Raw genomic sequence first — 57,671 nt, 5'->3', positions numbered from 1 at the left:
GCGGAAGGGATCGTCAGTATTCTGGAGCGCTACGGGATTAAATGCCGGGTTATCACCCGCTCATTTCAGCAATTTTTTAGCTCTCCGCCTGCAGACATCGACCTCTGGCTCACAAATTTTGTGCTTGATGATGCCAACGAATGTTCACTGAACAACTGGCTCCAGTCAGATCCTATTCTGGAACGCTGCGGGAACGGGTGGGTCAGTGAGAAAAAACGGGTCGCTGACGGTATACGTCGCGGCGAGCTAGCATGCGAAAAAACGCTGGAGCAACTGGTCCGTACTTTTACCTTTTCACGCTGGTTTATCCCTCTGGTTTATCATCGTGTCGACCATGCGCAGATTCGCCACAACTCAGCCTTCAGTAATGAATTAGGATGGGTCAACTTTAGTGATGCGTGGTTTGATATCCGATGAAAAAACATACGCATGGAAACCACATCAGTCTGAGAAATGTAATAGGTCAGCCCTTAGACGCTTTTGATAAACCCTCTAACTGGTGATAGCATTTCAAATCGACATTGCTGCGATGGTCAAAGTCCGCCAATTGAATCGCCACGGATAATCTAAATAGCTGCGCGGAATAGTAGATCACTTAAAGGGAACTCAGCCCGGATTGTGCGATCTGATCAATCGCCAAACCAACCATAATCACCAACCGGACTGAGCGATGACGATCATAGCACCCATTCCACGCGACGAACGACGCCTGATGCAGAAAGCTATCCATAAAACGTGCGATAAAAATTATGCCCGCAGACTCACCGCTATGCTGATGCTGCACCGGGGAGACAGTGTCAGCAATATCGCCAGAACGCTCTGCTGCGCCCGTTCATCCGTAGGACGCTGGATTAACTGGTTTACATTATCTGGGGCCGAAGGTCTTAAATCCTTACCGGCCGGGCGCTCCCGCCGGTGGCCTTATGAACATGTCTGCACATTGTTACGTGAACTTGTAAAACACTCTCCCGCTGATTTCGGCTATCAACGTTCACGCTGGAGCACGGAGCTACTGGCGATAAAAATCAATGAGATAACCGGATGTAAGATTCATGCTGGAACCGTTCGTCGCTGGTTGCCGTCAGCGGGCCTTGTGTGGCGCAGAGCGGCCCCGACCCTGTGCATCCGTGACCCACATAAAGAGGAGAAGATGGCAGCAATCTGCAAAGCACTGGGCGAATGCAGCGCAGTGCATCCGGTTTTTTATGAAGATGAGGTGGACATCCATCTCAACCCCAAAATCGGTGCTGACTGGCAACTACGCGGGCAACAAAAGCGTGTTGTCACGCCAGGCAAGAATGAAAAATATTATCTGGCCGGAGCACTTCACAGTGGTACGGGCAAAGTCAGTTACGTTGGCGGCAACAGCAAGAGTTCGGCGCTGTTCATCGGCCTGCTGAAACAGCTGAAATCCACTTATCGACGGGCAAAAACCATCACACTTATCGTGGACAACTACATTATCCACAAGAGCCGTGAAACACAGCGGTGGCTGAAAGATAACCCGAAGTTCAGCGTGCTTTATCAGCCGGTCTACTCGCCATGGGTGAACCATGTAGAGCGTCTATGGCAGGCACTTCATGACACGATAACCCGCAACCATCAGTGCCGTTCGATGTGGCAGTTGCTGAGAAAGGTTCACCATTTTATGAAAACCGTCAGTCCATTCCCGGGAGGGAAACATGGTCTGGCGAAAGTGTAGCGGTATTCGGCGCAGCTATTTAGACACTTCCGAGCCGTTGATAATACTGGTTTTCATATTCTGTCGGTGACATCTGATCGCTCGAACCATGCCGACGCTTACTGTTATAAAACATTTCGATGTAATCAAAAATATCGCTGCGGGCTTCTTCCCGCATTCCGTAGATCTTTTTCTTTATCCGCTTGCGTTGTAAGCGTCCAGCGAGAACCGTCTGGTCATAATCTGATGTATTCGACAAAGTGGTGTCCACCAAATTGATAGTGGGAACCAAAATGTCAGATATGCACAAAAGTAGTAAGCGTAAACCCAGCGCCGTATGTAGCCATTAAGCCAGTACTGGTAACTTAGACGTCCACCTTTACAGACGGACATCTAAGTATGGAATCCAAATCCTGGCGAAAAGACCCCCCGTAAAAATTATTCGAATGAATTCAAGCTACGTATAAACGCCACGATAAACCCCAGTCCGAGGCCGAGGGCAAACGAAATTAACGTAATGGGAATAGTAAAAACCAGCCCGGCATACAGCATCGGACAGAATGAACTTATCGATAGTGATATAAATTCAGGCACATCTCACCTTTTTCCGGCGCCTGATTAATAAGCCCGGACATAATCGCAAAGCGCTCTAATTGAATAAAATGTTATCATGCACCCAGGCCCTGACGTATCTATCAAAAACGGTATTGAATAGCCGGCTTCGTTATTTGTTTTCAGCCAACAGCTATGCATCAGCAGAGTAAATCGCGCACGTCACCCTGATATTTTCGGCTATATTTTTTTTAACCATCCTTTGCTGAAAAACGCATTTTCGTCGGCACAAAAGGGCATTAATTGCTGAAAATTACGCCAAAAACTCTATTTTTCAGATATCAATACACCCAGGCGGCTAACAACCTTTCCCTCCGGATGGCTAAATAGCATCTTATATTCCATTTCGCTCTTACAGGCGGTTAAATATTCTTTAATTTGCCAAATTCACAGACCTATCATTCGCCATCTCGATACGAATGGGTAAATAGTCATGTCACTCTTTCATTCTGTTAGCGATCTTATCGGCCACACGCCCCTGCTCCAGCTGCACAAGCTCGAAACCGGCCCCTGTAGCCTGTTCCTCAAGCTGGAAAACCAAAACCCCGGCGGTTCTATTAAGGATCGCGTCGCGCTGTCGATGATTAACGAGGCCGAGCGTCTCGGTAAGCTGCAGCCCGGCGGTACGATTATTGAAGCCACCGCCGGTAATACCGGGCTCGGCCTGGCGCTCATCGCGGCGCAAAAGAACTACCGCCTGATCCTCGTCGTCCCCGACAAAATGAGCCGCGAGAAGATATTCCATTTGCGGGCGCTGGGAGCAACGGTGCTGCTCACCCGCTCCGACGTCAATAAAGGCCACCCGGCCTACTATCAGGATTACGCCCGTCGCCTGGCGGAGGAGACGCCGGGGGCGTTCTATATCGATCAGTTTAATAACGAGGCCAATCCGCTGGCGCATATCAGCACCACCGCGCCGGAAATCTTCGCCCAGCTCAACGGCAATATCGACGCTATCGTCGTTGGCGTCGGTTCTGGCGGTACCCTCGGCGGGCTGCAGGCGTGGTTTGCCGAACACTCGCCGAAAACGGAGTTTATTCTTGCCGATCCGGCGGGATCGATCCTCGCCGATCGGGTAGAAACCGGCCGCTCCGGCGAGGCGGGATCGTGGCTGGTTGAGGGGATTGGCGAAGATTTTGTCCCGCCGCTGGCCCATCTCGACGGCGTTCATACCGCCTATCGCGTCACCGACCGGGAGGCGTTTGCCACCGCGCGGGCGCTGCTACAGACCGAGGGCATTCTTGCCGGCTCTTCAACGGGCACGCTGCTGCACGCCGCCCTGCGCTACTGTCAGGCGCAGACGACCGCCAAACGCGTGGTGACCTTCGCCTGCGACAGCGGCAACAAGTATCTGTCGAAGATGTTCAACGACGACTGGATGCGCCAGCAGGGGCTGCTGACCCGCCCCTCACGCGGCGATTTAACCGATTTTATCGCCCTGCGTCATGACGAAGACGCCACCGTCACCGCCGCGCCGGACGACACGCTGGCCACCATCCTTGCGCGCATGCGCCTGTACGACATCTCCCAACTGCCGGTGCTGGAAAACGGCCGCGTCGTTGGCATCGTCGATGAGTGGGATTTGATTAGCCACGTCGAGGGTAACAGCCAGCGCTTTGCGCTGCCGGTCAGAGAGGCCATGACCCGCAACGTCGAAACTCTCGATAAACGCGCGCCGGAAAGCGCGCTAAAAGCCATTTTCGACCGCGGCCTGGTGGCCGTCATCGCCGATAACGATCGTTTTCTCGGCCTGATCACCCGCAGCGACGTGCTGACCACCTGGCGTAACCGACTTGAACACTAAGGATCGTCCATGAAAAATTTAAACACATTAAGCGTACACGGTGGCACCTTTAACGATGCGCACGGCGCCGTGATGCCACCCATTTATGCCACCTCCACCTTCGCACAGCCGGCCCCCGGGCAGCATACCGGCTATGAATATTCGCGCAGCGGCAACCCTACCCGCCACGCGCTGGAAACGACGATTGCCGAACTGGAGAGCGGCTCCCGCGGCTACGCCTTTGCTTCCGGGCTGGCGGCGATTTCCACGGTGCTTGAGCTGCTGGATAAAGACAGCCACCTGGTGGCCGTCGACGACGTGTACGGCGGCACCTGGCGGCTGATCGAAAACGTCCGCCGCCGCAGCGCCGGCCTGCGGGTCAGCTGGGTCAAGCCCGACGACCTGGCGGCGATTGAGGCGGCCATCAGGCCGGATACGCGGATGATTTGGGTTGAAACGCCGACTAATCCACTGCTCAAGCTGGCGGACCTTAACGCCATCGCGGCGATCGCCCGGCGGCACAATCTCATCAGCGTCACCGATAACACCTTCGCCTCGCCGGCCATTCATCGTCCCCTTGAGCTGGGTTTTGATATCGTCGTGCACTCGGCGACAAAATATCTCAACGGCCATTCCGACGTGGTAGCGGGCCTCGCGGTAGTCGGTGACAACCGCGATCTGGCGGAGAGGCTGGGGTATCTGCAAAACGCGGTGGGCGGCGTGCTCGACCCCTTCAGCAGCTTTTTGACGCTGCGCGGCATTCGCACCCTCGCGCTGCGCATGGAACGCCACAGCAGCAACGCGCTGGCGCTCGCCGAATGGCTGGAGCAGCAGCCGCAGGTGGAAAAAGTGTGGTTCCCGTGGCTGGCGTCGCACCCGCATCATCAGCTGGCGCGAAAGCAGATGGCCCTGCCCGGCGGGATGATTTCGCTGGTGGTGAAAGGCGACGATGGCTACGCAGAGCAGGTTATCGGCAGGCTGCGCCTGTTTACGCTGGCGGAGAGCCTCGGCGGCGTGGAGAGCCTGGTCAGCCAGCCGTTTAGCATGACCCACGCGTCCATTCCGCTCGAGCAGCGACTGGCAAACGGTATTACGCCCCAGCTCATTCGCCTCTCCGTTGGCATTGAGGACGCGCAGGATCTGATTGCCGACTGGCAGCAGGCGCTGCGGGCATAAACAATAAACCCGCCTGTCGGCGGGTTTAACTTTTGGCACATCTGCCGCGCACTATGGGCTCAGCTAAACAGCTTGCCTTTAAGCAGGTCCATGCCTTCAGACAGCAGATCCTGCTGTGCAGGCGCTTCGCCTTGCGGAGATAAGCCATCGACAATTTTCGGCAGATACTCGGAGATAAGCGACGAGGCGGTCTGCGGGTCGATCCCGAGCCTGGCCCCGAGATCCTGCAGCGCGGACGATCCGAACACCGAGGTGACCTGGTCACTGGAAACCGGAATATTGCCCTGCTGGCCGATCCAGGATTCAACGATCTCGCCCAGGCCGCCGCTGCGGAATTTTTCGAGGATCCCCTGAACGCCCCCCTGCTGCTGGATCCAGGCCATGATTGCCTGCAGCTGCTCCGCTTTACCGGCCTGGCCGCCGAGCATACCGCCAATTTGATCAAGTAGTCCCATTACCGACTCCGTAACAATAGAGCGTGTATAACGCTGATTTTCCCGCCTTACTTATTCGGGATAATCAGCACCTGTCCCGGATAGATCTTGTCGGGATGCTTTAACATCGGCTTGTTGGCTTCAAAGATTCGCTGATAGTCATTCGCCGAGCCGTACACGGTTTTAGAAATAGCGCTCAGCGTGTCGCCGGATTTCACGGTGTAGTAGCGGCTCTCGGTGCCGCTCTGCGTGACGCTCACGTTGTCGCTGACCTGGGCAATGCCGGTGACGTTACCCACCGCTACCATAATTTTTTCTTTATCCTCCTGCGAGCCGACGTCGCCAGTGACCGTCGCGGTGCCGTCTTCGGCCACGGTGATGCTGACCTTATCCGCGCCGGGGAGATTAAGCCCATCGATATGCTTTTTCAGCTTATCGGCCTGGCTCTCTTTATCCCCGCCTGAAACGGCATCCCAGATTTTCTCGCCCGCTTCTTTCACAAAACTCAATAAACTCATACCAATCTCCTTTTAGCAGAAGTGATCGATGAAGAACGTTCATCAGACCAGATAATAATAGTTCATAAATGGCGCCCGCCCTCGTTCAGCGCGTGCTCGACAAACCGGGTCAGCTTCGGCAACGGGCGAAGATCCTGACGCCAGAGCAGATGTACCGGGCGCGGTTCGGGGGTATAGGCCTCAAGTATGCGGACGAGTTTTCCGCTGGCAAGATCCTCCGCCAGCAGCACTTCCGGCTGCAGCAGCAGGCCGGCTCCGGCGATGGCCGCCATCCTCAGGCCATAGCCGTCGTTGCAGCGGAGGAGCGCATCGCGCCGCCAGCGCACCTCTTGCGTGACGCCCGGTAGCTTCCACTCGTTGCGCGCGGTCCATACCGTATGGGAGAGGCAGAGATGGCCGGCAAGGTCGGCCGGCGTGAGCGGCGTGCCGTGGCGGCTGAGATAGGCAGGGGCGGCTGAGATAGGCAGGGGCGGCGCAAATCACCATCCGGTAGGCGCAGAGATATTTCGCCACCAGGTCGGTTTGGTGAATATCGCCAATGCGGACGGCCAGATCGAACCCTTCATCCACCAGATCGACCAGCCGGTTGGTCAGATCGAGCTCCACGCGCACGTCCGGCCACTGCTGGAGGAAAGTGGCGGTCAGCGGCGCCATGACGCAGGCGCCAAATGAGGTCGGCGCGCTGATGCGCAGCGTCCCCGCGGGCGCCAGCCGCAGTCGTTCAACCGAACTTTCGGCGATCGAGACCTGCTCCAGAACGCGTTTCGCCTCTTCATAGTAGACCCGCCCGGCGTCGGTCAGGCTCTGACGACGGGTATTACGCTCAAGCAGGCGGGTCGCCAGCTGACGTTCGATGAGGGCGATATATTTGCCCACCATCACCGCCGACATCTCCAGGTGCGATGCCGCTTCGGTAAAACTGCCGTACTCCACCACGGCGATAAACGTTTCCATTCCGCGCAGCTTATCCATATTGCGAACCTCTGGTTAGTAATCATCTAACTTTTTGCCAGTTTATCCGATATCCATTTCATTAAAGAATAGAGGCTCACAACTTATCAGGAGTCAGCCATGAAAATCGTCGTTATCGGCGCCAGCGGTACCGTGGGCCGTGCGGTCACCGCAGAACTTAGTCGTCAGCATGAAGTCATTCGCGTCGGTCGTACTCAGGGCGACCATCAGGTTGATATCACCTCCCAGCACAGCGTGCAGGCGCTGTTTGAGAAAACTGGTCAGGTTGATGCGATTGTCTCGGCGAGCGGAAGCCTGTTCTTTGGCCCGCTGGCCACCATGACCGACGAAGATTTCAACCAGGGCCTTCAGGACAAGCTGCTGGGGCAAATCCGCCTGGCGCTCACCGGCCAGCACTATTTGAACGACGGCGGCTCCATCACCCTTATCAGCGGCATCGTGGCGCATGAGCCGATCGCCCAGGGCGTTAATGCCACGACGGTTAACGCCGGACTGGAGGGCTTCGTCCGCGCCGCTGCCTGCGAGCTGCCGCGCGGGATCCGCATCAACCTGATCAGCCCCACGGTGCTGACCGAATCAGCCGCCGCCTATGACGGGTTCTTCCCGGGCTTTATCAGCGTCCCGGCCGCTATGGTGGCCCAGGCGTACCGCCGCAGCGTGGAGGGAGTCCAGAGCGGTCGGATATACACCGTCGGCTACTGATAATTCACCCGTCGCTAATAACCCGCCACGCTGGCGGGTTATTATTTATCTCTGCAGAGGCTATTTCTTCGCCGTTAATCCGCTCAGCGCCAGCGCCACGTGTTTTAAATATTGATCCATCGCACACTATGAATAAATGACTTTTATTGTGAACAACCTCGCATATTTAATTTCCGCGCCGCAGACGACCGCTGCCAGTAGTGACAGGCAATCCTATGATTTATCTCAGATTATATTAAATATTTTTCGGACTTATCGTCATCATCTGGCGAATTAAAGCGGCTTCTATATTCCCTACAATAAATATGTCTTTGCTTTTATTGCAGACCCTCAATCATTCCACGCCGCATCCGCCTGCTCGCAGAATTATCTGACTTAAATTAGCCGCCCAGATTGTTAAATATAAAACAAGCAGGGGCGCAGCATAAACGTCTAAAAATAAGCGGGAGATGGCCGGCCATTAGCCACAATCAGGCCCCGAGCCCTGGGTAAAGCACTTTTTTTTATATCGACGTTCGACATTTTTAATAATTTCCAAAATGATACGAGATTGTGAGAATGGTAAACGAAATGTTATGATGAGTAGATTAGCTGTACTCCTCATTGGAATATCAATCTAACGCTGATTTATACCCATGATGCTTCAGGCGACTTCGTTGTTGGCTGCGTTCGCTCAGCTAGCGGCCTGCTGTTGCCTGAATCATTCACGGTATAGACCCACAGTGATGAGAGAGCACCATGACTAAACATCAACCTGTCAACGTTGAAAATCTCGAAAGCAATACCATCAGACCTATCCCTCTTAATATGCGACACGGCAAACCGGGCGATCTGTTTACCATCTGGTTTGGCTCTAACATCATGCTATTAACCGTTATCACCGGAGCGATGTCGGTCACTATTTTCCATCTTTCTTTTTTCTGGTCTGTCGTTGCGCTGTTTATCGGTAGTCTGGTCGGCGGGCTGTTTATGGCCCTGCATTCCGCACAGGGTCCAAAGCTGGGCGTACCGCAAATGGTACAAACCAAGGGCCAATTCGGTTCCTACGGTTCGGTGCTGGTGGTGTCCATTGTCGTATTAATGTATATCGGCTTTACCGCCTCCAGCCTGGTATTAGGCGGGCAGTCCATGCACGCCATCTATAAGCCGATGAACTCCGACGTGGGGATTATTATCGTCGGCGCCCTGAGTCTGTTTGCCACTATTTTTGGCTATAAGATCATCCACTCCTACGCCAGAATTATGTCGTGGATATCCGGTATTGTGCTGGCCGCGACCTTTGTGTGGATCGTCTTTATCCACGGACTGCCGGTCGATTTTCTCGATCGCGGAGGTTTCAACAAGGTCGGGTTCCTCGGCGCGGTCTCGATTGCCGCACTGTGGCAGCTGGCCTACGCCCCCTATGTCTCTGACTATTCACGCTATATGCCTTACAGCACCAACGACAAAAGCGTCTTTTACGCCAGCTATTTTGGCTGCATATTAGGCTCTTATCTGCCGATGGTTCTCGGAGTGTTGGTGGCAACCAGTATTGGCAATGATGATATTATTCAAGGGATTATTGACCTCACCGGCGGCTTCGGCGCGGTGGTTATCGTGGTGCTGGCGCTGGGGATTGCCGCCACAAACTCGATGATGCTGTACTGCGGCGTGCTCTGTACGCTGACCCTGGGCCAGACCTTTATTGACGGCTGGTCGCCGATGGCCCGCGCAAGGATAATTACCGCTATCCTCACCATGCTCCTTGAAATAGCGCTGGCGATCTATGGTCAGGAAAACTTCCTGTTAATCTATACCAACTTTATTACCGTCCTGCTGTATGTCCTGGTGCCGTGGACGGCAATTAACCTGGTGGATTATTACCTGGTTGCGCACGGCGAATATGATGTCGAATCCTTCTTTAAGCGCGATGGCGGAATATATGGCTACTTTAATGCTACCGCCATCTTCTGCTATCTGTTGGGGATATTAGTTGAGGTGCCGTTTATGTCGACGGCGATTTATACCGGCCCGATTGCAACCGCATTTGGCGGGGCTGATTTATCATGGATTATTGGTCTGCTGGTGGTCTCACCGGTCTATTACTCCCTCTCTAAAGCGAAGGCGGTGAAGAGTATCGCCCTGGTGAAAGAGAAAGTTTAGCGCTTCGCTTTCTTTCCCCTAATAAGTCGAGCTTCAGGAAGGCGGCAGGTGAAGGCTCCGGCCAACGACCATGCGGCTTGAGGGATAACGGGAATATCAGTACGCATTGCTGACTCCGGATAAACCATCCGGAGTTTTTTTATCTCTGGACGGCGACGAAGCAGGCCGCGGGCAGCGCTGAAACAAGAGGACGGTGGGAAAGGAGCAGGTCGGGGGAGATAAAAAAACGCGCCTTAATACCGGCGCGTAAACGTTACGCCAGCGCCATCCAGCGGCGCAGATTACCCAGCATCGTCAGGCACTTCTCCAGCTGAGCGAGGGCAATAAACTCATCCGCCTTATGCCCTTGATCCATGCTTCCGGGCCCGCAGATCAGCGTGGCTACGCCCGCCTCATCGAACAGACCGCCCTCGGTACCGAAGGCCACGGTGGAAAACGCCTCGCTTTGCGCCCACTGCGCCAGCCAGCCGGCAAACTCCGACTGCGGGTCGCTGAGCAGGCCCGGATAGCGGCTGAGCGGGCTAAAGGTAATATCCGCCTGCGGCGCCACCGCCCGCATCGACGTCAGCAGCTCGCCTGCGGCGTAGCCGTGCAGCTCGGCGAGGGTCGGCTCGAGCGAGACGTCCGGCAGATGGCGAATTTCAAAATCAAACTGGCAGCTTTCCGGCACGATATTGAGCGCCGCCCCGCCGTGAATCACCCCAACCTGCAGCGTGCTGTAAGGTGGATCAAAGCGGCTATCCCGGGTTTGCGCCAGCGTTTCGCCGAGCGTTCCTAAACGGGTAATCAGCTTTGCCGCATACTCGATAGCGTTGACGCCGTGGGGCGCGTAGGCCGAATGGCAGGCCTTGCCCTGCACCGTACAGCGCATGGCCAGCTTGCCCTTATGGCCGTAGACCGGACGCATCTCGGTGGGCTCGCCGATGATGCACAGCGCCGGCTTGTCCTTTGAGGCTTTAAGATGGTCCACCAGGCTGCGTACGCCAAGGCAGCCGACCTCCTCATCGTAGGAAAAGGCCAGATGCAGCGGCATGCGTAAAGGTTGGGAGAGAAAGTCAGGAACGGCGGCCAGCACGCAGGCGATAAAGCCTTTCATATCGGTGCTGCCGCGGCCGTAGCAGAGGTCGTCGCGCAGGGTGAGTTCAAACGGAGGCACCGTCCAGCGCTGCCCGTCAACCGGGACCACGTCGGTGTGGCCCGAGAGCATCACGCCCCCCGGCCCCTGCGGGCCAAAGCGGGCGTAGAGGTTGGCTTTTTTGCCTCCCTCATCAAAGAAAAGCCGCGTGGTAATGCCATAACCGCGGAGATACTCATCGATATAGTTAATCAGCTGCAGATTAGATTCGCGGCTGGTGGTGTCGAATGCCAGCAGCGTCGCGAGGATCCGTTTCAGGTCGCTATTCATCACCCGGTACTCCGTAACTGGGGGCCTCCCGCGGGTCGAGCGCGCGCGTAATATAGGCCTGCATCTGCGGCTCATACGCCAGCCACAGCGCGGTAAGCTCGCCAATCGGATCCTGTTCGTGCCAGTCAACCCTCAGGTCAACCAGCGGCCAGGAGTAATCATCCACCACTTTTACCGCCGCAGAGTGCACCGGCCCGGCCTCGCCGCCAAGGGCCAGCCCCGCCTGGAGAGCGGCCAGCAGGCGCGTCGCCATCTCCCCTTCAGCCTGCTGGAATTCGGCAACCATCGCCTCAACCACCGCGGTGCTGGCGAGCATATTGCCGCCAGCAATACAGTTTACCCCTTCGGCAACGTGATAGATGCCGAGAGTTTTATCGCCGCTAAACGAGGCCGTTTCCCCGCTGGCGTTGATAGCGATAATCTGCCGATAGCGGCTGAAATCATCCTCCGCCAGCGCCTTACGCAGCGCCTTTTCCGGCGCCAGCCCCTGCTCCAGCTGGGCAAGCGTCAACTGACCGAGGGCCGGCAGGGTAATGTTCTGGCTGGATACCGCACCGACTCCCGCCAGCAGCCACGGGCAGCGGGCGCCGACGGCAATACTGGAGGAGCTTATGGCGATGCCAAACTGCCCGGTTTCCGGGCAGAATGCCGCGATAGAAAACGTCATGGCGGCTCCTTATTTCACATAGCCATCGGGGATCACGGCAATCACGTCAATTTCCATCAGCCACTGCGGCTGCGCCAGGCCTGAGATAACCAGCCCGGTGGAGATGGGAAACACGCCCTTCAGCCACTTGCCGACTTCCTGATAGACCGGCTCGCGATAGCGCGGGTCGATAATATAGGTGGTGGTTTTCACAATATGCGAAAGGTCGCTTCCGGCCTCTTCCAGCAGTTGCTTGACGTTTTTCATCGCCTGCTCAGCCTGAGCCTGCGGGTCGCCCAGCCCCACCAGATTGCCTTCGAAATCCGTGCCCACCTGGCCGCGCACGTAGACGGTGTTACCGGCGCGTACGGCCTGGCACAAATCGTTGTCCAGGGTCTGATTGGGATAGGTCTCTTTGGTGTTAAACATGCGAATACGGGTATGTGTCGGCATCATTTTTATCCTGATTAAGAGCTACAGTTCAGCGCTGACCGGCATCCCGGTACTGGCTGTATTTCCGCTGGGTGGCGATATGGTCGGCGATGTGCTTCGCGTCGTGCCACACGCCCCAGATAAAGGTCGAACCCCGCCGCGACAGCCACGGCAAGCCGAGGAAATAGACCCCCGGTTCGCTGGAGACGCCGCGCTGGTGCTGAGGGCGATTCTGCGCGTTAAAGGCGTTAACGTTGAGCCAGCCGTAGTCCACGACGTAGCCGGTCGCCCAGATGATGCTCGTCACGCCGGCCTGCGGCAGGTCCAGAGAGAGGATCGGCGACGTCATGCACTGCGGATCGGCTAAGAATTCGCGCGCCGCGGGCTCCAGCGGCAAATCGAGGCCGTTGGCGGCAACGTAGGCGTCAGCGGCGTCCAGCAGCGAGAGGTAGTTTTCATCACCGCGGCGGATGTTGTCGCACAGATCCGCCTGGAAGGTGGCGACGCCGGATGCAAACGCCTTCGTCAGCCCGACCAGGGTGATGCCGCGCTGCGCCAGCTCGCGAAAATCCACCGTCCGCCCGCCGTGGGCGCCGCTCACCGCGATGGTGACATGCTCTTTCCCCGGCTCGCTGGCGGGGGCATCCCACAGGCCCAGCACCCCCAGCCACCAGCAGAAATCCCGGTTGCGGTAGGCGCGCGGCGGCCGGTCGTGGGCGCCGACGGAGAGATAGACCTGGCGGCCCGCGCGCTGGAGCTCATCGGCAATCTGCACGCCGGAGGAGCCGGCGCCAACCACCAGCACCGCGCCGGCGGGCAGCTGCTCAGGGTTGTAGTATTTGGCGGAATGGATCTGATGAATGTCGCCCTCTTTCGGCGCAATCGGCGGAATGACCGGCTTCTGGAACGGCCCGGTCGCGGCAACGATGCGCTGCGCTTCGATCACCCCATCCGTGGTTTCAACGGTAAATCCGGGACGTCCGCTGTTGCGAACCGCGCTTTTTACCTCCACGCCGGTACGCACCGGCAGGGAGAATTTCCTGACGTAATCTTCAAAGTACTGCGCCACATCATCCTTAGGAATAAAGCTATCCGGCTGGCCACCTTTAAACTCCATTCCCGGGAAGCGGTCGTGCCACGCCGGGCCGTTCGCCACCAGCGAATCCCAGCGCCCGGTACGCCAGGCCTCAGCGATACGGTTTTTCTCGATAACCAGATGCGAGATCCCCAGCTGGGTCAGATGCTCACTCATGGCAATACCGGCCTGACCCCCGCCAACAATCAGCGTATCAATTTGTGTTTTTTCTACGGTCATAAATGTGTCCTTCGAATGGAGTTCAATCGCCAGGAATAAACCACTGCGCAGGACCGAGGTTAATAAACAGTAACAAACAGGTAAATTATTATAAATTTAGAACCTGAGAATAAAATAGTGATGCAGAGCGCAGCACCTTGAATATACAAGGTAAAGCGGGTTTTAGCGTGAAATATTCGCCGGATAATTTTGTGCTTAGCGCTTATTTAGCGATGCGGCGGGAGGCAACCCGAGAGGATATAAAAAATATATGCAGAGTATCGTTTTTTTATATTCAGAAAATAAGCCGCCAAATATAAAAAGACCCGCACGGGCGCGGGCCGCTGCGCTGAATAAAACTCCGATCAGGCCACCCGTGCCGCCTGCTCTGGCGGGCTGAGCACCGCGTTTCGGCAATATTCCATAAACAGTTTGGCGGGGTTAGTGGGCTCGCTGCTGCGCAGATGGGCCATCACCAGCGTCGAGTTGGCCATCTCATCCTGAATCTCGACGCAGCGCACCTGCTGCCCGTCGTAGGTGATATCAGAAACCGGGCGGGTCACCAGAACCGAAAAGCCCAGCCCCTGGCCGACCATGCAGCGCACCATCTCAATCGACGGCGAACTGTAGGCCACCTGAGGGTTGTAGCCTTTGTCTTTGAAAATACTGATGAAATAGTTACGGCTAGGGACAACGTCCAGCAGCACCATCGGCAGGTGACTCAGCTCCGACAGCTTGACCGACGCCCGCTGCGCCAGCGGGTGATTTGCCGGCAGCAGCGCGTAGGGCTTTTGCGGTGCGTTCAGGCTCTCGGTCTGAATCGAGATATCCAGCTCGAGATCGTACATAAACGCCAGGTCAAAGCGACCGCGGTGCAGGCCGTGGGCAATTTCATGCTGCTCGCCATCGTAAATTTTAATGGTGATATCCGGATAAATGATCTTAAACCCGGCGATAAGCGACGGCAGGTAGAGCGGCGCCGCGGTCTCGAAGCAGCCGATAGAAACAATCCCCGACACCAGCTCATTATCCGCCCTCGAGTTTTGCTCGAACTGGTACGAGAGCCGGAGCAGTTCCTTCGCTTTCTCATAGAAGCGCTGTCCGCTGGAGGTCATGGAAACCCCCTGCGCATGGTGGCGAATAAAAAACTGCTGCTCAAACATATCTTCCAGGGTTTTCACCGCGATGGAGATAGAGGGCTGCGCGATATGGAGCTGCCGGGAGGCTTCGGCAATGCTCTCCGCTTCGACAACGGCCACAAAATATTTGAGCTGTTTCAGGGTGAAATGGGGCATGCGATACCTTATTTTTTGTTGGCAAAGAGATGAGCTGAATAGGATTAAACGATGCTCCCCCTCGGGCGCAACCCCGCCGACAAATAAAGATCAACAATCCGACACCGGTCAGGTTTTTACAGAAAATTAACATGAAGGCGTAAAGAAAACGGCGACGCCGTCACGGGGATGCGGCTTTATGGCGGTGGCTAAAAAGGCCGGATATATTTTTTTAGTTCCTTACAGGCCATTCTAAGAACATTAAATATGGTCATGAATAGCATAACCATCGACCGTCAAAAACCGACGATAAAAATAAAAACCATTTAATTACATGACATTAAAATCACCAATAGCAGATTCCTTTAAGCCATATCACACAAAGCGTCATCGGCAGAATCCGCGCGCCGGCGGCTCCCTGCCAGGCTAACAAAGTTTTTTATGGAGGTTACCTAGATTTTTAGTCCTTTCTCACTTCTCCCCCCTCCGGCATCATGAATCAACGGCAACAAATAAATAACAATTACGCAACACGATAACGGAGAGGCTTATGACCGACAGAAACTTTTGGCACAGCAGGCTGCAGGCGCAGCGCTTTATCGGCCATGCCATTGTCGATGGCCAGCCCTACGTCGCCCAAAGCCGCCGCGTTTTCCCGGTTATCAATCCCGCCTCCAACGCGCTGCTCGCCGAGGTCACGGCGCTTCAGGCAGAAGATATTGCTGTCGCGGTCCAGTCTTCCCGTAAGGCCTTTGACTCAGGCATCTGGTCAGGGCTCTCCGCACAGGCGCGCAAGGCCGTTCTGCTGCGGCTGTCGGGGCTGATCCTCGAGCATCGCGAAGAGCTGGCGCTGCTGGAGAGCGTCAGCATGGGCAAACCGGTCAACGATGCGCTAAACGTCGACGTTCCTGGCGCGGCGCACGTTTTCACGTGGTACGCCGAAAGCGTGGATAAGATTTACGACGAGGTGGCCCCCGCCAGGAAAGGCTCTCTCGCCACCATCACCCGCGAAGCGATTGGCGTCGTGGCGGCCATAGTGCCGTGGAACTTCCCGCTCGACCTCGCCTCGTGGAAGCTCGGCCCGGCGCTGGCGGCCGGTAATAGCGTGATCCTCAAGCCTTCGGAGAACTCGCCGTTTTCGGCGCTGCGTCTGGCGGAGCTGGCGCTTGAGGCGGGCCTCCCGGCGGGCGTACTGAACGTCGTCACCGGCCTGGGGACCGAAGCCGGCAGCGCCTTAGGCCTGCATAACGACGTCGATACCATCACCTTCACCGGCTCTACCGCCGTCGGCAAAGCCTTTATGGCCTACTCCGCGCAGTCCAACCTGAAGCAGGTCTGGCTGGAGTGCGGCGGCAAAAGCGCCAATATCATCTTCGCCGACTGCAGGGATCTCGATCTGGCCGCCGAAAAAGCGGCTTTCGGCATCTGCTTCAACCAGGGCGAGGTCTGCTCGGCTAACTCTCGCCTGCTGGTCGAGCGGACGATTTACGCCGAATTTATCGCTAAGCTGCAGGAAAAAATGCAGGCGTGGGCGCCCTCTCACCCCTTTGAGCCCGCTGCCAAAATGGGCGCCATGGTCAGCGCGGCGCATGCGCAAAAAGTCATGAGCGCCATCCGCGCCGCCGAACGCGCCGGCGCCCGCGTGCTCCTCGGTGGTCGCGAGATTGAGATCGACGGCGTCGCGAACTACGTGGAACCGACGCTGATTGAAGCCGCGGATACCACCTCCTCCCTGTGGCAGGAGGAGATTTTCGGCCCGGTGCTTGCCGTCATGCCTTTTGACGACGAGCAGCAGGCCGTCACCCTCGCCAATCAGCACATCTACGCCCTCGCCGCCTCGGTGTGGACCGACGATCTCCATCGCGCCCATCGCGTTGCCGGAATGCTTAACGCCGGGACCGTCTCGGTGAATACCGTCGATGCGCTGGACGTCAGCGTGCCGTTTGGCGGCAATAAGCAGTCTGGCTTTGGCCGCGACCTGTCGCTGCACGCCTTTGACAAATTCACCAGCCTCAAAACGACCTGGTTCCAGTTTCGCTAGCACCCGGCAGCTTTCGCATTTAGATCCCGCTTACAGGAGAGAGAAGATGACTACCCCGAATAACCCGCAGCGCAGCACCACGGACTACCAGAGCGCCGATGCCGCGCATCATATCCACGCCTTTCTCGACCAGAAGGCGCTGAACGCCGAGGGGCCTCGCGTTATGGTCCGCGGGGAGGGCCTGTACCTTTGGGATAACGACGGCAACAAATACCTCGACGGCATGTCCGGCCTGTGGTGCACCCAGCTAGGCTACAGCCGCCAGGATCTGGCGGATGCGGCGGCGGCGCAGTTCGCTAAGCTGCCGTATTACAATATGTTCTTCCATACGACCCACCCGACGGTAATCGAGCTCTCCGAGCTGCTGTTCAGCCTGCTGCCGCCGCACTACAGCCACGCGATTTACACCAACTCAGGTTCTGAATCGAACGAAGTGCTGATCCGCACCGTTCGCCGCTATTGGCAGATCCTCGACAAGCCGCAGAAGAAGGTAATGATTGGCCGCTGGAACGGCTATCACGGTTCAACCCTCGCCGCCACCGCGCTGGGCGGGATGAAGGCGATGCACACCATGGGCGGCATGATCCCCGACGTGGCCCATATCGACGAGCCCTACTGGTACATGCACGGCGGCAGCCTGACGCCGCACGAGTTTGGCCTGCGCTGCGCCGGCCAGCTCGAAGAGAAAATACTCGAGCTGGGCGCGGAAAACGTGGCCGGTTTTATCGCCGAGCCGTTCCAGGGCGCGGGCGGGATGATTTTCCCGCCGGAAAGCTACTGGCCTGAGATCCAGCGCATTTGCCGGAAGTACGACGTCCTGCTGTGCGCCGATGAGGTTATTGGCGGCTTTGGCCGCACCGGCGAGTGGTTCGCGCATCAGTACTTCGGCTTCGAGCCGGATACGCTGTCCATCGCCAAAGGGCTGACCTCTGGGTACGTGCCGATGGGCGGCCTGGTGCTGAGCAAGCGCATGGCGGAAGTGCTGGTTGAGAAAGGCGGCGTCTTCGCCCACGGTCTGACCTACTCCGGCCACCCCGTTGCCGCCGCGGTGGCGATCGCCAACCTTAGAGCGCTGCGTGACGAAAACCACGTCACCAACGTGCGCGACAACACCGGCCCGTATCTGCAGAAAACGCTGCGCGAGGTCTTCGACAATCACCCGCTGATCGGCGAAGTTCAGGGTACGGGCCTCGTCGCGGCCCTGCAGTTCGCGGAAGATAAAAGCACCCGCCGCCGCTTCGCCAATGAGAACGAGCTGGCCTGGCGCTGCCGCACCATCGGTTTTGAGGAGGGAGTCATTATTCGCTCGACGCTGGGGCGGATGATCATGGCGCCGGCGCTGATCGCCGGACGCAGCGAGCTGGATGAGCTGGTCGAGAAGACCAAACGCGCTATTGACCGTACGGCGAAGGAAGCCGGCCTGCTGTAAATCACCCTCTTCCCGCCGGCGCCGCCACAGGCGCCGGCGGGTCCTGCCCTTCTCTCGATAAATAAAGCAATTAGCCCGCCAAAACGCGCGCCCGCTAATTTCCGCGCAAACAAACGCCCCGCCTGCGGTTTATTTTTAAACTACAAATAGCACGTGCTGCTTAGTTTATAATAAGCTTGCTAACTATTATTTAACTTCATCAACAACCTCTGGCGACATTCACTCATTGCCGATCGATCTACTCTGCAAGATATAGCGGTGCGTATCGCTATTTATGCTGTGCCATGAAATATCGAACCCCCGCCCGGCGCCCGAAGAGCGACGCCCGGGCCCGGCTATCGATATCGCCATAATAAAGAGACCCGCAATATGAATATTAAAAAGCTGCGTTTAATGCTGCTGCTCGTCGTACCTGCTCTGGGGCTGGCTGCGGGCGGCTGGTGCTATTTTGCCAACGGTCACTACGTTGAAACGGATAATGCCTACGTGAAGGCCGATAAAACCGATATCAGCGCCGAAGTCGCGGGTCGGGTGGTAAAGGTGCTGGTGAAAGAAAACCAGCACGTGAATAAAGGCGAGCTTCTGTTCAGCGTCGATGCCAGACCCTATCAGCTCGCCGTTGCCGAGGCGGAATCGGATCTCAATAGTACGATCATCGATTTGAAAACCATTAAGTCGCAGTATCAAAGCAAGCAGGCCAATATTCAGGTGTCTCAAAGCCAGCACGAGTACGCTCGCCGTGAAGAGGCGCGCCTGCATCGTCTGAACGGGCCAGGCTACGTCTCGGCCTCCGATCTGGACGGTGCGCATCAGAAAACGCTGCTTATGGCCCTTGAGGTCAACATGTTGAAGAAGCAGCTCCAGGAAGTGGCCGACAGCTTTGGCGGGGATATTAATATGCCGCTCCAGCAGCACCCGCGTTATAAGAAAGCGCTGGCTGAGCTCAATACGGCCAAAAATAATCTGCGCCACGTTAATGAATACGCTCCCGCCTCCGGCACTATAACCCGGGTATTGCAAACCGGCGAATACGTGCAGGACGGTACCACGGCGATGCTTTTAGTCTCCGATGCCAACCTCTATATCGAGGCCAATTTTACCGAGAAAGATCTGACCCATATTCGCAATAACCAGCAGGCGGAGATCAGCGTTGATTATGCCCCGGGCGTGACCTGGCACGGCAAGGTCAGCAGCATCAGTCCGGCCACCGGCGCGGAGTATGCGGTAATACCCGCCGAAAATGCCACCGGTAACTGGGTGAAGGTGACCCAGCGTATTCCGGTACGTATTCACCTGCAGACCGATGCCCGGCAGCCGCAGCTGCGGGCGGGCCTGAGCGCCACCATTAAAATTGACACCCGGTCTGACGCCGGCCGTGCGTCGTAACGAGGTGACTATGTCCGATACCACCCTCGCCCCGCCGCGTAAAAGTAGCGCCGTCGATCGCCGCCTGCTCATCACCTTCTCGGTGATGCTGGCGACCATCATGCAGGCGCTGGATACTACGATTGCCAACGTTGCCCTGCCGCATATGCAGGGCGCGATGGGAGCCACTCAGGATCAAACCTCGTGGGTGCTCACCTCCTATATCGTCGCCGCGGCCATCGCCATGCCGTTGACCGGTTTTATCTCCGCCCGCATCGGCCGCAAACGTCTGTTCGTTATTTCGGTCATCGGCTTCACCGTCGCCTCGATGCTGTGCGGCGCCGCCCAGTCGCTGAATCAGATTGTGCTCTTTCGCCTGCTGCAGGGGATTTTTGGCGCCAGCCTGGTGCCGCTCTCGCAATCGGTGATGTTAGACAGCTGGCCGCCGGAGAAACAGGGCTCCGCGATGGCTATGTGGGGGATGGGGGTGATGGTTGGCCCGATCCTCGGCCCGGCCCTCGGCGGCTGGCTGACCGAATACTACAGCTGGCGCTGGGTGTTCTATATCAATATTCCCTTCGGCGTCCTCGCGTGGCTGGGCATTAGTACCTTCGTCACCGAAACGCCGATCGATAGCACCCGCCGGTTCGATCTGCTGGGCTTCTTTTTCCTCAGCGTTGCCATCGGCAGCCTGCAGCTCTTCCTCGATCGCGGCGAGTCAAAGGCGTGGTTTGCCAGCGGCGAGATAATCACTGAAGCGGTGCTGGCGGCGCTGACGCTGTATCTGTTTGTGGTGCATATTTTTACGATTAAAAAACCCTTTATCGACCCGGCGATCTTCCGCGATAAGAACTTTGTCGTCGGCCTGCTGTTCAGTTTTGTGGTCGGGACGATCCTGCTGGCGACCATGGCGCTGATGCCGCCGCTGCTGCAGGGGCTGATGGGGTATCCGGTCATTGACGTCGGCCTACTGATGACGCCGCGCGGTTTTGGCACCATGTTCAGCATGATGCTGGTCGGGCGAATGGCGGACAAAGTCGACATGCGCCACGTCATTACCGTGGGGATCGTCATTATGGCGGCTTCGCTGTGGATGATGACGCGCTACGCCATGTGGATGAGCCCGTGGGATATCGTCAGCTCCGGCGTGGTGCAGGGCGTGGGGATGGGATTAACCTTCGTGCCGCTTTCGACGCTGACCTTCTCCACGCTGCAGCCGCAGTATCGCACCGAGGGCACCGCGCTCTATTCGCTGATTCGCAATATCGGCAGCAGCATCGGTATTTCGGTGGTGACGACCTATCTGGCGCAGCAGTCCCAGCGTAACCACATGCTATTTTCCGGCTTTATTAATCCGTTCAATAAGGCTCTGCAGCACGATATGCAAACGGGCGCTTACAATATTCATCACCTGCCCGGGCTAGTGGCCATTAACGGCGAGGTCACGCGCCAGGCGATGGTGCTGGCCTATTATCAGGACTTCCGCCTGATGATGTTCCTGTGCTTTATTTTAGTGCCGCTGGTGCTGCTATTTTCAAAACCCGTGAGGCATCCCGCCAAATAAAAATCGCGGCGCAGAATCTGCGGATGATCGGCTTCCCGGGCGGCTCTTATGGTGCGAAAAGCGACGCGGGCGACAACTATAAAGGCTACTTCGGCGGCCTCGGCTATAACCTCACCGAACATAACGCGGTGAAGGTGCTGACGTATGTCCAGGATAACAACATCTACCTTGATGAGGCCGATAAGCGCATCCTGCTGGCCTGGCAATACCCGCTCTGATATCCGTCAGCCGGAGGCGGAAGGCGCCTTCGGGATGACATCCCGCTTCTTTAGCGGGTACACTACGCCTCCAGTACACCCTCTCAAGTCACCCATGCTGAAGAAACTACGCTTTATTGTTCCACTCCTGGCGCTGGCAACCCTGGCCGTCTGGTGGTTTACGCCACGCTACTCTGAAGAAGACGAAGCCTACTATCGCTCGGTTTTCTGCCTTATCGATCATCACGACAGCCGCGCATTCCTTCACGATATGGAAAGTATTGTCGAAGGCGGTAATTCGGATTATGCCCTGCACAAGATCCGCTACATTCCGGCTCTGGGTGAAAAAATGCTGCAAACGTGGCAGCAGCTTAGCCCGGATGAGCAACGCGAGAGCAGCGAAGACCGGCAGCGCTGCTATCAGCTGATGCGCGAGAAGAAGCAGGATTAAGCCAGCCGCAAGCCTCGCTGAGAGAAGATAAATCTCACCGAAGGATTAGCTGGCTAACGATAATTTACAATCACATCCTGCGCTCAGCGCCGGGATATTCACGTTTAAAATAGCGTTTTATAGCTCCGAGGCCGGTTATTTTGTTTTAAAAACTCCGTTCAAATCCTGAATAAAAACGTATCAATGCCGATAAAAATATTCGACTGAAATATTTTTGTCATATTCCATAATCATATTAAAACCCCTTAACAACCAAACGATTATAAAACTTAATACTGGGGTTGATTTTGCTTAGACATATTCCACCTGCTTTATCCGCGATCGCTATCATCGTTTCCGGCGCACTCTATGCGGCACCAATAAATACACCAACGCTCACCAGCATCGATAATTTTCGCGATATTGCCGGTACCTCCTCGATTTATACCACCAGCCATGACGGCACAATGCGCTCCGGCGTCTTTTATCGCTCTAACGCGCTCACGTTGTCTGCTGCCGATCGCACCACCCTGGGTTCACTCGGCATCAGCGACGTCTACGATTTGCGCACCGCCAGCGAAATCGCCGCCAGCCCGGACGTGATGCCGGACAATGCCGCCTATACCCAGATCGATATCATCGGCAACGGGACCTCAGGGAGCAATATCACCACTATTTCCGTCGCCAGCGCGGCCGAAGCGAAAGCGATGATGCAGCAGGCTAACGTCTCATTTGTCAGCGATGCCGGAATGCGCGCTCAGTTTGCAACCCTGTTTAACGATCTTGCCGGTGCCGAAGGCGCTGCGCTGTTCCACTGTACCGCCGGTAAGGATCGTACCGGCTGGACCGCCGCGATGCTGTTGAGCATCGCCGGTGTAGAAAACACCACGATCATGGAAAACTATCTGGCGACCAATGATTATACCCACCAGCGTATTGCGGCAACTCTCGCAGCGATGCCGCAGTCAATGGCCGCAATCTACGAGCCGCTGCTTGGCGTAGACGCCAGCTACCTGCAGGCCGGGCTGAATGAAATCGCCAGCCGCTACGGCTCGGTGGATAATTACTTGAAGGAGGGGCTGGGGCTATCGCAGGCAACGATCTATGTTCTGCGCGCAAAAATGGTGCGCTACGCTCAGCTACCGGGACAAAGCGAGCTACGCGGAAACGCAGCTCAGGGCGCGGCGCTGCTGAATGCGCTGCAGGATAGCGAACTATCAGGTCGCTATACCGCTTATAACAACTATCTGCAGTCCGCCATAGACGCCGGAACCCTTGGCGGAGTCGAATCACAGGTCGGCGGGCAAATTTATGCTGATACTGCCAGCTATCTGTTACGCAGCACCTCACGGCTGGATCGAGCTTTGACGCCAAATATCGATAGCCGCCAGCTACGGGACGGCGAAGGGAAGCTGTGGCTGACCGCGCTGAACGGCTATCTCGATAGCAAGGGTTCTGCCAGCGCCGCCAGCAGCAACGAGCATACTACCGGCACCTTGCTGGGCTACACCCAACGCGTAACCTCCCGGCTCAGCGGCTACGGCACTTTGGGCTATAGCTGGGGTTCAGTGGGGGGCGCCAATGCCGAGGCCGATGCCAACACTACCCTGCTGGGGGCTGGCGCGCGCTACGCCTTCGAGGATCTCTCCCACGGTCCCTTTGCTGCCGCCGATCTGAATGCGGGCTGGGTCGATTATAGCAGCACCCGTCGCCTGGGCGGCGGGTTGGGTAACGCCACTGGCGACACGCACGGTCAGCTGTTTGGCGGCACGCTGCGCCTCGGTTACGTCAGCCCGTTTGATTTTGTCAGCGTTGAGTCATCCATCGGCACACGTCTGACCCATCTGCAGATGGATACATTTCACGAAAGCGGCAGCGAACTGGCGCTAGACGTTAGCGGCGTGAACGAAAATAGCAGCAGCGGTCTCGCGAATCTACATGTTGCTTTCAATCCGCAAAGTAGCGGCGGCTGGACCCTGACGCCGGCGGTGAATATCGGTTACGAGCACACGTTCAGCGGCCCGTCGGTACGAACCGCGGGGCAAATTTATGGCTATCAGGTTTGGCAAAACGCCGCCTTCAATAGCCGTGATATCGTCAATGCGGGGGGCAATATTGCCATGAATCGCGGAGCGCTGAGCCTGAATCTTGGCGGCCAGGCAGAAGTCACCAACGGCAGTAACAGCCACGGCTTCAGCGGGAACCTAACCATGGCGTACGCCTTCTAGCTCGCAGGGCCGGTCGTAGTTGCTGGCGACCTGCCTTGTATTCCCGTTTCGCCAGTGATTTCTTCTTTAAATTATAAAGAAAACATATATTGCTCGCGGTCATAAAAAAGTAGTTGATCTGATACGCACAAGCTTTTATTTTGCTTGTCAGTTTTTCAAACGAGATAAAACGATGCCTACTATTACAGCCGGTAGTATGAAAGAAGCAAAAGAGTTAATTAACTGCGGAAAGTATAAGGAAATAGTTCTTAACTTTGATATTGATGCCGATGATTTTTTCACCCTCGCGACATCCCAGCACGCCACTAAAATCACCATCTCCGACAAAAACACCCACTCACCGGTAAAATTAGAAAAATAATTAAAAACCTCTGAGGTATTTCTTATGTTGCTATTTATTGGCACAGCGGCAGTTGCTTTTCTCTCTTCATTAATGCTGATCTGGCTTGACGATCGCATCAGCGAGCAGGATTAACCTCCGGCGCGCAGCTCCCCTCTCTTATTTTACATGCCCGTGTGCGCTCATCGTGAAGCGCTACGGGCTGTTCCTGCAGCACCCGATGCGCCCAGCCGATCTGCCACTCGCCGTTGTGCGGGAAAGCGTGAAGGCTCCGCGCCGGATCGCGACGCGGAGTGAAAGCGCGGTAATTACAGCGACTTTGCCAGGCGTTCGACGGCGGTCAGCAGACCCGCTTCCGACACCGTTGAGTAGGAGAGGCGCAGCGTGCGGGTATCCGGCTTGTCGTTATAGAACGCTTCGCCCGGCACGTAGACCACGCCGTTTTCGAGGGTCTTTTTCATCCATTCCATGGTATCGAACGGATAGCGGAAACGGGCCCACAGGAACATGCCGCCTTTGGGTCGACTGAACTCCAGATGCTCGCCAAGCTGGCTCTCAAGGGCATCGGCCAGCGCGACGCACTTCTTGCGATAGTCTTCGCGGATCAGGGCTATCTGATTCTCCAGGCGGTTCATCGCCAGGTATTCCGCGGTGATCACCTGCGACAGCATGTTGGTGTGGAGATCCGCCGCCTGCTTGACGATCACCGTCTGCTGCGCCAGCCAGTCCGGCATCACAATCCAGCCAATGCGCATGCCCGGGGCAAGGATCTTGGAGAACGTCGAGGTGTAGACCACCTGGTCTTCACAGCCGAGCTCCTGCGCGTACTGGTAGAGCGGGCGGCGGACTTCGTCGGTAAAGCTGATTTCGCCGTAGGGATCGTCTTCGATAATCACGAAATCATGCTGCTTCGCCAGCTCAACCACCCGACGGCGGCGATCGGCGCTGAGGGTTTTGCCGCCCGGGTTGCCGAAGGTGGGCACCAGGTACACGGCCTTGACCTTAGTCGTCTCCAGCAGATCCGCCAGCTGTTCCACCAGCATGCCGTCGTCATCGGTATCGACGCTGAGGATATTCGCCTGAGCCAGCTGGAACACCTGCAGCGCGGCCAGATAGGTCGGGCGCTCGACGACGATCGCATCGCCCGGATCGAGCAGCGTACGCGCGACGATATCCAAAGACTGCTGCGAACCAGAGGTGATATAGACATGGCTTGCCGGACAGGCAACGCCGCGCGCCTGACACAGTTCGCTGACGGCCTGACGCAGCGGCGGATAGCCTTCGGTCAATCCGTACTGGAACGCATCGTTGAAACGTCCGCTCATCACCTGCTGCACCGCCAGATTCAGACCCTCGGTATCAAACAGCTCCGGAGCCGGGATCCCACCACCCAGTGAGATAACGCCGGGGAGTTTACTGTGCTTGAGAAGTTCGCGGACGGCGGAGGGCTTGAGTTCACCCGCGCGGGCGGCGAGTCGCCGATCGTGCATATTATTTTCCTTTTTGTCTGTCTTGTTGTTGTGGTTTGTTAACTATTTATTTAGTACCAATTTTTACCCAAAATCCCCGGCAGCGCTACGCTTACCGGGGATTTTGCGGCCCCTGCGATTCGGCGCCGGCGGAACTATCGTCTATCGTTGTCTTTCAGCACAATTAACGGTTCAATATCGCTCTCTTTTTTGACCACCAGCGAATCATCGCCGCGCAGGCAGGTGCCGCCGTAGTTCCCACCAACGGTAAAGGTGCATACCTGAATGTATTTACCATCCACTTTCGGCAGGCACCACAGCTGCTGGTAAATATTTTTGCGATCGACAAACTGCCCGCTGGTCTTATCCAGCACCTCATCGTCGGGACCGATCAGATCGATATTGTTGCCGCAGCGCCCGGAGATAGGCTTAATCGCATAACCGGTTTTCGCCAGCTCGTCGTTGACGACAAAATCGGTATCCAGCAGATAGCGATGATTCGGGAACAGCGACCACAGCACCGGCAGAATCGCCTTGTTGCCGGGGATCACCGTCCACAGCGGTTCGAATACCAGCACCTCGGGGCGCAGCAGAACGTCAATCAGCCGCACCTCGTTTTGCGGATGGCCGGTGCGGATCGGCACGGCGGCGTACTCGTCGGCGCTGACCTCGCGCACCTGCTCGATGGCGGTTTCCCATGCCCAGGTTTTCCAGACGCAGTTAACCAGCCGCCCGTCGCCGTCAATCAGCTGCCCGGCGGCATCCCAGCGCAGCTCATCAAGGCCGAAGAGGATTTTGCTCTCGAATCCGGCCTGGGTGAGCGAACGCTGGATAAACAGCGCGTGGTAGTTCTCCTCCAGATCCTTATCCTGCATGATGTGCACAAAAGGCCGCGCCCGGCTGTGCTTCCACGCGCCCGCCAGCTCATCCAGCAGATCTTCTGCCGGATTATGACCGCTGCCGTAGTAGCCCTGCTTCAGCCACTGCTCGAGGATCAGCCCGCCTTCGGTATGGCAGGAGGCGGAGTCGGCGTTGTACTCATAGACCTTCAGCCCGCGATCGTCCATGCAGAAATCCATGCGGCCGGTAATCATATGATGGCGACGTCGCTGCCACGAGAGGCGCAGACGCGGCCAGAGAATTTTGGGGATATCGAACAGCGCCAGCAGACCGTCGTCTTTCATCACCTTATCGGTGGCGTGCAGGTACATCAAATGCAGCTCGTTGGTTGCTTTGATCAGCTCCTGCTCGGCGCTTTCGGTAATGGTGAAATACTGGTAAGGGTCGGCGTTAATAAAGTGGCCGTTGGCGTCAACGTAGGCTTTCTGCAGCGTATCTTTCTCGTTCAGCCACCTGCCGCGAAACTGCCCGTTGTTCGGCAGGCGGGCGCCGCGAATGGTCAGCGCTTCGCCCGGCAGCACCGGCTGCGCCAGGCTGTGCTCGGTATCGGCGGTCTGGATCATCCAGCCAAGGATCTCGGTGTCGGCGAAGGTATCTTTGAGGGTATAGACGCCATTGTGCACCTCAAGGGTGAGCTCGCGCGTCCACTGCTGGCCCTGCGGCAGCGACGTGTGGATAACGTTTTGCTCGGCGATCCTGACCTTATTGCCCACCAGCTGCGTAACCACCGCCACGTGGCCGGTATGCTTGAACTCGCCGCCCTTCTGCCAGATCAGCAGGGAGCCGGCCATCGGCGGACGACGCGAGCCGTTGGCAAAGGCCTGCAGCGGCAGAATATTGTCGTTAACCACTTCGCGCAGAAAGCGCAGGGAGAAGATTTCATACGCCATGCCGACGTCGGTGAAGACAAAACCGTAGGTGAGAAACAGGAAGCGGCGCGCGAACTCGACGCACTGCCATTTGTGCCCCATATACTCGTTATTGATATAGCTGCGGAACGTGGCGTCATCCGGATAGTCTTGCGGATTTAAGCTGCTGTAGTTCGATGAATAGATTGCCACGCCGCCCGGCGCGTAGCCTAACAATGTACCAAAAGGGGCATCACTGCTTGTCGATCCTTTGCTCATTAGCCTGACCTCAAATTAATGCAGCCCGGGCAGTTGGCGGAACAAAACTCCCTCTTCTTATCCTGCCGCAGGCACTTACCAGACAGAGGTGGAATAATGATACCACTCATTCGATTCGCTAATTGTGCCCTTACGGAAAATAACCCTGCGCCGCAGGGCAAAAGTGATATCGTTTATCTGAGATATAACAACAAATAGCGAATTAACGTCAGGAGTTGATTATGAGCACACAACCGCATCTGCAAGCGCAACCGCTGGTCTGGGGACATGGTCCGCGTACCTTCGAGGTTTTCCTGGAGCCGACCTGCCCCTATTCGGTACGCGCGTTCAATAAGCTCGACGACCTGCTCGACGAGGTCGGCGCGGATAACGTGACCATCAAAGTTCGCCTGCAGTCCCAGCCCTGGCATATGTTCTCGGGGGTTATCGTACGCTGTATTCTGGCGGCCTCCACCCTGCCGCACGGCAGAGAGCAGGCGCATAAGGTGCTAAAAGCCGTGGCCGACCATCGCGAAGAGTTCGAATTTACCGATCACTGCAGCGGGCCGAATATGAACGCCACCCCGCAGCAAATTGTCGAACGTATCGAGCGCTACAGCCACGTTCTGCTTTCCGCGGCGTTCGCCCGCCCGGAGCTGCAGGCGGAAATAAAATGGCACAGCAAATATGCGCGTCAGAACGGTATCCACGTCTCGCCGACCTTTATGGTCAACGGGCTGGTGCAGGCGGATCTCGGCAGCGGCGACGATATCAGCGTCTGGGCCGCGCGGATAATGGCCTGATTTAGGGTGTTGCCCCGGTGAGCGTAACGCGGCCGGGGAAACCGTCCGGGAATATCGCCAGCGGGCGAATAAGCCTCACACTGTTAAATCCTTAATACGCCACCTGCTACACTCCCTGAACACCTCACTACAAAGGCAGACCAGCATGTCAGAGAATAACTACCAACCCCCGAAAGTGTGGGAATGGAAGCAGAACAACGGCGGCGCGTTCGCCAACATCAACCGTCCTGTCTCCGGCGCAACGCATGAGCAAGAGCTGCCGGTCGGCTCGCATCCGCTTCAGCTTTACTCCCTGGGAACGCCTAACGGCCAGAAGGTGACGATCCTGCTGGAAGAGCTGCTGGCGCTGGGGGTGAGCGATGCGGAGTATGATGCCTGGCTGATTCGGATCGGCGAAGGCGATCAGTTCTCAAGCGGCTTCGTTGCGGTGAACCCGAACTCAAAAATCCCGGCGCTGAGCGATCGCTCAACCACCCCGCCAACGCGCGTGTTTGAGTCCGGCAGCATTCTGCTTTATCTCGCGGAGAAGTTCGGTTTCTTCCTGCCAAAAGATCCGACCGGGCGCACCGAAACGCTGAACTGGCTGTTCTGGCTGCAGGGCGCGGCGCCGTTCCTCGGCGGCGGCTTTGGCCACTTCTTCAACTACGCGCCGGTGAAAATCGAGTACGCCATCGACCGCTTCACCATGGAAGCCAAGCGTCAGCTCGACGTGCTGGATAAGCGGCTCGCCGATAACCGCTACGTCGCCGGAGAAGAGTACACCATCGCCGATATGGCTATCTGGCCGTGGTACGGCAACGTGGTGCTCGGCGGCGTCTACAACGCCGCCGAATTCCTCGACGCCGGCAGCTATAAAAACGTTCTGCGTTGGGCGCAGGAGGTCGGCAGCCGTCCGGCGGTTCAGCGCGGACGGATCGTTAACCGCACCAACGGCCCGCTAAACGAGCAGCTCCACGAACGCCATAGCGCCAGCGACTTCGATAGCCAAACCGAAGACAAGCGCCAGGCATAAGGCCATCCCAGTCGAAGGCTTCGGCCTTCGGCTATTAGCGCTCCAGGCGGTATCCCGCCATAAAATAGCGCATCGCGGTGCAGGAACTCCCCTCTTTAAAGAAATCCATAATCATGTAGCGGTCGAGGCCATAGCGACGGGTCAGGATCCCGGCCTCCCACGCGCTAAGCTGGCGATCGCCGGTTTTTTCAAACATCCGCTGAGAATAGCCGAGCACAAACCCGCGCTTATAGTCGGTACAAAAATTTGCGGCGCCGCTGGCGCTGTCGGCCTGAGCCGCCTGCAGCCCGGCCATTAAACCTTTACCAAAATGGTTATCCATCGCTTCCCCCCAATCGTTATATACAAAATTATATAGCGATTTTTTAAGCAAAGGGTAGCGCTATTTCAGCCGATGGCGCTAGCGTAAATACTTCTCAAACCAGGCCAGGGTTCTCTGCCACGCCAGCTCCGCCGCATCCCGGTCATAGCGCGGCGTGGAGTCATTATGAAATCCGTGATTAACCTCCTGATAAATATAGGCCTCATAGACCTTATGCTGCGCTTTCAGCGCCTCTTCATAGGCCGGCCAGCCCTGGTTGATGCCGCTATCGAGGCCGGCGTAGTGCAGCAGCAGCGGCGCCTGAATCCTGGCGACTTCGTTGAGCGGCGGCTGCCGGCCGTAGAACGGCACCGCGCAGGCCAGCTCCGGGATCGCCACCGCGGCGGCGTTGCTGACGCCTCCGCCGTAGCAAAAGCCGGTGATGCCGACTTTTCCCGTCGCCTGCGGATGCTTAGCCATAAACGCCACAGCGGCAAAAAAGTCGTTCATCAGCTTCACGGGATCGACTTTCTGCTGCAGCACTCTCCCCTCATCATCATTTCCGGGATAGCCGCCGACGGAGCTCAGGCCGTCCGGCGCCAGCGCGATATAGCCCGCCTTCGCCACTCGCCGGGCAACGTCTTCAATATAGGGATTAAGGCCGCGGTTCTCATGCACCACCACCACCGCCGCAGCTTTTTCGGCTATCTTCGTCGGCGTCACCAGGTATGCGCGCACTTCTCCATGACCGTCGGGAGAGGGATAGTGAATATACTCCGGGCGGATATCCGGGTCGGTAAACGCCACCTGCTCCGCCAGGGCATAGTTGGGTTTCAGCAGGTTAAATAGCGCCAGCGCGGTCATTCCGCCGACGGCATATTTCCCCGCCAGCTGGAGAAACTCACGTTTGCTGATTTTGCCGTGGGCATAGTAGTCGTAGTACTCGAGCAGCTGTTGCGGGAAATCTTTGGCGGTCAGTCGCGTCATCGCGTGTTCTCCGTTAGTGAAGGCCCTTTAAGCAAAGCATAAGCTCGCCGGGACGCCAGAAATCTCGCGCAGTGTGATCCAGCAAACGCCTCCTCAGCGGCTTAGCGTCTAAAGTAGAACAACGTTTTAAATTAAAAAGGAGAGAGCATGTCCTGGTTCGCTGACCCAACCCGCTACGATCGGATGCAGTATCGCTACTGCGGCAAAAGCGGCCTGCAGCTGCCCGCGCTGTCGCTGGGCCTGTGGCACAACTTTAGCCACGGTAACGCCCTTGATGACCAGCGCGCCCTGCTTCGCAAGGCCTTCGATCTGGGTATTACCCATTTTGACCTGGCCAATAACTACGGGCCGCCGCCCGGCAGCGCCGAGGAAAACTTTGGCCGCCTGCTGCGCGAGGAGTTTGCCGCCCACCGCGACGAACTCATTGTTTCGACCAAAGCCGGCTACTCCATGTGGCCAGGGCCCTATGGCTCCGGCAGTTCACGTAAATATCTGCTGGCCAGCCTCGATCAAAGCCTGCAGCGCATGGGGCTGGATTACGTCGATATTTTCTATTCCCATCGCGTTGATGAGAACACGCCGATGGAGGAGACCGCCGCAGCACTGGCGCAGGCGGTGCAGAGCGGCAAGGCGCTGTATGTTGGCATCTCCTCCTATTCGCCGGAACGCACGCAGCAGATGGCGGCGCTCCTGCGCGAGTGGAAAATTCCGCTGCTGATCCATCAGCCCTCCTATAACCTGCTTAACCGCTGGGTCGACAGCAGCGGATTGTTGGATACGCTGGAGGAGCACGGCGTAGGCTGCATCGCCTTTACGCCGCTGGCACAGGGCCTGCTGACCGGCAAGTATCTCCAGCAGATCCCGGAAGGTTCGCGAATGTTCTATGAAGGGAAGCGGGATCGCGGCCTGACGGAAACGATGCTCAGCGAGCCAAACGTCCTAAGCCTGCGCCTGCTGCAGGAGATGGCGCACGGCCGCGGTCAAAGCATGGCGCAAATGGCGCTGAGCTGGCTGCTGAAGGATAGCCGGGTGACCTCGGTACTGATTGGCGCCAGCCGTCCGCAGCAGCTGGAAGAGAACGTAAAGGCGCTGGAAAACCTGGCTTTCAGCACCGAAGAGCTGGCGCAGATCGACCAGCACGTGGCGGATGGTCAGCTGAATTTGTGGCAGGCTTCGTCGGACAAGTAAACCGTTTGCCCGGCGGCTAAACGCGGCCGGGCAGTCAGGAATCAATGCTTTACTTTGGTCAGGCGATCGAGATAGCCCATCACAAACGCCGACAACACGAACGTCAGGTGGATAATGACGTACCACATCAACTTATTGTCCGGGACGTTTTTGGCATCCATAAACACCCGCAGCAGGTGGATCGAGGAGATCGCAACAATGGAGGCCGCAACCTTGTTTTTCAGCGAAGTGGCATCCATTTTTCCCAGCCAGCTGAGCTTCTCTTTGCCCTCGTTGATATCCAGCTGAGAGACAAAGTTTTCATAGCCCGAGAACATCACCATCACCAGCAGGCCGCCGACCAGCGTCATATCCACCAACGACAGCAGGGTCAGGATCAGGTCCGACTCCCCTACGCTGAAGATATGCGGCAGGATGTGGAGGATCTCCTGAAAAAATTTGATCGACAGCGCCACCAGTCCCAGAGAGAGACCAAAATAAACCGGTGCCAGCAGCCAGCGTGAGGCGTACATGGCATTTTCCAGAAAGCGTTCCATAAGACCCCGTAAGTTAAAAAAAACGATCGCCATTATATCGCAACCCGCCAGCGTGATTGCAACATCCGGTCAGCGCCGCGGATCGACAGAAATAAAAAAGGCCGGCACAAGGCCAGCCTCCTGGGGAGATGTCGGTGAGGGCTACTGCGCTTTAACGGTCTCTTCGCCCACCAGACCAATCTTCAGATAGCCCGCCTGGTGCAGGGTATCCATGACTTTCATCATCGTCTCGTAGTCCACGGTTTTATCGGCGCGGAAGAAGACGGTGGTGTCTTTCTTACCTTCAGTCAGGGTATTCAGCGCGTTAACCATGCTCTCTTCGGTCACCGGATCGTTGCCGAGGAACATGGTTTTGTCCGCTTTTACCGACAGATAAATCGGTTTTTCCGGACGCGGCTGCGGCTGGCTGGAGGAGGCGGGCAGATTGACCTTCACATCAACTGTCGCCAGCGGAGCGGCCACCATAAAGATAATCAGCAGCACGAGCATGACGTCGATAAACGGCGTCACGTTAATATCGTGCATTTCGCCGTTATCATCGAGGTTTTCGTTAAAATGCATCGCCATAAAGCATCAACCTACTCGTAATTTCTGCGCGGTACGCACCGGCGAAGAGCCGCTGGCGCTCAGGTCCAGATCGCGGCTTTGCAGCAGCAATACCTGGGCGGCGACGTCGCCGAGAGTGGCTTTGTAGCTGCCGATCATACGAGCGAAGATGTTATAGATAACCACCGCCGGGATAGCGGCAAACAGGCCGATTGCCGTTGCCAGCAGCGCTTCCGCGATGCCCGGTGCGACAACCGCGAGGTTGGTGGTCTGAGTCTGCGCGATGCCGATAAAGCTGTTCATGATGCCCCAGACGGTACCAAACAGGCCGACGAACGGGGAGATGGCGCCGATGGTCGCCAGGTAGCCGTTTCCGCGGCCCATATAACGACCCACAAACGCCACGCGACGCTCAAGGCGGAAACCGGTACGCTCTTTAATGCCTTCGTTATCTTCGACGCCTGCCGACAGCTCGAGCTCGTTCTGTGCTTCGTTGATAAGCTGCGTGCTGAGGCTTTTAGGATGGAAAGCGTTGGCGATATCGCTGGCCTGGTCGAGGGAGCGCGCTTCGCCGAGAAGCTGCTGTTCGCGCTTGAGGCGGCGCTTGCTGGAGAGGATTTCAGCACCCTTGCCGAAGAAGATAGCCCATGTGACTATCGACGCCAGAATCAGGCCGATCATCACGACCTTAACGACAATATCGGCATGATGATACATACCCCAAACGGAAAGATCCGCCTGCATCAAATTATTACCCACTCTGAGTCTCCAGGACGTAAATCACAAAATCTGAGCATAATAATATCAAAACGGCATCGAATTGATAGTGGTTCTCATTAGTATTTACACTGTGCAGCAAATCACGTTTATTTTCCTTGCGCTTACGCAGTAAAAAAGTGGCCACCGGGGGATTTGGTAAAATTTTTGCCTGTATCTGTCGTTAGCCGGTACAGGTCCGGGTATTCATGCTAGTTTAGACGTCCAGACGTATAAAAATAGGTAAAAAACATGGCTGACAAACATCTTGATACCGCTCTGATCCACGCCGGACGCAGTAAAAAATATACCCTCGGATCGGTAAACAGCGTGATTCAGCGCGCTTCGTCGCTGGTATTCGACACCGTCGAAGATAAGAAACATGCCACCCGCAACCGGGCGAAGGGCGAGCTGTTTTACGGCCGCCGCGGCACGCTAACCCACTTCTCACTGCAGGAAGCCATGTGCGAGCTGGAAGGCGGCGCCGGCTGCGCCCTGTTCCCCTGCGGCGCAGCGGCGGTGGCCAATACGATTCTGGCGTTTGTTGAGCAGGGCGACCACGTTCTGATGACCAATACCGCCTATGAGCCGAGCCAGGACTTTAGTACCAAGGTGCTTGCCAGGCTCGGCGTGAGCACCGGCTGGTTCGATCCGCTGATTGGCGCCGATATCGCCCGTCTGGTCCAGCCGAATACCCGCGTGGTGTTTCTCGAGTCTCCGGGTTCAATCACTATGGAGGTCCACGACGTTCCGGCGATCGTCGCGGCCGTGCGTAGCGTTGCCCCGGAGGCAATCATCATGATCGACAACACCTGGGCGGCCGGCGTGCTGTTCAGGGCGCTGGATTTTGGCGTCGATATCTCGATTCAGGCCGGGACCAAATACCTGATTGGCCACTCCGATGCGATGGTCGGTACCGCGGTTGCCAACGCGCGCTGCTGGGACCAGCTGCGTGAGAACGCCTATCTGATGGGGCAGATGCTCGACGCGGATACCGCCTATATGACCAGCCGCGGCCTGCGCACCCTCGGCGTGCGTCTGCGTCAGCACCACGAGAGCAGCCTGCGCATCGCCGAATGGCTGGCGCAGCATCCGCAGGTGTCGCGGGTCAACCATCCCGCGCTGCCGGGCAGCAAAGGACATGAGTTCTGGAAGCGCGACTTTACCGGCAGCAGCGGCCTGTTCTCGTTTATTCTCAATAAGCGGCTGAACGACGCCGAGCTGTCCACTTATCTGGACAACTTCAGCCTGTTCAGCATGGCCTACTCCTGGGGCGGTTTCGAATCACTGATCCTGGCTAACCAACCGGAGCATATCGCCGCCATCCGTCCCGAGGCGGAAGTCGATTTCAGCGGCACGCTGATTCGCGTCCATATCGGTTTAGAAAATGTTGACGATCTGCTGGCGGATTTAGCGGCGGGCTTCGCGCGTATCGTGTAAAGTGACGGCCAGTGGCAATAATTGCGGACGTTCTGTTAGAGGCGGCCGCTTTTGTTGCGCCCGGGATCAAGGTGTTCGGGGCTCTTCAGGAGTACACTAGTCAAAAATACGGTACCACTTAGGAAAGTCCATGGTTGTTATTCAAGAGATTGTCGCCGCGCTCTGGCAACATGATTTTGCCGCATTGGCGAACCCTCACGTTGTGGGCGTTGTATATCTGGTCATGTTCGCGACCCTGTTTCTCGAGAACGGTTTGCTGCCGGCCTCGTTTTTACCCGGGGACAGCCTGCTGCTGCTCGCCGGCGCGCTGATTGCTAAAGGCGTCATGGACTTTGTGCCCACCCTCGCCATTCTGACCGTAGCGGCCAGCCTCGGCTGCTGGCTGAGCTATATTCAGGGGCGCTGGCTCGGCAATACCGAGACCGTTAAGGGCTGGCTTGCCCATCTGCCGCAGAAATATCATCAGCGCGCGACCTGCATGTTCGATAAGCACGGGCTGCTGGCCCTGCTGGCCGGGCGTTTCCTGGCCTTCGTTCGCACCCTGCTGCCAACAATGGCCGGTATTTCCGGGCTCTCCAACCGCCGCTTCCAGTTCTTCAACTGGCTCAGCGCGCTGCTGTGGGTCGGCGTGGTCACCGGGCTCGGATATGCGCTCAGCATGATCCCTTTCGTCAAGCGCCACGAAGATCAGGTGATGACCTGCCTGATGATCCTGCCTATCGCTCTGCTGGTTGCCGGGCTGCTGGGTACGCTGGTGGTGATCATTAAGAAAAAGTTCTGCAGCGCCTGATTGACCTTCCCGGGAGGGCGCCAGCGCGCCTTCCCGAAGCGTGTGTTTCCTGTCACATCCCCTGAATCGTTCTGATCCGCGCCGCGTCTTCGCCCGGCGTCATGCCAAAATAGCGCTTAAACTCCCGGCTGAACTGTGACGCGCTTTCGTAGCCCACGCGCATCGCCGCCGCGCTGGCCTTCATCCCGTCGTGGATCATCAGCATTCGCGCCTTATGCAGGCGATAGCTTTTCAGATACTGCAGCGGCGAGGTGCTGGTGACCGATTTGAAGTTGTGGTGAAACGCCGAGACGCTCATGTTGGCCTCCGCCGCCAGCTGATCGACGCTCAGGTTCTCGGTGTACTGGCTTTCAATGCGCTTGAGGACGCGGCTAATCAGGCTGAAGTGCGTTTGCCGGCTCACCAGCGCCAGCAGCGCCCCGCCGCACGGCCCGGTCAGCACGTAGTAGAGCATCTCGCGAATAATCTGCTTGCCCAGAATACGCGCATCCAGCGGCCGCTCCATCACGTCCAGCAGCCGTTCAGCGGCGCACAGAATCTCCTCAGAGAGCGCCGCCGAGTTAATCCCGCTCGACGCCACTGCCGGCTGGAAGCGCTCATCCTCGCCAATATCCATCAGCAGCTCCTGCAGCTGCAGAATATCAACGTTCAGCCGCAGCCCCGCCAGCGGAACCTCCGGCGTCGCGAAGGTCTCACACTCAAACGGCAGGGGCACCGTCAGCAGCAGATATTCGTTGGTGTCGTAACGAAAAGTCCGTTCATTTATGTAACCAATTTTATGACCGGAAAAGAGAAAAACGATGCCGGGCTGGTACATCACCGGCGTGCGCGTCCCCGGCTGCGTGCCGTACAATAACCGAATATCAGGCAGCAGCTCGCTGAGATTTTCTTCTTTATCTTTCAGATTGTTAACCTTTTCCGTTAGCAACTGACATATCTGGGCACGCTTCATTTACGGTGACTCTCCAGTCGTTTTTCCACGTCTCTATTGTGCGCACTCCGCTGCCTTTTCTCCAGCCCCACGGAGAAATGGGCAAGACATCGGCAGGAATATGCATTGAGGGGAGCGGATGACAGGACCACAATGTTCGTCATCTGGCCGGGATATCTTCTCCGCCGGCAGTTTTCTCTTATTGAGGTCATGAGCAATGAATAATTTCGATCTGTATACCCCAACCCGTATCCTGTTTGGTAAAGGTGCCATCGAAAACCTGCGCGATCAGATCCCGGCAGGGGCCCGCATTCTGGTTACCTACGGCGGCGGCAGCGTGAAAAAAACCGGCGTCCTGGATCAGGCCCTGAGCGCGCTGAGCGATTTTGAGGTGCTGGAATTCGGCGGTATTGAACCGAACCCGTCCTACGAAACGCTGATGAACGCGGTCAAAATTGCCCGTGAACAGCAGATCACCTTCCTGCTGGCCGTCGGCGGCGGCTCGGTGCTCGACGGGACGAAGTTTATCGCCGCAGCCGCGCACTATGATGAAAGCGTCGATCCGTGGGAGATCCTCGAAACCTACGGTCAAAACGTCAAAAGCGCCATCCCGATGGGCTCCGTGCTGACGCTGCCGGCGACCGGCTCCGAGTCCAATAAAGGCGCCGTCGTTTCGCGTAAAACCACCGGCGACAAGCGCGCCTTTATGTCCTCCCACGTGCAGCCGGTGTTTGCGATCCTCGATCCGGTTTACACCTACACCCTGCCGCCGCGTCAGGTTGCTAACGGCGTGGTTGACGCATTTGTCCATACCGTTGAGCAGTACGTAACCTACCCGGTTGATGGCAAAATCCAGGACCGCTTTGCCGAAGGCATTCTGCTGACCCTGATTGAAGATGGCCCGAAAGCGCTACAAGAGCCGGAAAACTACGACGTTCGCGCCAACATTATGTGGGCTGCGACCCAGGCGTTAAACGGCCTGATCGGCGCCGGCGTGCCGCAGGACTGGGCTACGCATATGCTGGGACATGAACTTACCGCCATGCACGGCCTTGACCATGCCCAGACCCTGGCCATCGTTCTGCCGGTGCTGTGGAATGAAAAACGCGATACCAAACGCGCTAAGCTGCTGCAGTACGCCGCCCGTGTGTGGAATATTAGCGAAGGTTCTGAAGACGAGCGCATCGACGCGGCCATCGCCGCAACGCGCAATTTCTTCGAGCAGCTCGGCGTGCCGACTCGCCTGAGCGGCTACGGTCTTGACGGTAGCTCTATCCCGGCGCTGTTGGCTAAACTGGAAGAGCACGGCATGACTCAGCTCGGTGAAAACCAGGATATCACTCTCGACGTCAGCCGCCGTATTTACGAGGCTGCGCGCTGATTTTCCCCTGCTGATACGCCCTCTCCTTCGCGTCATCGGATGCGAAGGAGAGGAGTTTAACTACCGTTTTTAGCTATTTCGTCCAGACTTAATGCTACCCCTTAGCGAAATGTACCCCGCTAAGTTCATTAACAGGAGGAAGGCATGACACATCCAACCGTGATAAAACTGCACGACGGCAACCTGATGCCACAGCTGGGTCTCGGCGTGTGGAAAGCAGGCAACGAGGAGGTCGTCTCCGCCATTCACAAGGCGCTGGAAGTCGGTTATCGCTCTTTTGACACCGCCGCCGCGTACCAAAACGAAGCCGGCGTCGGCAGCGCGCTGAGCCAGGCTGGCGTTCCTCGCGATGAGCTGTTTATCACCACTAAGCTATGGAACGACGATCAAAAACGTCCGCATGAAGCCCTGCAGGAGAGCCTGAGCAAGCTGCAGGTCGACTACGTCGATCTGTATTTAATGCACTGGCCGGTTCCGGCGATCGACCATTTTGTTGAAGCCTGGAAGGGCATGATTGAGCTCCAAAAACAGGGGCTGGCCAAAAGCATCGGCGTCTGTAATTTCCAGGTTCACCATCTGCAGCGGCTGCTTGATGAAACCGGCGTGGTACCGGTGATTAATCAGGTGGAGCTCCATCCCCTGCTCCAGCAGCGCCAGCTGCACGCCTGGAACGCGACGCATAAAATCCAGACCGAATCCTGGAGCCCGCTGGCTCAGGGGGGCGAAGGCGTATTCGATCAGAAAATTGTCCGCGAGCTGGCCGATAAGTACGGCAAAACGCCGGCGCAGATTGTCATCCGCTGGCATCTCGATAACGGTCTGGTGGTGATCCCTAAATCGGTGACCCCTTCGCGTATCGTGGAGAACTTTAACGTCTGGGACTTCCGTCTTGATAAAGACGAACTGGGAGCAATGGCGAAACTGGATATCAACAAGCGCCTCGGGCCAGATCCTGACCAGTTTGGCGGCTAACCTTTCTTCCTGACCGCAGAGCGGTTTTTCGGTTATCCCGGACGGTGGCGCAGCGGCCGACCGCTCCGGGCGACCTCATCCCTTTATTTCATCACCCCGGCCAGCCTTGCGCTGCCGGGGTACTTCGTTTTAGCGGGACGCAGAGCGAACGCGTTTTTTCGCTCCGCCGGCCGGCGTCTGCCGCTGATGCTCAACCGGCGTATGCTTGGTCAAGGCCGGGCGGGTATGGCGATTCTGGCGACGCGCTTCACGCATCTCGTCCAGCGTCGGCGCAGGCACCAGGCAGTCGCGGCGTGAGCCGATCAGGTGCTTTTTGCCCATAGCTTCCAGCGCCTGGCGGATCAGGGCCCAGTTTGCCGGATCGTGGTAGCGCAGCAGCGCTTTATGCAGGCGGCGCTGCTTATCCCCTTTCGGTACCGCCACGTCTTCGCTTTTATAGCCAATCTTGCCCAGCGGGTTCTTGCCGGTGTAATACATGGTGGTTGAGTTCGCCAGCGGCGACGGATAGAAGTTCTGCACCTGATCCAGACGGAAACGGTTTTTCTTCAGCCACAGCGCCAGGTTCACCATATCTTCATCGCGAGTGCCCGGATGCGCGGAGATAAAGTACGGGATCAGATATTGCTCTTTACCCGCCTGTTTTGAGTAGCTATCGAACAGCTCTTTGAAGCGATCGTAGCTGCCCATTCCCGGCTTCATCATCTTCGACAGCGGGCCTTCTTCGGTATGCTCAGGGGCAATCTTCAGGTAACCGCCCACGTGGTGGGTCGCCAGCTCTTTGATGTAGCGCGGATCCTCCACGGCAATGTCGTAGCGCACGCCGGAGGCAATGAGGATTTTCTTGATACCTTTCAGATCGCGGGCGCGGCGGTAGAGATTAATCGTCGGCTCGTGGTTGGTATCCATATGCGGGCAGATGTCCGGATAAACGCACGACAGGCGACGGCAGGTCTGCTCCGCACGCGGCGACTTGCAGCGCAGCATATACATATTGGCCGTCGGGCCGCCGAGGTCGGAAATGACCCCGGTGAAGCCCGGGACCGTGTCGCGAATCGCTTCGATTTCGTTAATGATCGAGTCTTCGGAACGGCTCTGAATAATGCGCCCTTCATGCTCGGTTATCGAACAGAAGGAACAGCCGCCAAAGCAGCCGCGCATAATGTTGATAGAGAAGCGGATCATCTCATATGCCGGGATGCGGCTCTCGCCGTACGCCGGGTGCGGAACGCGCTTGTACGGCAGCGCAAACACGCTATCCATCTCCTCCGTCGACAGCGGAATGGCCGGCGGGTTAACCCAAATATAGCGCTCGCCGTGCTTTTGCATCAGCGCGCGCGCGCAGCCCGGGTTGGTTTCATGGTGGAGAATGCGCGACGCGTGGGCGTACAGCACCTTATCCCCTTTGACCTTCTCAAAGGACGGCAGCAGAACGTAGGTTTTTTCCCACGGCTTCGGGCGCGGCGGCTGAACGGTGACCTGTTTCACCTCCTGCTTTGCCGGCTCAACGGTTTTGTTATCCGCGCACGGCAGATCTTCGCCATACGGATGCGGGATCGGATCAATTTTACCCGGCGTATCGAGACGGGTAGAGTCGACGCCGCTCCAGCCCGGCAGCGCTTCTTTCACCATGATGGCGGTATTGCGCACGTCGCGGATCTGGGCGATCGGCTCGCCTGCGGCCAGACGGTGCGCCACTTCTACCAGCGGGCGCTCACCGTTGCCGAACATCAGCATATCGGCCTTGGAATCAACCAGCACCGAGCGGCGCACGGTATCGGACCAGTAGTCATAGTGCGCGGTACGACGCAGGCTGGCCTCAATGCCGCCGAGAATAACCGGGACGTCTTTCCACGCCTCTTTACAGCGCTGGGTATAGACCAGGGTGGCGCGATCCGGGCGCTTGCCGGCGACGTTGCCTGCGGTATAGGCGTCGTCATGGCGCAGCTTGCGGTCGGCGGTGTAGCGGTTGATCATCGAGTCCATGTTGCCGGCGGTGACGCCGAAGAACAGGTTCGGTTTACCGAGGCACATAAAGTCATCTTTATTATTCCAGTCCGGTTGGGAAATAATCCCAACGCGGAACCCCTGCGCCTCCAGCATGCGGCCGCAGATAGCCATGCCGAAGCTTGGGTGATCGACGTACGCATCGCCGGTTACCAGAATGATGTCGCAGCTATCCCAGCCAAGTTGATCCATCTCTTCGCGTGACATGGGTAAAAACGGCGCGGGGCCAAAACAGGCGGCCCAGTACTGCGGCCAGGAAAATAGGTCACGATCCGGTTGGATCAGGGATATTGCGCTCATATTGCTTCCGGGAAAAAAAATGATAAAAAAATAACCAAAGGGCGGCGATTATAAGCCGGATTGACGCAGGAAATGAAGGGGGATTTTCTCATACCCTAACCGTTGTCCGGTTAGGGTTGCGGGCGTTACGGCACCGGGTTAACCAGGATCTGGCCAATCGAGCCGCGGTCGGCGAGCTCCAGGGTCTGGCTAAGGAACTGGAACGGGAAATGCGACCACGACGGCTGCGTGTAGTACACCAGCAGCTCCACCTGTCCGTCGATCCAGACGGTATCTTTCCAGCCGCGGTCCTCCGGGAACGGCGTCGAGCCGTTGACGTTGCGCACCTGGAACATCACCCCTTCGATATGGAACGACTGCGGCCGGTCGGCACGTACCGTCCAGCGCTCCCAGGTGCCCTGCTGGGCGGTAATATCAATGCGCTGCGGATCCCATAGCTGGCCGTTAATTCCCGGATCATCGCCGAGCGAGATGTCGCGGCTGCGGATCGGCGTCCCGGTCAAAATCTCCGTCGGCAGCAGGCGTACCGGCAGGCTGTCGGTAACCAGCGGCAGCAGGCCCGTTGGGCGCAGGGTTAAAAGCAGCGTCGAAATCAGGATGCTCGAGGGCTCGAAGAAACCGCGAATGCGATCGACGATGCTCGCCGCCTCGCCGCAGGTAATCGACACCTCATCGCCGTTGGTCATGTCCACCAGGATCTCACGCCGCTCGCCGGGAGCCAGAGAGAGCTGTTTCAGCGAGACCGGCGCCGGCAGAAATCCCTGATCGCCGGAGATAACGTGCAGCAGTCGACCGTCGCTCATCTGCAGCTGGTAGCGGCGGGAGTTAGAGGCGTTCAGCAGGCGCAGACGCACCCAGCCGCGCGAAACCTCCACGTACGGACCCTGTACGCCATTCACCAGCAGCGTATCGCCGACGAAGCCGCCGCTGCCCGGCTCGCTGTATTCAGGCGTGCCGAAGTTATCCAGCCGCTTGTCCTGGATGATGACCGGAAAATCATCCACGCCGTAGTGGTTAGGAATGGGGAGGTTTTTGCTGATCTCGTCCTCCACCAGCCACATCCCCGCCAGGCCGTTATAGACCTGTTGGGCCATATGGTTTGGCGTATTCGCCTGGTACCACAGGGTGGAGGCGCTCTGACGGATAGGCAGCACCGGCGCCCAGTCGGCGTTCGGCGACATCATACGCGCCGCGCCGCCAATCAGCGGGCCGGGAACCTGCAGGCCGCGGATGGTCATGGCGACGTTTTCCGTCAGCCGGTTGCTGTAAATCAGCTTAACGTCATCGCCGTTCCACACGCGAATCGTCGGCCCGAGATAGCGACCGTTTACGCCCCACACCGACGCGCGGGTGCCCGGCGTGAATGACCAGTGCGCGCGCTGCAGGGTTAAAAATAGCGGCTGGCCGCGGCGGGACTCGAGCAGCGGAGGAACGGGCAGCGCTGGCTGCTGGCCGGCGGCATATGCGTTCAGCGGCGCGGCTCCCGCGCACAGCGCTACGCCTGAAGCCTTGATAAACTGACGCCGACTGAGTGACATATTAACTCCATGAAATACTGATAAATCAGAAAGGGAATTCGTTTCCCGCTAGCATCAGGACCGCGCTATCGCGGCGTTTCCTGTTTATTTCTTATCCGCGGCTTCACGTTCCGCCACTTCACGATCCAGCTCTTCAATCTTCGCGGCCATCAGCTCGCGGCAGTGTTTCGCCAGCGCGCGCACGCCGTCTTTACCAAATCCGCTGGTATCAACCGGCGGCAGCATTTCAACAATCACCAGGCCGTTATTCAGGCGATTGAGCTTAATTTTATTCGATGTATTAGAAACGCATACCGGAATAATCGGCACGCCAGCGGCAATAGCTGCGTGAAAAGCGCCGGTTTTAAACGGCAGCAGGCCGCGGCCGCGACTGCGCGTTCCTTCCGGGAACATCCAAAAAGATATTTTGCGTTTTTTAAACGTATCCACCACCTGGGCGATGGTTCCGTGCGCCTTGGTGCGGTTATTACGATCGATCAGCAGGTTTCCCGTCAGCCAGTACAGCAGGCCAAAGAACGGCACCCACAGCAGGCTCTTTTTACCCACGGTGACGGTAGGCGGCTGCACGATGTTTGCCGCCGTCACCATATCATAGTTGTTCTGGTGATTAGCGATGTATATCGCGTTGCCGTAGCTTTCCGCATCGGCGGGCTTGCGCGTTTCCACCTTCAGGCCGAATACCGGAGAGAGTCGACCAAAAAGATGGCCAAAGGTCGCCACGTGTTTCGGGTTACGCGGGCTGAACAAGCAGTAAATACAGCCAAATATGCACACAAAGATACAGTAAATAACAACGATAATTAGTCGAAAAATAAATAGCATAGCTACCTCTAAAACCCAAACCGCTGAGAATAATACCCGTTATACCGCAGGCTGCTTGCGCGCAGGCTGCCCTGTCCGGCCCTTGCGGACCGCCGCTGGTATTAATCAGGATACAGATTCGTTATTCGCCCGTTGAAGACGCCGGGAGCGACTGACTACCCCGGCATATCTTGAATGATTTTGCGTCTATTGTTAATCGCAACGGCCGAATAAACAACGATTTGGCGGCAAATGTTAACACCCTCCTCCCTGTGGAGGCGGGTGCCCGTATTACTCTTCGCTATCGCCCGCCGAGGCGCGATGAGGCGAATCAACGTCCACGCGATCGATTTTCTGCAGCCCGCGCATCAGCGAACCGCGGCGACCGCGCTCGCCGGTGACTTTTTGCAGCTCTTCCGGACGCAGCTTGATCTTCCGTTTACCGACGTGGATCGTCAGCGTACTCTGCGGTGGCAGCACAAACAGGTGCGCCAGGCCATCCTGCCCGGAAGCGGCATCCGCAGACGGAATATTGATGATTTTATTGCCTTTGCCTTTCGACAGCTGCGGCAGATCGCTGACCGGGAACATCAGCATGCGTCCGGCAGAGGTGATGGCCAGCAGCATGTCGGACTCGTTTTCAATCACCAGCGGCGGCATCACCCGCGCATTTTCCGGCAGCGAGATCAGCGCCTTACCGGCGCGGTTGCGCGCGACGAGGTCGTTGAAGGTGCAGACAAAGCCGTAGCCGGCGTCAGAGGCCATCAGCAGCTTCTGGTCATCGCCTTCCATCAGCATATGTTCGACGCTGGCGCCCGGCGGCAGCGTGAGCTTGCCGGTAATCGGCTCGCCCTGGCCGCGGGCTGACGGCAGGGTAATCGGATCGATGGCGTAGCTGCGCCCGGTAGTATCGATAAATACCACCGGCTGGTTGCTCTTGCCCTTCGACGACGCCTTCCAGCTGTCGCCCGCCTTGTAGCTTAGTCCCTGCGCGTCAATGTCGTGGCCTTTGGCGCTGCGCACCCAGCCCATTTGCGACAGCACGATGGTCACCGGTTCGGACGGCAGCATATCGTGCTCGCTCATCGCCTTCGCTTCTTCACGCTCGCGCAGCGGCGAACGACGGTCGTCGCCAAACGCGTCGGCGTCGGCCTGCAGCTCTTTCTTCAGCAGGTTATTCATCTTGCGCTCGGACGCCAGAATAGCCTGCAGACTATCGCGCTCTTTTTCCAGCTCGCCCTGCTCGCCGCGAATTTTCATCTCTTCCAGTTTGGCGAGATGGCGCAGCTTCAGTTCGAGGATTGCTTCCGCCTGCGTTTCGCTGATGCCAAAGCGCGACATCAGGGCCGGCTTGGGCTCATCTTCGTGGCGGATGATTTCGATAACTTCATCGATGTTGAGGAACGCAACCAGCAAACCCTCGAGGATGTGCAGGCGCTTGAGCACCTTCTCCAGACGATAGTTCAGGCGGCGACGGACGGTATCGCGACGGAAGGTGAGCCACTCCGTCAGGATCTCCAGCAGGTTTTTGACCGCCGGACGGTTGTCCAGGCCAATCATATTCAGGTTGATGCGGTAGCTTTTTTCGAGATCGGTGGTCGCGAACAGATGGTTCATGACCTGATCCATATCCACGCGATTAGAGCGCGGGACGATAACCAGGCGGGTCGGGTTTTCGTGATCCGACTCGTCGCGCAGATCGTCAACCATCGGCAGCTTTTTATTGCGCATCTGCGCGGCGATTTGCTCGAGCACGCGGGCGCCGGAAACCTGATGCGGCAGGGCGCTAATCACCACCGCGCCGTCCTCTTTTTTCCACACCGCACGCATGCGAACCGAGCCGCGACCGTTCTGATAGATTTTGCGGATCTCGGCGCGCGGGGTAATGATTTCAGCTTCGGTGGGGTAGTCCGGCCCGTGAACGATATCCAGCAGTTCGTCGAGCGAGGTCTGCGGCTTTTCAATCAGGGTGATGGCCGCTTTGGCCACTTCGCGCAGGTTGTGCGGCGGAATATCGGTGGCCATCCCCACGGCGATACCGGTGGTGCCGTTGAGCAGAATATTCGGCAAACGCGCAGGCAGCATTTTCGGCTCCTGCATCGTACCGTCAAAGTTAGGTACCCAGTCAACGGTTCCCTGACCCAGCTCGCCCAGCAGCAGCTCCGCATACTTTGACAGGCGGGATTCGGTATAACGCATCGCGGCGAAGGATTTGGGATCGTCCGGGGCGCCCCAGTTACCCTGACCGTCCACCAGCGGGTAGCGGTAAGAGAACGGCTGCGCCATCAGCACCATCGCCTCATAGCAGGCGCTATCGCCGTGCGGGTGATATTTACCCAGCACGTCGCCGACGGTGCGCGCGGATTTTTTGAATTTAGCGGTGGCGTTCAGACCCAGTTCGGACATCGCATAAACGATGCGCCGCTGGACCGGTTTCAGGCCATCGCCAATGAACGGCAACGCCCTGTCCATGATGACGTACATGGAATAATTCAGGTAGGCGTTTTCCGTAAATTCATGCAGCGCAAGGCGCTCTGCCATATCGCTCATTAATCGTGAATCCTCAATCTGGGTACCGACCGTTCGGACGGCAAAACTACCCGCGATAATACCCTATCTAACGCCCTGAGTCACAGGGCGTTAGACCGGTTGAGGATTCTGCTACGCGGAGCGGCAGCGGCGCCCCGCTCAGAGGCTTTACGGGGCGACTTTGCTTATCTGCTTCACATCGATTTCCACCGAGTTCCAGTCCTTATCGACCTCACCCTGAATTTCGACCGTATCCTTCGGGGTCACGGTGACGCCATTCCAGCGCTTGTGGTCAATATCGACATTCACCGTCCCGGAGGCATCCTGGAATTTATACAGATCGTCGGAAATGCGCTCAACGATTTTACCGCGCAGGGTCACCCAGGTGTCGTCACGCAGAGATTTGGCATTCTCCACCGTCGTCACGCTGCCGTTCGGGCCCACAAAGCCGCCTTTTTGCGCGGTTGTCTGGCTGGTTTGCGCGGCGCCCGGACCGGAAAAACCACCCTGCTCGGCAGCCAGTACCGGCATAGAAACTAAAGCAACGATTGCGGTAATTGCGGCGATTTTCTTCATGATGTGTTCTCCCTTTATGTTGATATCGTCACCATTAAGCCTGGCAAAACTTAACAACTTCTTAAGCGGAAAAAAGAAATTTTATTGCTGTACAGACGGCGGCGCAACGCGTTTTACTGCGCGTACATCCGCGAGCCACAGGAGCAGGCCAATGCGTATTTTAGTGGTGGAAGACGACAAACTCATCGGCGACGGCATCAAGGCCGGGCTGAGCAAAATGGGCTTCAGCATCGACTGGTTCACGCGCGGCGAAGAGGGAAAAGCCGCGCTCTACGCCGCTCCCTATGACGCGGTCATCCTCGATCTGACGCTACCCGGCATCGACGGTCTCGATATCCTGCGCGAATGGCGCGATAAAGGTCACCACGAGCCGGTGCTGATCCTCACCGCTCGCGATGCGCTCAGCCAGCGGGTCGAAGGGCTTCGGCTCGGCGCCGATGACTATCTGTGCAAGCCTTTCGCCCTTATCGAAGTCGCCGCCCGCCTCGAAGCACTTATCCGTCGCGCCCACGGCCAGAGCAGCAGCGAGCTGCGCCACGGAAAGGTCACCCTCGACCCCGGCCGCCTGACGGTCACCCTGGCGGGGGAGCCGCTGGCGCTGAAGCCCAAAGAGTTCGCCCTGCTCGAACTGCTGATGCGTAACGCCGGGCGCGTGCTGCCGCGCAAGCTCATTGAAGAAAAGCTCTATAGCTGGGATGACGATGTCTCAAGCAACGCCGTGGAGGTTCACGTGCACCATCTGCGTCGCAAGCTCGGAAGCGAGTTTATTCGCACCGTTCACGGCATTGGCTACACCCTGGGGGACGCATGAAGCGGCTGGGTCGGCTAAGCCTGCGCGTTCGCCTGACGCTGCTTTTCTTCCTGCTCACCAGCCTGGCATGGGGAATAGCCTCGTTTATTGCCTGGCAGCAGACCGCCCACAAGCTGGATAAGCTGTTTGATACCCAGCAGCTGCTGTTTGCCCGCCGTCTGAGCGCGATGAATTTCGCTGAGCTGCATACCTTTCCCTCGCAGGTACGGGCGAAAAAGGAGGTCAGGCATGGCCACCTTGACGACGACGCGCTGGCCTTCGCCATCTTCACCACCGACGGCAACATGGTGCTGCATGATGGCGAAAACGGCGAGGATATTCCGTGGAATAGGCTGCGGGAAGGCTTTAGCGACGGCTACCTGCGTAACGATGATGATGAGTGGCGCTTCCTGCAGCTCACCACCGCCGACGGCCGCTACCGCATTGTCGTCGGCCAGGAGTGGGACTATCGCCGGGAGATGGCGCTGGATATCGTCACCTCGCAGCTCACCCCCTGGCTGGTGGCGCTGCCGATGATGTTTCTGCTGCTGATCGTCCTGCTCAGCCGGGAGCTGGCGCCGCTGAAACGGCTCGCCCGCACCCTGCGCCTGCGCGCGCCGGATTCTGCGGAATCGCTTAACGTCGACAGCATCCCCAGCGAAGTCCGTCCGCTGGTCGATGCGCTGAATCAGCTGTTTGCCCGAACTCACGACACCATGATCCGCGAGCGCCGCTTTACCTCCGACGCCGCCCACGAGCTGCGTAGCCCGCTGGCGGCGCTGAAGGTGCAAACCGAGGTCGCCCAGCTGTCGATGGACGACCCTCAGGGGCGTGAAAAAGCGCTGGCGCAGCTGCACGTCGGGATCGATCGCGCAACCCGTCTGGTCGATCAGCTCCTGACGCTGTCGCGCCTCGACTCCCTGGCCGCGCTCGAGGACGTGGATAGCGTCGCCATCGACGAGCTGCTGCAGTCGGCGGTGATGGAGATGTACCATCCGGCGCAGCAGGCGGGCATCGAGCTGCGTCTGCATCCGCATGTCGCGCAGGTGACGCATGTGGGTCAGCCGCTGCTGCTTGGCCTGCTGGTGCGTAACCTGCTGGATAACGCCGTGCGTTACAGCCCGTGCGGAAGCCGGGTGGATATCACCCTCGACGCTCGCGGATTTCGCGTTTGCGATAACGGCCCGGGTATCAGCGCCGAAGCGCTGGCTCGTCTCGGCGAGCGCTTTTATCGCCCTCCCGGCCAGGATGCGCCGGGCAGCGGGCTGGGGCTGTCTATCGTCCGGCGTATCGCCGCCCTGCACGGCATGACCGTCACCTTCCGTAACGCCCCCGACGGCGGCTTTGTAGCACAGGTCAGCTGGTAGCGGGATTATTGCGAAAAAAGCAAAAGACTTTGCACATTTTGCTCATTTTACCGCCCCGCCTTGCGGGGTAAAATAGTCGACAAAATTGAAACGCCAGGGGTAAAAAATGAGCAACATTCTGATTATCAACGGAGCGAAAAAATTCGCTCACTCTAACGGCCAGCTGAACGACACCCTGACCGAGGTCGCGGATGGTTATCTGCGCGACGCCGGGCATGATGTTAAAATCGTCCGCGCCGAAAGCGAATACGACGTTAAAGCAGAAGTACAAAATTTCCTCTGGGCCGACGTCATCATCTGGCAAATGCCGGGCTGGTGGATGGGCGCGCCGTGGACCGTGAAAAAGTACATCGATGATGTCTTCACCGAAGGCCACGGCTCGCTGTATGCCAGCGACGGCCGCACCCGCTCCGATGCCAGTAAAAAATATGGTTCAGGCGGTTTAATTCAGGGCAAGCGCTACATGCTCTCCCTGACCTGGAACGCCCCGATGGACGCCTTTACCGATGAAGAGCAGTTCTTCCATGGCGTCGGTGTTGACGGCGTTTACCTGCCGTTCCACAAAGCCAACCAGTTCCTCGGCATGACTGCCCTGCCGACGTTTATCGCCAACGACGTAATTAAAATGCCTGATGTTCCGCATTACATCGCAGAATATCGCAAGCATCTGGCGCAGATTTTTGGTTAACTAAAGGTCTACATACAGAAGGAGTTGAGTACATCATGTTGACAGTGATTGCAGAAATTCGCACCCGCCCGGGCCAGCACCATCGCCAGGCGGTCCTCGATCAGTTCGCCAAAACGATTCCGCTGGTTTTACAGGAAGAGGGCTGCCACGGCTATACGCCGATGATCGATCACGCCGCAGGCGTTAGCTTTCAGAGTACCTCGCCCGATTCCATCGTGATGGTGGAGCTGTGGGAAAGCGTGGCGCATCTCGAAGCGCACCTGCAAACCCCGCATATGAAAGCCCACGGCGAAGCGGTGAAGGGCGATGTGCTGGAGACCAGCATTCGCATCCTGCAGCCGGGCGTTTAAGTCAATAAGTAGACCCGCTGGCCTGCGCTATGACGGCCAGCAAAAAGGGAGCCAGTGGCTCCCTTTTTTGTATGCTTACCGCGGTCAGCCGGATCAGGCTTCAATATCCGCCATATCGCCTTTTTCCTGCAGCCAGTTGCGGCGATCTTCCGAGCGCTTCTTGGCTAACAGCATATCCATCATCGCGTTGGTCTTCTGCTCGTCCTCATCGCTGATAATCAGCTGAACCAGACGGCGGGTATTGGGGTCAAGCGTGGTTTCACGCAGCTGCATCGGGTTCATTTCGCCCAGCCCTTTAAAGCGCTGAACGTTCGGCTTACCCTTCTTGCGCTTGAGCTGCTCAAGCACCCCGGCTTTCTCTTCTTCCGTCAGCGCGTAGTAAACCTCTTTGCCGAGGTCGATACGGTACAGCGGCGGCAACGCCACGTGGACGTGCCCGTGCTTGACCAGCGTGCGGAAGTGCTTAACGAACAGCGCGCAGAGCAGCGTGGCGATGTGCAGGCCGTCGGAGTCCGCATCCGCAAGGATACAGATCTTGCCGTAGCGCAGCTGGCTCAAATCATCGCTATCCGGATCGATACCAATCGCCACCGAAATATCGTGCACCTCCTGCGAGGCCAGCACTTCATCGGAGGAGACCTCCCAGGTATTGAGGATCTTGCCCTTCAGCGGCATGATCGCCTGATACTCACGATCGCGCGCCTGCTTGGCAGAACCGCCCGCCGAGTCCCCTTCCACGAGGAACAGCTCGGTACGGTTGAGATCCTGGGCGGTACAGTCCGCCAGCTTGCCCGGCAGCGCAGGGCCGCTGGTCAGCTTTTTACGCACCACCTTCTTGGCCGCGCGCATCCGGCGCTGGGCGCTGGAAATCGCCATTTCGGCCAGCAGCTCTGCGGACTGAACGTTCTGGTTCAGCCACAGGCTAAAGGCGTCTTTTACCACGCCGGAGACGAAGGCCGCGCACTGGCGCGAGGAGAGGCGCTCTTTGGTCTGGCCGGCGAACTGCGGATCCTGCATTTTTACCGACAGCACGTAGGCGCAGCGATCCCAGATATCCTCCGCCGAGAGCTTGACGCCGCGCGGCAGAATATTGCGATATTCGCAGAACTCGCGCATCGCCTCCAGCAGGCCCTGGCGCAGGCCGTTAACGTGCGTCCCGCCCTGCATGGTCGGGATCAGGTTGACGTAGCTTTCGGTTAATAGCTCGCCGCCTTCCGGCAGCCACAGCAGCGCCCAGTCGACCGCTTCGGTTTCACCGGAGAAGTTGCCGACAAACGGCTGTTCCGGCAGCAGCGGCAGGCCGTTCACCGCTTCGCGCAAATAGTCCGTCAGGCCATCTTCATAGCACCAGCGCTGCTCGCTGTTGTTCACCAGGTCACGGAAGACGATCTCCACGCCGGGGCACAGTACGGCTTTGGCTTTGAGCAAATGGGTCAGGCGCGATACGGAGAAGCGCGGGCTGTCGAAGAAGCTTTCATCCGGCCAGAAGTGGACGCTGGTACCGGTATTACGCTTGCCGCAGGTGCCGGTGACGTGCAGCTCTTCAACCTTATCGCCGTTCTCAAACGCAATGCTGTAGACCTGGCCGTCGCGGCGTACGTTAACCTCAACGCGCTTCGACAGGGCATTGACCACCGAAATACCCACCCCGTGCAGGCCGCCGGAGAACTGGTAGTTCTTACCGGAAAACTTGCCGCCGGCGTGCAGCCGACACATGATCAGCTCAACCGCCGGAACCCCTTCTTCGGGATGGATATCAACCGGCATTCCTCGCCCGTCGTCGATAACTTCCAACGATTGATCGGCATGAAGAATGACTTCCACGCGTTTGGCGTGGCCGCCCAGTGCTTCATCCACACTGTTATCAATAACTTCCTGACCAAGATGGTTAGGACGTGTCGTGTCGGTGTACATTCCCGGGCGGCGGCGAACCGGCTCTAGCCCGGTGAGTACCTCAATGGCATCAGCGTTGTATGAAGATTGCGTCATGGTGTGTATTCGTAGGTAGTCCAGGAATGCTTAGCGCAGGCCCAGAAAATCGATAATCTGAGTGAAATGATCTTCAAAGCCGACAAATGCATGATTGCCGCCCTCCTCTACCGTCTGCCGACATGAGGCGTAGTAGCCAATGGCCTGGCGATAATCCAGCACTTCATCGCCCGTTTGCTGTAACAGCCAGAGTAAATCAGGCGATTCCAGCGGGTCGATTTGCATGACTTTGAGATCGTAAATATGGCGAGACTCTAGCACATATTGCTGCCCCGTGTACGGATTCTCATTGAGGCCGAGGAAATTGTTCAGCAGCTCAAACGGGCGTACGGCCGGGTTTACAACCACTGTTGGCAGCATAAAACACTGCGATAGCCAGGTTGCGTAGTAGCCTCCCAGCGAAGAGCCGACAACGCCCAGCGGTTCCCCGCCGTGCTCGAGAACGATCGCTTCCAGCAGCTCCGCCGCTTCAGCGGGGTAAACCGGCAGCTCCGGTACCACCATGTTAATTTCAGGATAATTTTGCGCCAGCCACGCCTTCAGCGCCGTCGCTTTAGCCGAGCGCGGCGAGCTGTTAAATCCGTGCAGATAGAGGAGCGTAGCCATCAGTATCCTTCTGAAGCGATATCCGGGTGAAATTTCACGCCGCTAAGGCGGCAAACTTCGGTCGTCAGGGTGCCGTCGGGATGCAGATCCAGCCAGCGCCAGCCGGGAGAAACGGTATCCAGCGTGAAGTTGTCGCAGTGCGGCTTAAACTGTACGCAGGTTGACGGCGTGGCCATCATGCGTCGCCCGCCCCAGTTGAGATCCAGCTCCTGATGAATATGACCGCACAGCAGATGCCTGACGCGAGGAAAGGCGGCTAGCGCGCGATCGAGCGCCGCGGCATTGCGCAGGCTATGCTGATCCAGCCAGCTGCAGCCCGAGGCGAGAGGATGATGATGCAGCAGCAGCAGCGTATAGCGTTCCGGTTCTGCCGCGAGCTTGTGCTCAAGCCACGCCAGCTGGAAATCACTTAATTCACCGTGGGGAACGCCGAATACCTGGCTGTCCAGCAGCAGTATTTGCCAGCGATCGCCGAGCAAAACGCGCTTGGCGGGGGAAATGCCTGATTCCTGCAGCGTGCTGTACATTGCCGGCTGAAAGTCATGATTGCCCGGCAGCCAGACGCAGGGCGCAGCAAAACTCGCGATACCCTCAGCGAAGTGCTGATAGGCCGCGGCCGAGTGGTCCTGTGCCAGATCGCCTGTCGCGACAATCAGATCGCACTGGCGCTGCGAGGCGTGGATGGCTTCCAGCACGGCCTGATAGCTTTCCCAGGTATTGATGCCTAACAGCGTTTCATGTTTTTCAGCAAACAGGTGAGTATCAGTAATTTGTAATATCCTGACTCTGGCCTCACCAGCCAAAGGAAGGTTTAACAGGCTTTCCAAATGGTGTCCTTAGGTTTCACGACGCTAACAAACCGGAATCGCCATCGCTCCATGTGCTAAACAGTATCTCAGCCAGTCGGCTAAGAACTGGTTAATTTGATGCTTTTCGTCGCGTTGATGCAACTTTTTATTAGGATAATCATACCGCGCTTTGAAGCGAAAAATCTGCTGACTCGAACACACTTCGGCCACCATCGCGTCATGATACAGGCGTACCGTCATGGACGGTAAACTCCAGTAGCTCACCGCCGGCGCCGTTTGCTCAATCGACACCAATGTAGTGTAGCGGGTCGACTCCACGATAGTTAGCCGGTACTGCGCACTGCCCACCTGGTAGCCCGCCATATCGCCCACTGCGTCGGTCCGAGGCAGCAGGCGGCGCAACTGGGCAAAATTGGTTTCACACAGGCGCATCATTTCAGGGAAGTCAGGCGTATAACGCTTCATTTTGACCACTCATTACGTAAATTGTGATAGTGCAGCTGCAGCCATTGCAGCGCGATGACAGAAGCTGCGTTGTCGATCTTCCCTTCTTCTACCCACTGATAGGCCTGCTCCCTGCTGACCACATGAACCCGAATATCCTCATTTTCATCCGCCAGGCCGTGGATGCCTTTTGCCGTCGTCGCATCGACTTCCCCCACCAGAATCGACAGCCTCTCGCTGGTGCCGCCGGGGCTCGCCAGATAGCTCAGAACCGGTTTTGTCCGGCCGACTTCAAGGCCCGCCTCTTCCACCGCTTCACGGCGGGCGACGTCCTCAGGCGTTTCACCTTCTTCAATCATGCCGGCAACCATTTCGAGCAGCCACGGGCTCTCACTGGTATCATAGGCGGCAATGCGAATCTGCTCGACCAGCACAACTTCATCACGTATCGGGTCAAAGGGTAGCAAGACGGCGGCATGCCCGCGCTCAAAAATTTCGCGCGTCACTTCGCCGCTCATCCCGCCGTTGAACAAACGGTGGCGAAAGCGGTATAAATCCAGCGAAAAAAAACCACGATAAAGCGTTTCGCGTGCAATAATTTCTACATCGTTTTTAGCGAAGGTAATTCCCTGCTTGTTGGGCTTGTTCATTGTTGGTGTCCTGCGAATTCGAAAGTAGGGATTTATAAGCCGTTTGGCTACCGTTTTACAGTCCGTATGTTAGATTGGTGCAAATTACCGCCGGATGGCACGTAACGCCAACTTTTTACGGCGACAGACTCTATACAATCAGCAGATATATTTAGCTTTTGGGCAGCGCTTTATGCTTCACAACAAGGAATGCAAATGAAGAAATTTTTCCCCATCCTTATCGGCCTGGGCCTGACTGGTTTCAGCGCCATAAGCCAGGCAGAAAACCTGATGCAGGTTTATCAGCAGGCGCGCATCAGCAACCCTGACCTGCGTAAATCAGCAGCCGATCGTGATGCTGCATTCGAAAAGATCAACGAAGCACGTAGCCCGTTACTGCCTCAGCTCGGTCTGGGTGCAGATTATACTTATACCAACGGCTATCGCGACACCAACGGCCAGGACTCCAACGTCACCAGCGGCTCGCTGCAGCTCACGCAAACCCTGTTCGATATGTCGAAATGGCGCACCCTGACGCTGCAGGAAAAAACGGCCGGTATTCAGGACGTCACCTATCAGACTGACCAGCAGACGCTGATCCTGAACACCGCTACGGCCTACTTTAACGTGCTGAGCGCCATCGATACGCTCTCCTATACCGAAGCGCAGAAACAGGCGATCTATCGTCAGTTGGATCAGACCACTCAGCGTTTTAACGTGGGCCTGGTTGCCATTACCGACGTGCAGAACGCCCGTTCCCAGTACGACTCCGTGCTGGCGAACGAAGTCACCGCACGTAACAACCTCGATAATGCGGTTGAAGCGCTGCGTCAGGTGACCGGCAACTACTACCCGCAGCTGTCGTCGCTGAACGTTGACGGCTTCAAAACCAACAAGCCGGAAACGGTGAACGCGCTGCTGAAGGAAGCGGAAAACCGCAACCTGTCGCTGCTGCAGGCTCGCCTGAACCAGGACCTGGCGCGCGAGCAAATTCGCCAGGCGCAGGATGGCCACATGCCGACGCTGGATTTAAACGCCTCTACCGGCGTATCCAACTCCAGATATAGCGGTTCCAATAATACGACGCCAGACAACGACGCCGGCCAGAACAAAATCGGCCTGAGCTTCTCGCTGCCGCTGTATCAGGGCGGGATGGTTAACTCGCAGGTGAAACAGGCGCAGTACAACTTCGTCGGCGCCAGCGAGCAGCTGGAAAGCTCGCACCGCACCGTAGTGCAGACCGTTCGCTCTTCTTTTAATAACATCAACGCCTCTATCAGCAGCATCAATGCCTACAAACAGGCCGTGGTCTCTGCCCAGAGCTCCCTTGATGCGATGGAAGCCGGCTATTCCGTTGGTACACGTACCATCGTTGACGTGCTGGATGCGACAACTACGCTGTATAACGCCAAGCAGCAGCTCTCAAGCGCACGTTATAACTACCTGATTAACCAGCTGAACATCAAGTCCGCGCTCGGTACGCTGAACGAGCAGGATCTGGTTGCGTTGAACAATACGCTGGGCAAACCTGTCGCGACCTCACCGGATAGCGTTGCGCCGGAAACCCCGCAGCAGGACGCCAGCGCCGACGGCTACGGCAGCAGCGCAGCGCCTGCGGCAACGCCGGCTTCTACCCGCACCACGAAAACCAGCGGCGCGAATCCTTTCCGCCAGTAACCTTCGTTGCGTCACAGCGCCCCGCTTAGCAGATTCCGCTAAGTGGGGCGTTAAACGTAAGGCAACGTAAAGATCCCCTCCTTTCCGCTCCTTTCCGCCCCTGGCCGCTTCATTTTCCACCACTCATCCTCTATCCTGAGCGTTAACAAACCGCCATACCACTGGGTCCAGGAAGACAAACATGAAACGGACAAAAAATATTAATCATGCCTCGTTCCGCAAAAGCTGGAGCGCTCGCCATCTGACACCGGTCGCGCTCGCCGTGACGGCCGTCTTTATGCTCGCCGGCTGCGAAAAAACCGACGAGACGGTTTCTCTGTATCAAAATGCCGATGACTGCTCTGCGGCCAACCCTGGCAAAGGCGCAGAGTGCACCACCGCCTTTAATAACGCGACCAAAGAAGCCGAACGTACCGCGCCAAAATACGCCACCCGTGAAGATTGCGTGGCGGAGTTCGGTGAAGGCCAGTGCCAGCAAACGCCGGCTCAGGCAGGCATCGCGCCGGAAAACCAGGCTCAGGCACAAAGCAGCGGCAGCTTCTGGATGCCTCTGATGGCCGGCTACATGATGGGCCGCATGATGGGCGGCGGCATGGGCGCGCAGCAGCCGCTGTTCAGCTCGAAAAACCCGGCCAGCCCGGCCTATGGTCAGTACACCGATGCCGGAGGCAAGAGCTACGGCGCCGCGCAGCCGGGTCGTTCTATGAACGTACCTAAGACGGCCATGGCGCCAAAACCAGCGACCACCAGCACCGTTACCCGCGGCGGCTTCGGCGAGTCGGTGGCGAAAC

51 protein-coding genes and 4 pseudogenes (2 of these 55 running past the window's edge) are annotated in these 57,671 nt (G+C 57.4%); 27 read left to right on the top strand and 28 right to left on the bottom strand.

The genetic code is table 11. The features are described from left to right. Positions 1–417 carry the 3' end of an SgrR family transcriptional regulator gene (locus tag GVK32_RS02955; protein ID WP_159864978.1) on the top strand. 1,272 nt of this gene lie to the left of the window's left edge, so 417 of the gene's 1,689 nt are visible here — the last part of the coding sequence; its start codon lies off the left edge, out of view; the stop codon is at positions 415–417. A 253-nt stretch (positions 418–670) separates the two neighbouring features. Beyond that, positions 671–1,702, top strand: coding sequence for an IS630 family transposase (locus tag GVK32_RS02950; RefSeq protein ID WP_159864975.1), 1,032 nt, complete (start codon positions 671–673; stop codon positions 1,700–1,702). A gap of 19 nt (positions 1,703–1,721) precedes the next feature. Here the strand turns inward: GVK32_RS02950 and GVK32_RS02945 are convergent. Both GVK32_RS02945 and GVK32_RS29020 read right to left on the bottom strand, forming a co-directional pair. Continuing rightward, positions 1,722–1,895: pseudogene (locus GVK32_RS02945) on the bottom strand (IS3 family transposase); the annotation flags it as partial. A 245-nt stretch (positions 1,896–2,140) separates the two neighbouring features. Continuing rightward, positions 2,141–2,233, bottom strand: a pseudogene (locus GVK32_RS29020) (cysteine ABC transporter permease); the annotation flags it as partial. Between the two features lie 487 nt (positions 2,234–2,720). Here GVK32_RS29020 and GVK32_RS02940 point away from each other — a divergent pair. Beyond that, positions 2,721–4,097, top strand: coding sequence for a cystathionine beta-synthase (locus GVK32_RS02940; RefSeq protein WP_200842825.1), 1,377 nt, complete (start codon positions 2,721–2,723; stop codon positions 4,095–4,097). Between the two features lie 9 nt (positions 4,098–4,106). After that, positions 4,107–5,252 (top strand): PLP-dependent aspartate aminotransferase family protein, encoded by a 1,146-nt coding sequence (locus GVK32_RS02935; RefSeq protein ID WP_159864969.1) that lies wholly within the window; start codon positions 4,107–4,109, stop codon positions 5,250–5,252. A gap of 59 nt (positions 5,253–5,311) precedes the next feature. On the opposite strand, the gene GVK32_RS02930 is transcribed toward GVK32_RS02935, so the two are convergent. The 3 genes and pseudogenes from GVK32_RS02930 to GVK32_RS02920 form a co-directional block, all read right to left on the bottom strand. Beyond that, positions 5,312–5,707 (bottom strand): YidB family protein, encoded by a 396-nt coding sequence (locus GVK32_RS02930; RefSeq protein ID WP_159864966.1) that lies wholly within the window; start codon positions 5,705–5,707, stop codon positions 5,312–5,314. Between the two features lie 47 nt (positions 5,708–5,754). Next, positions 5,755–6,204 (bottom strand): peptidoglycan-binding protein LysM, encoded by a 450-nt coding sequence (gene lysM / locus GVK32_RS02925; RefSeq protein WP_159864963.1) that lies wholly within the window; start codon positions 6,202–6,204, stop codon positions 5,755–5,757. Positions 6,205–6,266: 62 nt separating this feature from the next. Further along, positions 6,267–7,176: pseudogene (locus tag GVK32_RS02920) on the bottom strand (LysR substrate-binding domain-containing protein). A 99-nt stretch (positions 7,177–7,275) separates the two neighbouring features. Here GVK32_RS02920 and GVK32_RS02915 point away from each other — a divergent pair. Further along, positions 7,276–7,878 carry a short chain dehydrogenase gene (locus tag GVK32_RS02915; protein WP_159864960.1) on the top strand — a complete coding sequence of 201 codons (603 nt, stop codon included), beginning with the start codon at positions 7,276–7,278 and terminating at the stop codon, positions 7,876–7,878. Positions 7,879–8,616: 738 nt separating this feature from the next. Further along, positions 8,617–10,020, top strand: a complete 1,404-nt coding sequence (locus GVK32_RS02910) for a cytosine permease (protein WP_159864957.1) — start codon at positions 8,617–8,619, stop codon at positions 10,018–10,020. Positions 10,021–10,273: 253 nt separating this feature from the next. Here GVK32_RS02910 and argE read toward each other — a convergent pair whose 3' ends face one another. From argE to GVK32_RS02885, 5 genes are all read right to left on the bottom strand, one after another. Beyond that, complete coding sequence (gene argE, locus GVK32_RS02905) at positions 10,274–11,425, bottom strand: acetylornithine deacetylase (protein ID WP_159865130.1); 1,152 nt, start codon at positions 11,423–11,425, stop codon at positions 10,274–10,276. After that, complete coding sequence (locus GVK32_RS02900) at positions 11,418–12,092, bottom strand: DUF1028 domain-containing protein (protein WP_159864954.1); 675 nt, start codon at positions 12,090–12,092, stop codon at positions 11,418–11,420. Before GVK32_RS02900 ends, argE begins: the two co-directional genes overlap by 8 nt. Before the next feature lie 9 nt (positions 12,093–12,101). Then, the gene (locus GVK32_RS02895; protein WP_041147244.1) at positions 12,102–12,524 is read right to left on the bottom strand and encodes a RidA family protein; all 423 of its coding nucleotides are present in this window, start codon (positions 12,522–12,524) and stop codon (positions 12,102–12,104) included. A gap of 28 nt (positions 12,525–12,552) precedes the next feature. After that, positions 12,553–13,818 (bottom strand): NAD(P)/FAD-dependent oxidoreductase, encoded by a 1,266-nt coding sequence (locus GVK32_RS02890; RefSeq protein ID WP_159864951.1) that lies wholly within the window; start codon positions 13,816–13,818, stop codon positions 12,553–12,555. A 344-nt stretch (positions 13,819–14,162) separates the two neighbouring features. Next, positions 14,163–15,092 (bottom strand): LysR family transcriptional regulator, encoded by a 930-nt coding sequence (locus GVK32_RS02885; protein WP_159864948.1) that lies wholly within the window; start codon positions 15,090–15,092, stop codon positions 14,163–14,165. 529 nt (positions 15,093–15,621) lie between these two features. Here GVK32_RS02885 and GVK32_RS02880 point away from each other — a divergent pair. From GVK32_RS02880 to GVK32_RS02845, 8 genes are all read left to right on the top strand, one after another. Continuing rightward, entirely contained in the window at positions 15,622–17,112 is a 1,491-nt protein-coding gene (locus GVK32_RS02880; protein WP_159864946.1) for an aldehyde dehydrogenase, read from the top strand. A gap of 46 nt (positions 17,113–17,158) precedes the next feature. Further along, entirely contained in the window at positions 17,159–18,541 is a 1,383-nt protein-coding gene (locus GVK32_RS02875; protein WP_159864943.1) for an aspartate aminotransferase family protein, read from the top strand. A gap of 369 nt (positions 18,542–18,910) precedes the next feature. Continuing rightward, a complete protein-coding gene (locus tag GVK32_RS02870) occupies positions 18,911–19,927 on the top strand; it encodes an HlyD family secretion protein (RefSeq protein ID WP_159864940.1) in 1,017 nt (338 codons plus the stop codon). Positions 19,928–19,937: 10 nt separating this feature from the next. Continuing rightward, positions 19,938–21,470 carry a DHA2 family efflux MFS transporter permease subunit gene (locus GVK32_RS02865; protein ID WP_159864937.1) on the top strand — a complete coding sequence of 511 codons (1,533 nt, stop codon included), beginning with the start codon at positions 19,938–19,940 and terminating at the stop codon, positions 21,468–21,470. 23 nt (positions 21,471–21,493) lie between these two features. Continuing rightward, positions 21,494–21,688: a hypothetical protein gene (locus GVK32_RS02860; protein WP_159864934.1), complete on the top strand. Its 195-nt coding sequence runs from the start codon at positions 21,494–21,496 to the stop codon at positions 21,686–21,688. 94 nt (positions 21,689–21,782) lie between these two features. Next, entirely contained in the window at positions 21,783–22,118 is a 336-nt protein-coding gene (locus GVK32_RS02855; protein WP_159864931.1) for a hypothetical protein, read from the top strand. A 287-nt stretch (positions 22,119–22,405) separates the two neighbouring features. Further along, a complete protein-coding gene (locus tag GVK32_RS02850; protein ID WP_159864928.1) occupies positions 22,406–24,325 on the top strand; it encodes a tyrosine-protein phosphatase in 1,920 nt (639 codons plus the stop codon). Positions 24,326–24,497: 172 nt separating this feature from the next. Beyond that, on the top strand, positions 24,498–24,686 hold the full coding sequence (locus tag GVK32_RS02845) for a hypothetical protein (protein WP_045856893.1): 189 nt from the start codon (positions 24,498–24,500) through the stop codon (positions 24,684–24,686). A 287-nt stretch (positions 24,687–24,973) separates the two neighbouring features. On the opposite strand, the gene GVK32_RS02840 is transcribed toward GVK32_RS02845, so the two are convergent. Further along, positions 24,974–26,155 carry a PLP-dependent aminotransferase family protein gene (locus GVK32_RS02840; RefSeq protein ID WP_123708843.1) on the bottom strand — a complete coding sequence of 394 codons (1,182 nt, stop codon included), beginning with the start codon at positions 26,153–26,155 and terminating at the stop codon, positions 24,974–24,976. 134 nt (positions 26,156–26,289) lie between these two features. Then, positions 26,290–28,161: a bifunctional glutathionylspermidine amidase/synthase gene (gene gss, locus GVK32_RS02835; protein ID WP_159864926.1), complete on the bottom strand. Its 1,872-nt coding sequence runs from the start codon at positions 28,159–28,161 to the stop codon at positions 26,290–26,292. A 221-nt stretch (positions 28,162–28,382) separates the two neighbouring features. Here gss and GVK32_RS02830 point away from each other — a divergent pair, with 221 nt between their 5' ends. Both GVK32_RS02830 and yghU read left to right on the top strand, forming a co-directional pair. After that, positions 28,383–28,943: a thioredoxin domain-containing protein gene (locus GVK32_RS02830; protein ID WP_159864923.1), complete on the top strand. Its 561-nt coding sequence runs from the start codon at positions 28,383–28,385 to the stop codon at positions 28,941–28,943. Positions 28,944–29,088: 145 nt separating this feature from the next. Next, entirely contained in the window at positions 29,089–29,955 is an 867-nt protein-coding gene (yghU, locus tag GVK32_RS02825; protein WP_159864920.1) for a glutathione-dependent disulfide-bond oxidoreductase, read from the top strand. A 34-nt stretch (positions 29,956–29,989) separates the two neighbouring features. On the opposite strand, the gene GVK32_RS02820 is transcribed toward yghU, so the two are convergent. Further along, positions 29,990–30,277, bottom strand: a complete 288-nt coding sequence (locus GVK32_RS02820) for a DUF2623 family protein (protein ID WP_076946636.1) — start codon at positions 30,275–30,277, stop codon at positions 29,990–29,992. A 78-nt stretch (positions 30,278–30,355) separates the two neighbouring features. Next, positions 30,356–31,243, bottom strand: coding sequence for a YghX family hydrolase (yghX, locus tag GVK32_RS02815; protein WP_159864917.1), 888 nt, complete (start codon positions 31,241–31,243; stop codon positions 30,356–30,358). A gap of 147 nt (positions 31,244–31,390) precedes the next feature. Between yghX and mgrA the strand changes: the two genes are divergently transcribed. Next, positions 31,391–32,431 carry an L-glyceraldehyde 3-phosphate reductase gene (gene mgrA, locus GVK32_RS02810; protein WP_159864914.1) on the top strand — a complete coding sequence of 347 codons (1,041 nt, stop codon included), beginning with the start codon at positions 31,391–31,393 and terminating at the stop codon, positions 32,429–32,431. A 41-nt stretch (positions 32,432–32,472) separates the two neighbouring features. Here the strand turns inward: mgrA and GVK32_RS02805 are convergent, their stop codons facing one another. From GVK32_RS02805 to exbB, 3 genes are all read right to left on the bottom strand, one after another. Then, a complete protein-coding gene (locus GVK32_RS02805; protein WP_041147753.1) occupies positions 32,473–32,967 on the bottom strand; it encodes a TIGR00645 family protein in 495 nt (164 codons plus the stop codon). Between the two features lie 141 nt (positions 32,968–33,108). After that, positions 33,109–33,534, bottom strand: coding sequence for a TonB system transport protein ExbD (exbD, locus tag GVK32_RS02800; protein WP_123708849.1), 426 nt, complete (start codon positions 33,532–33,534; stop codon positions 33,109–33,111). A gap of 6 nt (positions 33,535–33,540) precedes the next feature. Continuing rightward, positions 33,541–34,272, bottom strand: coding sequence for a tol-pal system-associated acyl-CoA thioesterase (exbB, locus tag GVK32_RS02795; RefSeq protein ID WP_076946634.1), 732 nt, complete (start codon positions 34,270–34,272; stop codon positions 33,541–33,543). Positions 34,273–34,521: 249 nt separating this feature from the next. On the opposite strand from exbB, the gene metC reads away from it, so the two are divergent. Beyond that, positions 34,522–35,709, top strand: a complete 1,188-nt coding sequence (metC, locus tag GVK32_RS02790; RefSeq protein WP_159864911.1) for a cystathionine beta-lyase — start codon at positions 34,522–34,524, stop codon at positions 35,707–35,709. A gap of 130 nt (positions 35,710–35,839) precedes the next feature. Continuing rightward, positions 35,840–36,499 carry a DedA family general envelope maintenance protein YghB gene (gene yghB / locus GVK32_RS02785; protein ID WP_159864908.1) on the top strand — a complete coding sequence of 220 codons (660 nt, stop codon included), beginning with the start codon at positions 35,840–35,842 and terminating at the stop codon, positions 36,497–36,499. 52 nt (positions 36,500–36,551) lie between these two features. Here the strand turns inward: yghB and GVK32_RS02780 are convergent, their stop codons facing one another. Further along, positions 36,552–37,451, bottom strand: a complete 900-nt coding sequence (locus GVK32_RS02780) for an AraC family transcriptional regulator (protein ID WP_159864905.1) — start codon at positions 37,449–37,451, stop codon at positions 36,552–36,554. 196 nt (positions 37,452–37,647) lie between these two features. Here GVK32_RS02780 and yqhD point away from each other — a divergent pair, with 196 nt between their 5' ends. Next, complete coding sequence (gene yqhD / locus GVK32_RS02775; RefSeq protein WP_159864902.1) at positions 37,648–38,811, top strand: alcohol dehydrogenase; 1,164 nt, start codon at positions 37,648–37,650, stop codon at positions 38,809–38,811. Between the two features lie 144 nt (positions 38,812–38,955). Then, positions 38,956–39,783, top strand: coding sequence for a 2,5-didehydrogluconate reductase DkgA (gene dkgA, locus GVK32_RS02770; RefSeq protein WP_159864899.1), 828 nt, complete (start codon positions 38,956–38,958; stop codon positions 39,781–39,783). A gap of 129 nt (positions 39,784–39,912) precedes the next feature. Here dkgA and GVK32_RS02765 read toward each other — a convergent pair. The 5 genes and pseudogenes from GVK32_RS02765 to GVK32_RS02745 form a co-directional block, all read right to left on the bottom strand. Beyond that, positions 39,913–42,179: pseudogene (locus GVK32_RS02765) on the bottom strand (YgiQ family radical SAM protein). Between the two features lie 33 nt (positions 42,180–42,212). Further along, a complete protein-coding gene (gene ftsP, locus GVK32_RS02760; protein WP_159864893.1) occupies positions 42,213–43,625 on the bottom strand; it encodes a cell division protein FtsP in 1,413 nt (470 codons plus the stop codon). A gap of 84 nt (positions 43,626–43,709) precedes the next feature. Further along, on the bottom strand, positions 43,710–44,447 hold the full coding sequence (gene plsC / locus GVK32_RS02755) for a 1-acylglycerol-3-phosphate O-acyltransferase (RefSeq protein ID WP_159864891.1): 738 nt from the start codon (positions 44,445–44,447) through the stop codon (positions 43,710–43,712). 270 nt (positions 44,448–44,717) lie between these two features. Continuing rightward, complete coding sequence (parC, locus tag GVK32_RS02750) at positions 44,718–46,976, bottom strand: DNA topoisomerase IV subunit A (RefSeq protein WP_076946630.1); 2,259 nt, start codon at positions 46,974–46,976, stop codon at positions 44,718–44,720. A 147-nt stretch (positions 46,977–47,123) separates the two neighbouring features. Beyond that, a complete protein-coding gene (locus tag GVK32_RS02745) occupies positions 47,124–47,531 on the bottom strand; it encodes a YgiW/YdeI family stress tolerance OB fold protein (protein ID WP_041147267.1) in 408 nt (135 codons plus the stop codon). A 151-nt stretch (positions 47,532–47,682) separates the two neighbouring features. Between GVK32_RS02745 and qseB the strand changes: the two genes are divergently transcribed. The 4 genes from qseB (at position 47,683) to GVK32_RS02725 (ending at position 50,726) form a co-directional block, all read left to right on the top strand. Next, positions 47,683–48,342: a quorum sensing response regulator transcription factor QseB gene (qseB, locus tag GVK32_RS02740; RefSeq protein ID WP_076946628.1), complete on the top strand. Its 660-nt coding sequence runs from the start codon at positions 47,683–47,685 to the stop codon at positions 48,340–48,342. Beyond that, positions 48,339–49,688, top strand: coding sequence for a quorum sensing histidine kinase QseC (gene qseC, locus GVK32_RS02735; protein ID WP_159864888.1), 1,350 nt, complete (start codon positions 48,339–48,341; stop codon positions 49,686–49,688). The genes qseB and qseC overlap by 4 nt, the downstream gene beginning before the upstream one ends. 106 nt (positions 49,689–49,794) lie before the next feature. Next, positions 49,795–50,376, top strand: a complete 582-nt coding sequence (locus GVK32_RS02730) for an NAD(P)H-dependent oxidoreductase (protein WP_041147270.1) — start codon at positions 49,795–49,797, stop codon at positions 50,374–50,376. A gap of 35 nt (positions 50,377–50,411) precedes the next feature. Further along, the gene (locus GVK32_RS02725) at positions 50,412–50,726 is read left to right on the top strand and encodes a putative quinol monooxygenase (RefSeq protein WP_123708858.1); all 315 of its coding nucleotides are present in this window, start codon (positions 50,412–50,414) and stop codon (positions 50,724–50,726) included. A gap of 93 nt (positions 50,727–50,819) precedes the next feature. Here the strand turns inward: GVK32_RS02725 and parE are convergent, their stop codons facing one another. Genes parE through nudF form a run of 5 tightly spaced genes read right to left on the bottom strand, consistent with a single transcriptional unit; the run spans position 50,820 to position 55,224 of the window. Next, positions 50,820–52,715 carry a DNA topoisomerase IV subunit B gene (parE, locus tag GVK32_RS02720; protein ID WP_159864885.1) on the bottom strand — a complete coding sequence of 632 codons (1,896 nt, stop codon included), beginning with the start codon at positions 52,713–52,715 and terminating at the stop codon, positions 50,820–50,822. A gap of 30 nt (positions 52,716–52,745) precedes the next feature. Next, complete coding sequence (gene yqiA / locus GVK32_RS02715) at positions 52,746–53,321, bottom strand: esterase YqiA (RefSeq protein ID WP_159864882.1); 576 nt, start codon at positions 53,319–53,321, stop codon at positions 52,746–52,748. After that, positions 53,321–54,148 carry a 3',5'-cyclic-AMP phosphodiesterase gene (cpdA, locus tag GVK32_RS02710; protein WP_159864879.1) on the bottom strand — a complete coding sequence of 276 codons (828 nt, stop codon included), beginning with the start codon at positions 54,146–54,148 and terminating at the stop codon, positions 53,321–53,323. Before cpdA ends, yqiA begins: the two co-directional genes overlap by 1 nt. 24 nt (positions 54,149–54,172) lie before the next feature. Next, positions 54,173–54,595: a DUF1249 family protein gene (locus GVK32_RS02705; RefSeq protein WP_041147275.1), complete on the bottom strand. Its 423-nt coding sequence runs from the start codon at positions 54,593–54,595 to the stop codon at positions 54,173–54,175. Beyond that, a complete protein-coding gene (gene nudF, locus GVK32_RS02700; protein ID WP_159864876.1) occupies positions 54,592–55,224 on the bottom strand; it encodes an ADP-ribose diphosphatase in 633 nt (210 codons plus the stop codon). Before nudF ends, GVK32_RS02705 begins: the two co-directional genes overlap by 4 nt. Positions 55,225–55,419: 195 nt before the next feature. Here nudF and tolC point away from each other — a divergent pair, with 195 nt between their 5' ends. Continuing rightward, positions 55,420–56,880: an outer membrane channel protein TolC gene (tolC, locus tag GVK32_RS02695; protein WP_159864873.1), complete on the top strand. Its 1,461-nt coding sequence runs from the start codon at positions 55,420–55,422 to the stop codon at positions 56,878–56,880. 181 nt (positions 56,881–57,061) lie between these two features. Next, on the top strand, positions 57,062–57,671 hold the 5' portion of the coding sequence (locus tag GVK32_RS02690) for a DUF1190 family protein (protein WP_159864870.1). It continues 62 nt past the right edge of the window; 610 of the gene's 672 nt are visible here — the first part of the coding sequence; its start codon is at positions 57,062–57,064; its stop codon lies beyond the right edge, outside the window.

It is taken from the genome of Klebsiella sp. 18074, from assembly GCF_902705905.1.
Taxonomy (GTDB): Bacteria; Pseudomonadota; Gammaproteobacteria; order Enterobacterales; family Enterobacteriaceae; genus Klebsiella; species Klebsiella terrigena.
Note: the sequence above shows the minus strand (reverse complement) of the source record. Positions and strands in the feature narration are given on the sequence as shown.

Coding starts and splice junctions, on each gene's coding strand:
- GVK32_RS02860 (WP_159864934.1), top strand. CDS start 21,494: ATGATCGGCTTCCCGGGCGGCTCTTATGGTGCGAAAAGCGACGCGGGC.
- GVK32_RS02875 (WP_159864943.1), top strand. CDS start 17,159: ATGACTACCCCGAATAACCCGCAGCGCAGCACCACGGACTACCAGAGC.
- parE (WP_159864885.1), bottom strand. CDS start 52,715: ATGACGCAATCTTCATACAACGCTGATGCCATTGAGGTACTCACCGGG.
- lysM (WP_159864963.1), bottom strand. CDS start 6,204: ATGAGTTTATTGAGTTTTGTGAAAGAAGCGGGCGAGAAAATCTGGGAT.
- exbD (WP_123708849.1), bottom strand. CDS start 33,534: ATGGCGATGCATTTTAACGAAAACCTCGATGATAACGGCGAAATGCAC.
- metC (WP_159864911.1), top strand. CDS start 34,522: ATGGCTGACAAACATCTTGATACCGCTCTGATCCACGCCGGACGCAGT.
- GVK32_RS02780 (WP_159864905.1), bottom strand. CDS start 37,451: ATGAAGCGTGCCCAGATATGTCAGTTGCTAACGGAAAAGGTTAACAAT.
- GVK32_RS02900 (WP_159864954.1), bottom strand. CDS start 12,092: ATGACGTTTTCTATCGCGGCATTCTGCCCGGAAACCGGGCAGTTTGGC.
- GVK32_RS02745 (WP_041147267.1), bottom strand. CDS start 47,531: ATGAAGAAAATCGCCGCAATTACCGCAATCGTTGCTTTAGTTTCTATG.
- nudF (WP_159864876.1), bottom strand. CDS start 55,224: ATGAACAAGCCCAACAAGCAGGGAATTACCTTCGCTAAAAACGATGTA.
- GVK32_RS02880 (WP_159864946.1), top strand. CDS start 15,622: ATGACCGACAGAAACTTTTGGCACAGCAGGCTGCAGGCGCAGCGCTTT.
- GVK32_RS02725 (WP_123708858.1), top strand. CDS start 50,412: ATGTTGACAGTGATTGCAGAAATTCGCACCCGCCCGGGCCAGCACCAT.
- GVK32_RS02885 (WP_159864948.1), bottom strand. CDS start 15,092: ATGCCCCATTTCACCCTGAAACAGCTCAAATATTTTGTGGCCGTTGTC.
- yghB (WP_159864908.1), top strand. CDS start 35,840: ATGGTTGTTATTCAAGAGATTGTCGCCGCGCTCTGGCAACATGATTTT.
- GVK32_RS02705 (WP_041147275.1), bottom strand. CDS start 54,595: ATGAAGCGTTATACGCCTGACTTCCCTGAAATGATGCGCCTGTGTGAA.
- parC (WP_076946630.1), bottom strand. CDS start 46,976: ATGAGCGATATGGCAGAGCGCCTTGCGCTGCATGAATTTACGGAAAAC.
- GVK32_RS02845 (WP_045856893.1), top strand. CDS start 24,498: ATGCCTACTATTACAGCCGGTAGTATGAAAGAAGCAAAAGAGTTAATT.
- qseB (WP_076946628.1), top strand. CDS start 47,683: ATGCGTATTTTAGTGGTGGAAGACGACAAACTCATCGGCGACGGCATC.
- GVK32_RS02950 (WP_159864975.1), top strand. CDS start 671: ATGACGATCATAGCACCCATTCCACGCGACGAACGACGCCTGATGCAG.
- tolC (WP_159864873.1), top strand. CDS start 55,420: ATGAAGAAATTTTTCCCCATCCTTATCGGCCTGGGCCTGACTGGTTTC.
- GVK32_RS02855 (WP_159864931.1), top strand. CDS start 21,783: ATGCTGAAGAAACTACGCTTTATTGTTCCACTCCTGGCGCTGGCAACC.
- GVK32_RS02930 (WP_159864966.1), bottom strand. CDS start 5,707: ATGGGACTACTTGATCAAATTGGCGGTATGCTCGGCGGCCAGGCCGGT.
- GVK32_RS02915 (WP_159864960.1), top strand. CDS start 7,276: ATGAAAATCGTCGTTATCGGCGCCAGCGGTACCGTGGGCCGTGCGGTC.
- plsC (WP_159864891.1), bottom strand. CDS start 44,447: ATGCTATTTATTTTTCGACTAATTATCGTTGTTATTTACTGTATCTTT.
- GVK32_RS02840 (WP_123708843.1), bottom strand. CDS start 26,155: ATGCACGATCGGCGACTCGCCGCCCGCGCGGGTGAACTCAAGCCCTCC.
- ftsP (WP_159864893.1), bottom strand. CDS start 43,625: ATGTCACTCAGTCGGCGTCAGTTTATCAAGGCTTCAGGCGTAGCGCTG.
- GVK32_RS02820 (WP_076946636.1), bottom strand. CDS start 30,277: ATGGATAACCATTTTGGTAAAGGTTTAATGGCCGGGCTGCAGGCGGCT.
- GVK32_RS02865 (WP_159864937.1), top strand. CDS start 19,938: ATGTCCGATACCACCCTCGCCCCGCCGCGTAAAAGTAGCGCCGTCGAT.
- qseC (WP_159864888.1), top strand. CDS start 48,339: ATGAAGCGGCTGGGTCGGCTAAGCCTGCGCGTTCGCCTGACGCTGCTT.
- yghX (WP_159864917.1), bottom strand. CDS start 31,243: ATGACGCGACTGACCGCCAAAGATTTCCCGCAACAGCTGCTCGAGTAC.
- yqiA (WP_159864882.1), bottom strand. CDS start 53,321: ATGGCTACGCTCCTCTATCTGCACGGATTTAACAGCTCGCCGCGCTCG.
- yqhD (WP_159864902.1), top strand. CDS start 37,648: ATGAATAATTTCGATCTGTATACCCCAACCCGTATCCTGTTTGGTAAA.
- GVK32_RS02895 (WP_041147244.1), bottom strand. CDS start 12,524: ATGCCGACACATACCCGTATTCGCATGTTTAACACCAAAGAGACCTAT.
- GVK32_RS02730 (WP_041147270.1), top strand. CDS start 49,795: ATGAGCAACATTCTGATTATCAACGGAGCGAAAAAATTCGCTCACTCT.
- argE (WP_159865130.1), bottom strand. CDS start 11,425: ATGAATAGCGACCTGAAACGGATCCTCGCGACGCTGCTGGCATTCGAC.
- GVK32_RS02830 (WP_159864923.1), top strand. CDS start 28,383: ATGAGCACACAACCGCATCTGCAAGCGCAACCGCTGGTCTGGGGACAT.
- dkgA (WP_159864899.1), top strand. CDS start 38,956: ATGACACATCCAACCGTGATAAAACTGCACGACGGCAACCTGATGCCA.
- mgrA (WP_159864914.1), top strand. CDS start 31,391: ATGTCCTGGTTCGCTGACCCAACCCGCTACGATCGGATGCAGTATCGC.
- GVK32_RS02870 (WP_159864940.1), top strand. CDS start 18,911: ATGAATATTAAAAAGCTGCGTTTAATGCTGCTGCTCGTCGTACCTGCT.
- GVK32_RS02805 (WP_041147753.1), bottom strand. CDS start 32,967: ATGGAACGCTTTCTGGAAAATGCCATGTACGCCTCACGCTGGCTGCTG.
- GVK32_RS02935 (WP_159864969.1), top strand. CDS start 4,107: ATGAAAAATTTAAACACATTAAGCGTACACGGTGGCACCTTTAACGAT.
- yghU (WP_159864920.1), top strand. CDS start 29,089: ATGTCAGAGAATAACTACCAACCCCCGAAAGTGTGGGAATGGAAGCAG.
- GVK32_RS02890 (WP_159864951.1), bottom strand. CDS start 13,818: ATGACCGTAGAAAAAACACAAATTGATACGCTGATTGTTGGCGGGGGT.
- GVK32_RS02910 (WP_159864957.1), top strand. CDS start 8,617: ATGACTAAACATCAACCTGTCAACGTTGAAAATCTCGAAAGCAATACC.
- gss (WP_159864926.1), bottom strand. CDS start 28,161: ATGAGCAAAGGATCGACAAGCAGTGATGCCCCTTTTGGTACATTGTTA.